The 57,023-nt window shown below is 71.8% G+C and carries 46 protein-coding genes and 2 pseudogenes (2 of these 48 only partly in view); 18 read left to right on the forward strand and 30 right to left on the reverse strand.

Translation table 11 applies throughout. From position 1 onward, the window contains the following. Positions 1-1,212 carry the 3' portion of an NAD-dependent malic enzyme gene (locus Apa02nite_RS09115; RefSeq protein ID WP_203824658.1) on the forward strand. The gene continues 249 nt to the left of window position 1, outside the view, so only the last 1,212 of its 1,461 coding nucleotides appear in the window; its start codon lies off the left edge, out of view; its stop codon occupies positions 1,210-1,212. Between the two features lie 27 nt (positions 1,213-1,239). Here Apa02nite_RS09115 and Apa02nite_RS09120 read toward each other — a convergent pair whose 3' ends face one another. Genes Apa02nite_RS09120 through miaA form a run of 3 tightly spaced genes read right to left on the reverse strand, consistent with a single transcriptional unit; the run spans position 1,240 to position 3,736 of the window. After that, positions 1,240-1,977: a glycerophosphodiester phosphodiesterase gene (locus Apa02nite_RS09120; protein WP_203824659.1), complete on the reverse strand. Its 738-nt coding sequence runs from the start codon at positions 1,975-1,977 to the stop codon at positions 1,240-1,242. Further along, a complete protein-coding gene (dapF, locus tag Apa02nite_RS09125; RefSeq protein WP_067689775.1) occupies positions 1,977-2,822 on the reverse strand; it encodes a diaminopimelate epimerase in 846 nt (281 codons plus the stop codon). The genes Apa02nite_RS09120 and dapF overlap by 1 nt, the downstream gene beginning before the upstream one ends. Positions 2,823-2,830: 8 nt before the next feature. Beyond that, positions 2,831-3,736: a tRNA (adenosine(37)-N6)-dimethylallyltransferase MiaA gene (miaA, locus tag Apa02nite_RS09130; protein WP_239164213.1), complete on the reverse strand. Its 906-nt coding sequence runs from the start codon at positions 3,734-3,736 to the stop codon at positions 2,831-2,833. 186 nt (positions 3,737-3,922) lie between these two features. On the opposite strand from miaA, the gene Apa02nite_RS09135 reads away from it, so the two are divergent. Continuing rightward, positions 3,923-5,131, forward strand: coding sequence for a DUF349 domain-containing protein (locus Apa02nite_RS09135; RefSeq protein WP_067689372.1), 1,209 nt, complete (start codon positions 3,923-3,925; stop codon positions 5,129-5,131). 78 nt (positions 5,132-5,209) lie between these two features. Here the strand turns inward: Apa02nite_RS09135 and Apa02nite_RS09140 are convergent, their stop codons facing one another. Genes Apa02nite_RS09140 through Apa02nite_RS09150 form a run of 3 tightly spaced genes read right to left on the reverse strand, consistent with a single transcriptional unit; the run spans position 5,210 to position 8,559 of the window. Then, on the reverse strand, positions 5,210-5,707 hold the full coding sequence (locus Apa02nite_RS09140) for a hypothetical protein (protein ID WP_203824661.1): 498 nt from the start codon (positions 5,705-5,707) through the stop codon (positions 5,210-5,212). 37 nt (positions 5,708-5,744) lie between these two features. After that, entirely contained in the window at positions 5,745-7,532 is a 1,788-nt protein-coding gene (locus tag Apa02nite_RS09145; protein ID WP_203824662.1) for an NAD-binding protein, read from the reverse strand. 58 nt (positions 7,533-7,590) lie between these two features. Next, complete coding sequence (locus Apa02nite_RS09150) at positions 7,591-8,559, reverse strand: threonine ammonia-lyase (protein WP_203824663.1); 969 nt, start codon at positions 8,557-8,559, stop codon at positions 7,591-7,593. A gap of 84 nt (positions 8,560-8,643) precedes the next feature. Here Apa02nite_RS09150 and Apa02nite_RS09155 point away from each other — a divergent pair, with 84 nt between their 5' ends. Next, positions 8,644-9,543, forward strand: coding sequence for a LysR family transcriptional regulator (locus tag Apa02nite_RS09155; RefSeq protein ID WP_203824664.1), 900 nt, complete (start codon positions 8,644-8,646; stop codon positions 9,541-9,543). Between the two features lie 45 nt (positions 9,544-9,588). Here Apa02nite_RS09155 and miaB read toward each other — a convergent pair whose 3' ends face one another. Continuing rightward, positions 9,589-11,076 (reverse strand): tRNA (N6-isopentenyl adenosine(37)-C2)-methylthiotransferase MiaB, encoded by a 1,488-nt coding sequence (miaB, locus tag Apa02nite_RS09160; RefSeq protein ID WP_203824665.1) that lies wholly within the window; start codon positions 11,074-11,076, stop codon positions 9,589-9,591. A gap of 37 nt (positions 11,077-11,113) precedes the next feature. After that, positions 11,114-11,587: a hypothetical protein gene (locus Apa02nite_RS09165; protein WP_203824666.1), complete on the reverse strand. Its 474-nt coding sequence runs from the start codon at positions 11,585-11,587 to the stop codon at positions 11,114-11,116. A gap of 126 nt (positions 11,588-11,713) precedes the next feature. On the opposite strand from Apa02nite_RS09165, the gene Apa02nite_RS09170 reads away from it, so the two are divergent. Genes Apa02nite_RS09170 through Apa02nite_RS09185 form a run of 4 tightly spaced genes read left to right on the forward strand, consistent with a single transcriptional unit; the run spans position 11,714 to position 15,130 of the window. Then, positions 11,714-12,457, forward strand: a complete 744-nt coding sequence (locus Apa02nite_RS09170; protein ID WP_067689352.1) for an amino acid ABC transporter ATP-binding protein — start codon at positions 11,714-11,716, stop codon at positions 12,455-12,457. 60 nt (positions 12,458-12,517) lie between these two features. Then, the gene (locus Apa02nite_RS09175; RefSeq protein WP_203824667.1) at positions 12,518-13,399 is read left to right on the forward strand and encodes a glutamate ABC transporter substrate-binding protein; all 882 of its coding nucleotides are present in this window, start codon (positions 12,518-12,520) and stop codon (positions 13,397-13,399) included. A 46-nt stretch (positions 13,400-13,445) separates the two neighbouring features. After that, a complete protein-coding gene (locus Apa02nite_RS09180; protein ID WP_203824668.1) occupies positions 13,446-14,156 on the forward strand; it encodes an amino acid ABC transporter permease in 711 nt (236 codons plus the stop codon). Then, a complete protein-coding gene (locus Apa02nite_RS09185; protein WP_203824669.1) occupies positions 14,153-15,130 on the forward strand; it encodes an amino acid ABC transporter permease in 978 nt (325 codons plus the stop codon). Before Apa02nite_RS09180 ends, Apa02nite_RS09185 begins: the two co-directional genes overlap by 4 nt. Positions 15,131-15,339: 209 nt before the next feature. Here Apa02nite_RS09185 and rny read toward each other — a convergent pair whose 3' ends face one another. The 6 genes from rny to Apa02nite_RS09215 form a co-directional block, all read right to left on the reverse strand. Further along, entirely contained in the window at positions 15,340-17,064 is a 1,725-nt protein-coding gene (rny, locus tag Apa02nite_RS09190; protein WP_067689340.1) for a ribonuclease Y, read from the reverse strand. 1,868 nt (positions 17,065-18,932) lie between these two features. After that, positions 18,933-19,739, reverse strand: a complete 807-nt coding sequence (locus Apa02nite_RS50910; RefSeq protein WP_239164207.1) for a regulatory protein RecX — start codon at positions 19,737-19,739, stop codon at positions 18,933-18,935. A gap of 662 nt (positions 19,740-20,401) precedes the next feature. After that, on the reverse strand, positions 20,402-21,448 hold the full coding sequence (recA, locus tag Apa02nite_RS09200; protein WP_067689333.1) for a recombinase RecA: 1,047 nt from the start codon (positions 21,446-21,448) through the stop codon (positions 20,402-20,404). Positions 21,449-21,625: 177 nt separating this feature from the next. Further along, positions 21,626-21,826, reverse strand: coding sequence for a DUF3046 domain-containing protein (locus Apa02nite_RS09205; RefSeq protein ID WP_067689329.1), 201 nt, complete (start codon positions 21,824-21,826; stop codon positions 21,626-21,628). A 125-nt stretch (positions 21,827-21,951) separates the two neighbouring features. Further along, a complete protein-coding gene (locus tag Apa02nite_RS09210; protein WP_203824670.1) occupies positions 21,952-22,617 on the reverse strand; it encodes a UdgX family uracil-DNA binding protein in 666 nt (221 codons plus the stop codon). Positions 22,618-22,879: 262 nt separating this feature from the next. Further along, positions 22,880-24,226, reverse strand: a complete 1,347-nt coding sequence (locus tag Apa02nite_RS09215) for an aminotransferase class I/II-fold pyridoxal phosphate-dependent enzyme (RefSeq protein ID WP_203824671.1) — start codon at positions 24,224-24,226, stop codon at positions 22,880-22,882. Between the two features lie 78 nt (positions 24,227-24,304). On the opposite strand from Apa02nite_RS09215, the gene Apa02nite_RS09220 reads away from it, so the two are divergent. Further along, entirely contained in the window at positions 24,305-25,567 is a 1,263-nt protein-coding gene (locus Apa02nite_RS09220) for a bifunctional pyridoxamine 5'-phosphate oxidase family protein/GNAT family N-acetyltransferase (protein WP_203824672.1), read from the forward strand. 3 nt (positions 25,568-25,570) lie between these two features. Further along, entirely contained in the window at positions 25,571-26,221 is a 651-nt protein-coding gene (gene leuE, locus Apa02nite_RS09225) for a leucine efflux protein LeuE (protein WP_203824673.1), read from the forward strand. A 68-nt stretch (positions 26,222-26,289) separates the two neighbouring features. Here leuE and Apa02nite_RS50915 read toward each other — a convergent pair whose 3' ends face one another. Next, positions 26,290-28,827: a serine/threonine-protein kinase gene (locus tag Apa02nite_RS50915; RefSeq protein WP_239164208.1), complete on the reverse strand. Its 2,538-nt coding sequence runs from the start codon at positions 28,825-28,827 to the stop codon at positions 26,290-26,292. A gap of 152 nt (positions 28,828-28,979) precedes the next feature. On the opposite strand from Apa02nite_RS50915, the gene Apa02nite_RS09235 reads away from it, so the two are divergent. Beyond that, positions 28,980-33,656: an Lhr family helicase gene (locus Apa02nite_RS09235; protein ID WP_203824674.1), complete on the forward strand. Its 4,677-nt coding sequence runs from the start codon at positions 28,980-28,982 to the stop codon at positions 33,654-33,656. Between the two features lie 91 nt (positions 33,657-33,747). On the opposite strand, the gene Apa02nite_RS09240 is transcribed toward Apa02nite_RS09235, so the two are convergent. Further along, a complete protein-coding gene (locus tag Apa02nite_RS09240) occupies positions 33,748-34,674 on the reverse strand; it encodes an LLM class F420-dependent oxidoreductase (protein WP_203824675.1) in 927 nt (308 codons plus the stop codon). 130 nt (positions 34,675-34,804) lie between these two features. On the opposite strand from Apa02nite_RS09240, the gene Apa02nite_RS09245 reads away from it, so the two are divergent. Next, positions 34,805-35,596: an SAM hydrolase/SAM-dependent halogenase family protein gene (locus Apa02nite_RS09245; RefSeq protein WP_203824676.1), complete on the forward strand. Its 792-nt coding sequence runs from the start codon at positions 34,805-34,807 to the stop codon at positions 35,594-35,596. Between the two features lie 338 nt (positions 35,597-35,934). On the opposite strand, the gene Apa02nite_RS09250 is transcribed toward Apa02nite_RS09245, so the two are convergent. Then, the gene (locus Apa02nite_RS09250; RefSeq protein WP_203824677.1) at positions 35,935-36,672 is read right to left on the reverse strand and encodes an N-acetyltransferase; all 738 of its coding nucleotides are present in this window, start codon (positions 36,670-36,672) and stop codon (positions 35,935-35,937) included. Positions 36,673-36,860: 188 nt separating this feature from the next. Here Apa02nite_RS09250 and Apa02nite_RS09260 point away from each other — a divergent pair. After that, a pseudogene (locus tag Apa02nite_RS09260) lies at positions 36,861-37,754 on the forward strand (hypothetical protein); the annotation flags it as partial. Positions 37,755-37,965: 211 nt separating this feature from the next. Here Apa02nite_RS09260 and pspM read toward each other — a convergent pair. From pspM to rimO, 6 genes and pseudogenes are all read right to left on the reverse strand, one after another. Then, positions 37,966-38,769 carry a phage shock envelope stress response protein PspM gene (pspM, locus tag Apa02nite_RS09265; RefSeq protein ID WP_203824678.1) on the reverse strand — a complete coding sequence of 268 codons (804 nt, stop codon included), beginning with the start codon at positions 38,767-38,769 and terminating at the stop codon, positions 37,966-37,968. 83 nt (positions 38,770-38,852) lie between these two features. After that, positions 38,853-39,710: a PspA/IM30 family protein gene (locus tag Apa02nite_RS09270; RefSeq protein WP_203824679.1), complete on the reverse strand. Its 858-nt coding sequence runs from the start codon at positions 39,708-39,710 to the stop codon at positions 38,853-38,855. Positions 39,711-39,987: 277 nt separating this feature from the next. Continuing rightward, positions 39,988-40,404, reverse strand: a complete 417-nt coding sequence (locus tag Apa02nite_RS09275; protein WP_067689293.1) for a helix-turn-helix domain-containing protein — start codon at positions 40,402-40,404, stop codon at positions 39,988-39,990. 159 nt (positions 40,405-40,563) lie between these two features. Continuing rightward, positions 40,564-41,052, reverse strand: coding sequence for a CinA family protein (locus Apa02nite_RS09280; protein ID WP_239164210.1), 489 nt, complete (start codon positions 41,050-41,052; stop codon positions 40,564-40,566). Positions 41,053-41,252: 200 nt separating this feature from the next. Then, positions 41,253-41,837: pseudogene (pgsA, locus tag Apa02nite_RS09285) on the reverse strand (CDP-diacylglycerol--glycerol-3-phosphate 3-phosphatidyltransferase); the annotation flags it as partial. After that, positions 41,834-43,291, reverse strand: a complete 1,458-nt coding sequence (gene rimO, locus Apa02nite_RS09290; protein WP_203824680.1) for a 30S ribosomal protein S12 methylthiotransferase RimO — start codon at positions 43,289-43,291, stop codon at positions 41,834-41,836. The pseudogene pgsA and the gene rimO, both read right to left, overlap by 4 nt. A 140-nt stretch (positions 43,292-43,431) precedes the next feature. Here rimO and Apa02nite_RS09295 point away from each other — a divergent pair, with 140 nt between their 5' ends. The 3 genes from Apa02nite_RS09295 to Apa02nite_RS09305 all read left to right on the forward strand — a co-directional run bounded on the left by Apa02nite_RS09295 (position 43,432) and on the right by Apa02nite_RS09305 (position 46,016). Next, on the forward strand, positions 43,432-44,667 hold the full coding sequence (locus Apa02nite_RS09295) for a putative hexosyltransferase (RefSeq protein WP_203824681.1): 1,236 nt from the start codon (positions 43,432-43,434) through the stop codon (positions 44,665-44,667). Beyond that, entirely contained in the window at positions 44,664-45,314 is a 651-nt protein-coding gene (locus Apa02nite_RS09300) for a helix-turn-helix transcriptional regulator (RefSeq protein ID WP_203824682.1), read from the forward strand. Before Apa02nite_RS09295 ends, Apa02nite_RS09300 begins: the two co-directional genes overlap by 4 nt. Before the next feature lie 246 nt (positions 45,315-45,560). Further along, positions 45,561-46,016 (forward strand): DUF3291 domain-containing protein, encoded by a 456-nt coding sequence (locus Apa02nite_RS09305; RefSeq protein WP_203824683.1) that lies wholly within the window; start codon positions 45,561-45,563, stop codon positions 46,014-46,016. Between the two features lie 143 nt (positions 46,017-46,159). On the opposite strand, the gene Apa02nite_RS09310 is transcribed toward Apa02nite_RS09305, so the two are convergent. After that, the gene (locus Apa02nite_RS09310; RefSeq protein ID WP_203824684.1) at positions 46,160-48,685 is read right to left on the reverse strand and encodes an FtsK/SpoIIIE family DNA translocase; all 2,526 of its coding nucleotides are present in this window, start codon (positions 48,683-48,685) and stop codon (positions 46,160-46,162) included. Positions 48,686-48,772: 87 nt separating this feature from the next. On the opposite strand from Apa02nite_RS09310, the gene Apa02nite_RS09315 reads away from it, so the two are divergent. Next, positions 48,773-49,180, forward strand: a complete 408-nt coding sequence (locus tag Apa02nite_RS09315; protein ID WP_239164211.1) for a YbjN domain-containing protein — start codon at positions 48,773-48,775, stop codon at positions 49,178-49,180. 61 nt (positions 49,181-49,241) lie between these two features. Here the strand turns inward: Apa02nite_RS09315 and Apa02nite_RS09320 are convergent, their stop codons facing one another. The 5 genes from Apa02nite_RS09320 to Apa02nite_RS09340 all read right to left on the reverse strand — a co-directional run bounded on the left by Apa02nite_RS09320 (position 49,242) and on the right by Apa02nite_RS09340 (position 55,369). After that, complete coding sequence (locus tag Apa02nite_RS09320) at positions 49,242-50,858, reverse strand: S1 family peptidase (protein ID WP_203824685.1); 1,617 nt, start codon at positions 50,856-50,858, stop codon at positions 49,242-49,244. Positions 50,859-50,972: 114 nt separating this feature from the next. Continuing rightward, positions 50,973-52,661 carry a ribonuclease J gene (locus tag Apa02nite_RS09325; protein ID WP_067689265.1) on the reverse strand — a complete coding sequence of 563 codons (1,689 nt, stop codon included), beginning with the start codon at positions 52,659-52,661 and terminating at the stop codon, positions 50,973-50,975. 13 nt (positions 52,662-52,674) lie between these two features. Then, positions 52,675-53,568 (reverse strand): 4-hydroxy-tetrahydrodipicolinate synthase, encoded by an 894-nt coding sequence (dapA, locus tag Apa02nite_RS09330; RefSeq protein WP_067689262.1) that lies wholly within the window; start codon positions 53,566-53,568, stop codon positions 52,675-52,677. 26 nt (positions 53,569-53,594) lie between these two features. After that, the gene (locus tag Apa02nite_RS09335) at positions 53,595-54,134 is read right to left on the reverse strand and encodes a DUF2752 domain-containing protein (RefSeq protein ID WP_067689259.1); all 540 of its coding nucleotides are present in this window, start codon (positions 54,132-54,134) and stop codon (positions 53,595-53,597) included. A gap of 17 nt (positions 54,135-54,151) precedes the next feature. After that, positions 54,152-55,369 (reverse strand): winged helix-turn-helix domain-containing protein, encoded by a 1,218-nt coding sequence (locus Apa02nite_RS09340; RefSeq protein ID WP_203824686.1) that lies wholly within the window; start codon positions 55,367-55,369, stop codon positions 54,152-54,154. 41 nt (positions 55,370-55,410) lie between these two features. On the opposite strand from Apa02nite_RS09340, the gene Apa02nite_RS09345 reads away from it, so the two are divergent. Continuing rightward, complete coding sequence (locus Apa02nite_RS09345) at positions 55,411-55,914, forward strand: GNAT family N-acetyltransferase (protein ID WP_203824687.1); 504 nt, start codon at positions 55,411-55,413, stop codon at positions 55,912-55,914. Between the two features lie 9 nt (positions 55,915-55,923). Next, entirely contained in the window at positions 55,924-56,496 is a 573-nt protein-coding gene (locus Apa02nite_RS09350; RefSeq protein ID WP_067689251.1) for a GNAT family N-acetyltransferase, read from the forward strand. 17 nt (positions 56,497-56,513) lie between these two features. Here Apa02nite_RS09350 and dapB read toward each other — a convergent pair whose 3' ends face one another. Further along, positions 56,514-57,023, reverse strand: partial view of a 4-hydroxy-tetrahydrodipicolinate reductase gene (gene dapB / locus Apa02nite_RS09355; RefSeq protein ID WP_203824688.1) — the 3' portion only. 243 nt of this gene lie beyond the right edge of the window; 510 of the gene's 753 nt are visible here — the last part of the coding sequence; the start codon falls outside the window, past its right edge — the gene reads right to left on this strand; it ends in the stop codon at positions 56,514-56,516.

A 57,023-nucleotide genomic window follows, 5' to 3' on the forward strand; every position in this document is an offset into this window, starting at 1 on the left:
AAGGTCTCCGACCGGACCTTCCTGCTGCACCTGGGCGGCAAGATCGAAGTCAACTCGAAGGTCGCGCTGCGCAACCGGGACGAGCTGTCCCGGGCGTACACCCCGGGTGTGGCCCGGGTCTGCATGGCGATCGCGGAGAACCCGGCGGACGCCCGCCGGCTCACCATCAAGCGCAACACCGTGGCCGTGGTCAGCGACGGCTCCGCGGTGCTCGGCCTGGGCAACATCGGCCCGGCCGCCGCGATGCCGGTGATGGAGGGCAAGGCCGCGCTGTTCAAGCGGTTCGGCGGGGTCGACGCCTGGCCGGTGGTCCTGGACACCCAGGACACCGACGAGATCGTCAAGATCGTCAAGGCGATCGCCCCGGCGTACGGCGGCATCAACCTGGAGGACATCGCGGCGCCGCGGTGCTTCGAGATCGAGGCCCGGCTGCGCGAGGAGCTGGACATCCCGGTCTTCCACGACGACCAGCACGGCACCGCGATCTGCGTGCTCGCCGCGCTCACCAACGCGCTGCGGGTGGTCGGCAAGCGGATGGAGGACGTCCGCGTGGTGGTCTCCGGCGCCGGCGCGGCCGGTACCGCGATCATGAAGCTGCTGATGCGCCAGGGTGTCGGCGACATCATCGCCTACGACCGGAACGGCGCCCTGCACCGCGGGATGACCGGCCTGAACGAGTCGATGCAGTGGCTGGCCGACAACACCAACGAGGCGAACTACTCGGGTGACCTGCCCGGCGCGATCGTCGGCGCGGACGTCTTCATCGGCGTCTCCGCGCCGAACCTGCTGACCGGCGACGACATCGCCAAGATGGCCGACAAGTCGATCGTGTTCGCGATGGCCAACCCGGACCCGGAGGTCGACCCGCGGGAGGCCCGCAAGCATGCCGCGATCGTCGCCACCGGCCGGTCCGACCAGCCCAACCAGATCAACAACGTGCTGGCCTTCCCCGGCGTGTTCCGCGGCATGCTGGACGCCGCCGCCGAGGAGTTCACCGAGGAGATGGCCCTCGCCGCGGCCCGGGCGATCGCCGACGTGGTCGGCGAGGACAAGCTCAACCCCACGGTGATCGTCCCGAGCGTGTTCGACCCGCGGGTCACTCCCGCGGTCGCGGCCGCGATCCGGGCGGTCGTCCGCGGCGGTCCGGCACCGGCCAACCCCGCGGCCGCGCCGGAGTCCGACCTCGACAAGGCGCCCGAGACGACCTTCTAAAGGATCAACGGCTTCCGGGGTACGGACTCAGCCCCGTGCCCCGGAGGCCCACCCGTTCAACTCGCCCACGTAGTCGGTGATCAGCCCGGCCACCCCGGCGTCGGCCAGCGCCGGCCAGCGGGTCATGTCGTTGGCCGTCCACGGCATCACGCCGACGCCGACCTCGGCCAGCGCGGCCACCGTCGCGGCACCGCCCGCACCCAGCACGTCCGCCACCGACGGGTTGCAGTACGTCAGCCCGAGCTCGCGGCACAGCTCCACGGTCTCCGCGTCGAAGCGGAACAGCAGCAGGGCGCGGCGCACCTCGGGGGCCACCTGACGGGCCTTGCGCACCACGTCCGCGTCGAAGCTCTGCACCACGGTGCGGTCCAGCAGGTCGTACTCGGCGAGCGCGGCCAGCACCGTCTTCACCTCGTCGAGGGTGGCCGGCGGCTTGATCTCCAGCAGCAGCTCGGCGCTCGTCGGCCGGAGCACCTCCAGCGCCTCGGTCAGCGTCGGCACCCGCAGGCCCACGTGCCCGGGGCCGAACCAGGAGCCGGCGTCCAACTCGGCGATCTCGTCGGCTCGCAGGTCCCAGACCCGGCCGGTGCCGGACGTGGTCCGGTTCACCGTCCGGTCGTGGATCACCACGGGCACGCCGTCGGCGGTGACCCGGACGTCGAACTCGACGAACGTGGCGCCGGCCCGGGCCGCGGCGGCCAGGGCGGGCAGGGTGTTCTCCGGTGCGACCGCGGAATACCCGCGGTGGGCGACTCGATGCAGCATCAGCTCAGCGCCACCAGGTCGGTCTCCCCCGAGGCGACGAGCACCGCGGGACCGGCCAGCCACCAGGCGCCGGACTCGTCACAGGTGATCACCAGCCGGCCGCCGAGCACGTCCACCGCGACCGAGCCGCTGGTCAGGCCCGCCTCGCGCAGCGCCACCGCGCCGACCGCCAGCGCGCCGGTGCCGCAGGACATCGTCTCGCCGGAGCCGCGCTCGTGCACCCGCATCCGGACGTGCTTGTCCACCCCGGGCAGGTCCTCGGCGGCCTCGACGAACTCGACGTTCACCCCGGAGCTGAACAGCGCCTTGTCGACCAGCGGGGCGGTGGTCAGGTCGAGCCCGGCCAGCTGGACCCCGTCGTGCAGGCCGCAGACCAGGTGCGGGTTGCCGCAGTCGACGGCGAGACCCGGGATGGTCAGGGCGCCGATCGTGGCGGTGCTTCCCGCGTACGTCCTGGGGGTGCTCATCCGTACCCTGATCGTCTCCCCCTCGACCACGGCGGTCATGACGCCGGCCCGGGTCGCCACCGGCAGGCCCGCCGGGCCTGGCGTGGCCAGGTCGTTGGCGATCAGATACCGGGCGAAGACCCGGACCCCGTTGCCGCACATCTCGGCGATCGAGCCGTCGCTGTTCCAGTAGTCCATGAACCACTCGGCCTCGGCGGCGTGCCCGGCGCCCGCCGGGTGCTTCGCGGAGCGGACCACCCGCAGCACGCCGTCGCCGCCGATCCCGCGCCGCCGGTCGCAGAGCGCGGCGACCAGCGCCGGCGTCAGGTCCAGCTCGCCGTCGGGGTCGGGAAGGATGACGAAGTCGTTGGAGGTGCCGTGACCTTTGGTGAAAAACACGCCGACCATCATCCCGCAATCGCCAGGGCATCGGCCAGGAGTGTCGGCGCCGCGCCGTCCAGCCAGGTGATCGACGGGTCCCGGCGGAACCAGGAACGCTGCCGGCGGACGAACCGGCGGGTGCCGCGGACCGTGTCGTCCTTCGCCACGGCCTCGGTCATCGTGCCGTCGAGCTGGGCCAGCGCCTGCTGGTAGCCGAGCGCCCGGGAGGCGGTCCGGCCGTCCCGGATGCCGGCCGCGTCCAGCGCGCGCACCTCGTCCAGCAGCCCGCCCGCCCACATCAGGTCGACCCGCTGCGCGATCCGCTCGTCCAGCCCGGCCACGTCGCGCTCGACCCCGATCTGCACCGCGTCGTAGTACGGCTTCGGATCCGGCAGCGCCGCGGTGAACGGCAGCCCGGTCAGCTCGATCACCTCGAGGGCGCGGACGATCCGGCGGCCGTTCGACGGCAGGATCTTCTCCGCGGCGACCGGGTCGCGCTCCCGCAGCCGGGCGAAGAGCGGCGCCGGACCGGTCTCGGCCAGCTCCGCCTCCAGCCGGGCCCGGATCACCGGGTCGGTGCCGGGGAACTCGAACTCCTCCAGCACCGCCCGCAGGTACAGCCCGGAGCCGCCGACCAGCAGCGGCACCCGGCCCCGGGCGAAGATGTCGTCGATCGCGGCCCGGGCCAGCGCCTGGTATTCGGCGACCGCCGCGGTGACCGTGACGTCCCAGATGTCGAGCAGATGGTGCGGGACACCGGCGCGCTCGGCCGGGGTCAGTTTCGCGGTGCCGACGTCCATCCCGCGGTACAGCTGCATCGAGTCGGCGTTGACCACCTCACCGCCCCACTCCTGGGCGAGTGCGATGCTCAGCGCGGACTTTCCCGCCGCTGTCGGCCCGACGACGGTGACCACTCGAGAACCCGGACGCAACGGCACGGACCAACCGTAGGACAAGGTTGTGTCACGGTCGTCGGCGGGAGCTTTCCCCTAACCGGGTTGGACCTGTGACAATGCGCGAGAAAGAATGCCACTGAGAAGGTTGGCATTCCACTGCGCTGTGGCGGTGGCCGCGGGTCTGTACTGGCCCTTCGGCGCCGGGAGAACGAGGATGAGCTCATGAACGACTGGACGGCCTTCGGGCGCGTGGATGCCGACGGCACCGTGTACGTGAAGACCGCCGAGGGCGACCGGGTGGTCGGCTCCTGGCAGGCCGGGACCCCGGAGGAGGGCTTGGCCCACTTCGCCCGGCGATTCGAGGACCTGCTGACCGAGGTCGAGCTCGTCGAGGCTCGTCTCAAGTCCGGCGCGGCGGATGCGACCCACTCACAGACCAGCGTGAAGCGCCTGCGCGCCACGCTGGACGAGGCGCACGTGGTCGGCGACATCGACGGTCTCTCGACCCGGCTGGACAAGCTGGCCGCCCTGGCGGAGGAGAAGGCCGGCGAGGCCAAGGCCGCCCGCGAGGTGGCCCGCACCGAGGCCCTCGCGCGCAAGACCGCGCTGGTCGAGGAGGCGGAGAAGCTCGCCGCCGACGCCACCGGCTGGAAGACGGCCGGCGACCGGCTCAAGGAGATCCTCGACGAGTGGAAGACCATCCGCGGCGTCGACAAGAAGACCGACGGTGAGCTGTGGAAGCGGTTCGCCGCCGCCCGCGACGGCTTCACCCGGCGTCGGGGCGCGCACTTCGCCACCCTGGACGGGCAGCGCAAGCAGGCCCAGACCGCCAAGGAAGACCTGGTCAAGGAAGCCGAGACGCTGTCCGGCTCGGACGAGTGGTCCAGCACGGCCAACCGGCTCAAGGACCTGATGACCGAGTGGAAGGCCGCACCCCGCGCCGCCAAGGAGGCCGAGCAGCGCCTCTGGGAACGCTTCCGGGCCGCGCAGGACGCGTTCTTCACCCGCCGCAGCGAGGTCTTCTCGGCCCGCGACGCGGAGTTCCAGGGCAATCTGGACCGCAAGCAGGCCATCCTGACCGACCTCGAGGCCATCGACGTCGACGCCGACCCGCGTGGCGCGCAGAACAAGCTGCGCGACGCCCAGGCCGCCTGGCACGACGCCGGCCGGGTGCCGCGCGAGGCCGCCGCCGGCCTGGACCGCCGCTGGCGGGCCGCCGAGGAGCGGATCCGGGTCGCGATGGACTCGGCGTGGCGCAAGACCAGCCCGCAGGACAACCCGCTGCTGCGCCAGATGCGCGACCAGGTCGCCGAGGCCGAGCAGCGGCTGGAGCGCGCCAAGGCCGCCGGCGACAACCGGCGGATCAAGGAGGCCGAGCAGGCGCTCGCCTCCAAGAAGCAGTTCCTGGCCCTGGCCGAACAGGCCAACTGAGAAATCACTTCTCGGCAAGGCGGTGGCCCTCCGGGGCCGCCGCCTTGCGGCGTCTCCGGGCTAGGTCAGAGTCGCTGATCAGCCCACCGGGAGGGGGAACGGGGAGATCTGCAGGCGGCGGGCGCCTTCCGGCCAGATGCGTTCGACGGTTTTGCCACGGGAGACGGCGAAGGCGACCGTTTCCGCCGTGCCGCCTCGGGCGCCCTCGGGGCTGCCGTCCCAGACTGCCAGGAGCAGGTCGCAGCGTTCCACCACCTCGCGGCTGGCGGCCTCGTAGGACAGCTCGGGCAGGCCCGGCACGGTGATTTTGGTGACGTCGGTGGCGTGCCGGAGCAGGTCGCGCAGGTCGCGGTCCTCCTCCGGGGCTGCGCCTATCTCCGGGACCGGCAGGACCGCCTCGAAGGTGCCGCGACAGGCGCGGACCGCTTCGGCGAAGATCCGGTCGGCGCCGTCGGCCAGGCAGGTGACGCCGTGGACCGGACGGTGTTTGCGTAGCTCCTTCACGATCGCGCCGCGGATCAGCCGGCGGGCGGACGGTTCGAGCCCGATGTGGCCCGTGACCCCGATGCGAATCATCGTTCCCCCTTGCCGCGTTCGGCCTCTCGATACCCGATCATGCCGGGAACAGGGCCCGGTTTGCTCCAGTGTCCGACAAACGGACTACTTGGAAGCCTGCCTCGCCCAATATATCCGGAATGTCCTGAATTGCTCGTCTACAGCGTTCTTGACCTCGGGGTGGCAGATCGTCCCATTCGGTGAGATAGGGCAACCAGCGCCGGGCCGGCGGCGAGCCGCTCGCCCGGGCGTCCGCGAGGGTCGCCTCGACCCACCGCCGGGACTCCCGTTTCGCCAGCTCCTCGACCTCGTGGCCGGTGAACTGGAAGTCGTCCGCGCCGCCGTCCCGGGGCACGATCGCGCAGTTCGCCCAGTGCAGCTTGGGGCCGATGTCCGCGGCCTGCAGGCGGTTGGCGCGGCGCAGCGACTCGTCCAGGTCGGACCAGACGGCCAGGGCCGGCTGCGAGCCCAGCCGGGCGCCGCGGGACAGCCGGGCCGCCACGTACCGCTCGTGGATCAGGCGGGCCAGGCGCTCGGCGAGGTCCTCGGCGATCAGCGTGGGGTCACAGCCGGCGGCCGCCGGGGAGAACAGTTTCAGCCGGCCGTTCAGCGGGTCGAGCAGCGGCGGCGGGTGCTTCGGGCTGAACGCGTCGGCCAGCTCGGCCAGCCCGTCGACGGCCACCACCACGTCACCGGTGACCCGGTGCCAGAGACGGTACTCGGTGAGGGCGAGCTGCAGGCCGTACTTCTCGTCGGTGAAGAAGACGAACGCGCGGTCGTACCGGAGGGATCCGTCGTCGTCGGCGAGCAGCTCGGCGACCGTGGTCTCGCACGGGACGATCCGGCAGGCGTCCCGGAGGATGGCGTTGCGGCGGGCGGCCCGCTCCAGCACCCGGGTCGCGTCCGGTGCGACGAAGTCCACCTCGACCCGGCGGTCCGGCTCGTCCCGGCGCAGCCGCCAGTGCCGGGCCAGCTCGATCAGCAGCGCCCGGCTCAGCGGCGAGTCGCCGGCGATCAGCACCCGAGGCACCGCGCCGTCCGGGCGCACCGGCAGCGGCTGCTGGGCCAGCAGCACCTGCACGGCCAGCTGGTCGATCTGGAAGAAGTCCAGCCGCTGCGCGACCGCGTCGGGCACCCCGAGCCGGCGGGCCTGCAGGGTGAGCGCCCAGTCCGGTTCGTGGATCTGCGCGTAGATGGCCAGGTCGCGGCGGCCCTGCCCGGCCAGGCGGGCGGCGCTGGCGGCGATCGCCAGGTTGATCGCGCTCGACTCGGTGCAGGCGTAGATCACCGCGGCCTGCCCGGCGCCGGCACCGCGCAGCACGTCCGGCTCCCGGGCGTCGCCCTGCACGCCGAGCAGGCCGCGCCCGCGCAGCTCGAGCGGGCCGATCGGCCGGGTCCGGACCAGCACCACCCGGCGCCCGGCCAGGTGCAGCCGCTCGGCGAGGGTCCGCGCGACGGAGGTGTCGCCGCACACCACCACGTGATCGCGCGCGCGGCGGGCCCGCCAGCGGCGCATCTCGGTGGCCAGCAGCAGCCGGCACGCCTCGACGACGGCGTACAGGGTGACCAGCGGGGCGGCGAACCGGGCGATCTGCAGCGCGACCGGGAAGTGGGTGCCGCCCTCGAGCGGGTCGGCGCCGAGCACGAAGAGCTGCAGGGTGCCGTAGGCCAGGTTCAGCGGATCGCGGCTGCCCGGCGCGCCACCGGTCAGGTATCGATCGAGGCCGACATACCCGAGCACCAGCGCGGCCGCGCCGATCAGGGCGAACACCACCCGGGTCAGCGTCACCGCGGGCTGCCGCTGCTCGCCCCAGGAGGACAACGGCGCGCGAGGGAAGTTGGCCATCGGCACCCTTCCGGTGGACGTCGGCGGCCCTCAGTCTGCCACGCGGCGACAGCCGGGGCTACGCACCGTCGTCGATGTGATCGCCGAGCGTAGCCAACTCGGACGGTTCGGCGTTGCCGCCGGTGCAGACGACCGCGATCGATCGCCCGGCGAACAGGTCCGGGCGGCTCAGCACCCCGGCCAGCGCCGCCGCGCCGGCCCCCTCGGCGAGGGTGTGCGCGGTGCGCGCCAGCAGCCGCCGGGCCACGCCGATCCGCTCGTCGGAGACCAGCAGGAAGTCGGTCAGGCCGGCCCGCATCACCCGCTGCGGCAGCGCGAAGCCGCGGCCGGTGGCCAGCCCGGCCACCGTGGTCCGGTTCGGCCGGGAGACCAGGTCGCCGGAGCGCCAGGAGTCGTGCGCGGCCGGCGAGGCCGCCGACTGGACACCGATCACGGCACAGTCCGGGGCCAAAGCCGCGGCCACCAGACAGGCCGCGGCCGCACCGGTGCCGCTTCCCACCGGTACGACGATCGCGTCCAGTCCGGGCCGTTCCGTCAGGATCTCCTGGTAGAGCGTGCCCACCCCGGCCAGCAGCTCCGGCGTGTCGCCCGGGCTGACCAGCCGCGCGCCGGACTCCGCGGCCAGCTTCCCGGCGTGCCGCTGGGCGTCCTCCAGGGTGTCGCCGGTCAGCACCGCCCGGGCGCCCCACGCCTCGACCGCGGCGGCCCGGCCCGGGTCGGCGCCGGCCGGCATCACGACCGTGCACGGCGCGCCGTACCGGTGACTGGCGTAGGCCAGCGACTGCGCGTGGTTCCCGGTCGACCAGGTGACCGTGCCGCGGGCCCGCTCGCCCGGCGGCATGGCGTCCAGCAGGGTCAGCCCGCCGCGCACCTTGAACGCGCCGATCGGCTGGGTGTTCTCGTGCTTGACCAGCACCGACGCGCCGGCCGCCCGGTCAAGCAGCGGGTAGCTCCAGAGCGGGGTGGGCGGCAGGTGACGGCGGACCACGTCGGCGGCGGCACGGACGTCCGCGAAGCTCGGTTCCATGCGTCGATCGTCGGCCCGGCCCTACCCATCGGTCCAATGCCGGATTCCGGTGACTCCGATAGACCGGGTTGATACGTTGCCGCCATGCTCGACGTGACCCGGCTCCGGGTGCTGGCCGCGGTGGCCCGGCACGGCTCGGTGACCGCCGCCGCCCAGGCCCTGCACTACGCCCAGCCGTCGGTCAGCCACCACCTGGCCCGGCTGGAGGCGGAGACCGGCAGCCGGCTGGTGCAGCGGGCCGGCCGCGGCATCCGGCTCACCGAGGCCGGCCGGATGCTCGCCGACCGCGCCGAGGAGATCCTGGGCCGGCTGGACGCCGCCGAGACCGAGCTGGCCGCGCTCACCGGGCTGCGTTCCGGGCGGGTCCGGCTGGCCGCGTTCCCGTCCGCGCTGGGCACGTTCGTGCCGGCCGCGGCGGCCGGGTTCGCGGCCGCGCACCCCGGGGTGGACCTGCGGTTCACCGAGGCCGAGCCGCCCGACGCGGTGCGGTTGCTGCGCGCCGGCGAGGTGGAGGTGGCGCTGCTGTTCGGCTATCCGGACGCGGGCGCGCCGGATCTCGCCGGGCTGCGCCACGAGCTGCTGCTGGCTGAGCCGTTGCACCTGGTCACGCCGGCCGGCTGGGCCGGTGACACGCTCGCCGACCACCGGGACCGGCCGTGGATCGCGGGCTGTGAGCGCTGCCGGGTCGCGCTGGTGCGGGCCTGCGCGGCGTCCGGCTTCGCGCCGGACATCCGGTTCACCACCGACGACTACGTCGCGGTGCAGGCGTTGGTCGCGGCGGGCTTGGGGGTCACGGTTCTGCCGGGGCTGGCGCTGTGTGCACACCACCACCCAGGGGTACGAACAATCGCGCTGCCCGGCGCGGGTCGCAGCGTGTACCTGGCCGTCTACGGCGAGCCGCCCGACCCGCCCCCGACCGCGGCACTGCTGGGCCAGGTGCGGGCGGTCGCCGGCTCCCCCGCGTACCGGAAAGGGGTTTGCTGAGCGCGGCGGACCCGGCGGCGGACCGTCTCTCCGAACGTGATCGGTCTAGAGGGCGCAGCCCTCGGTGGCGGGCGGGAGCGCGGCCGGGACGCCGATCGACGGCAGACCCAGCGAGACGCCCTTGAGCTTCGGCGTGACGCCGGCCTCGAACGCGTCGCCGGCCCGGGTGCGGCGGTGGCTCAGCGGCGTGCCGTCCGCGTTCAGGTGGTGCGGCGCGGCGTAGGTGATCACGGTCTCGACGATGTCGCCGGGGCGCGGGGTGAGGTCGCCGGTGGCGAAGTGGACCAGCCGGCCGTCGCGGGCGCGGCCGCTCATCCGCCCGGTGCGCTCGTCCTTGCGGCCCTCGCCGACCGCGACCAGGACCTCGACCTTCTTGCCGATCAGCAACTTGTTCTCGGCCCAGGTGATCTCTTCGAGGGTGGCGAGCAGGCGCTCGTAGCGGGCCTGCACCACCTTCTTCGGGATCTGGTCCGGCATGGTCGCGGCCGGGGTGCCGGGGCGGATCGAGTACTGGAACGTGAAGGCGGTGGAGAAGCGGGCCTTGCGGACCACCTCGAGGGTCTCCTCGAAGTCCTCCTCGGTCTCACCCGGGAAGCCGACGATGATGTCGGTGGTGATCGCGGCGTCCGGCATGGCGGCGCGGACCTTCTCGATGATGCCCAGGTATTTCTCCTGGCGGTAGCTGCGGCGCATGGCCTTGAGCACCCGGTCGGAGCCGGACTGCAGCGGCATGTGCAGCGAGTGGCAGACGTTCGGCGTCTCGGCCATCGCGGCGATCACGTCGTCGGTGAAGTCCTTCGGGTGCGGGCTGGTGAACCGGACCCGCTCCAGGCCCTCCACCTCGCCGCAGGCGCGCAGCAGCTTGCCGAACGCGAGCCGGTCGCCGAACTCGGCGCCGTAGGAGTTCACGTTCTGCCCGAGCAGGGTCACCTCGGAGACGCCCTCGGCGACCAGCGCGCGCACCTCGGCCAGCACGTCGCCGGGGCGGCGGTCCTTCTCCTTGCCACGCAGCGCCGGGACGATGCAGAACGTGCAGGTGTTGTTGCAACCCACCGAGATCGAGACCCAGCCGGCGTAGGTCGACTCGCGCTTGGTCGGCAGGGTCGACGGGAAGACCTCGAGCGACTCGAGGATCTCGACCTGCGCCTCCTCGTTGTGCCGGGCGCGCTCCAGCATCGCCGGCAGCGAGCCGATGTTGTGGGTGCCGAAGACCACGTCGACCCAGGGCGCCTTCTTGACGATGTCGCCCTTGTCCTTCTGCGCCAGGCAGCCGCCGACCGCGATCTGCATGTCCGGGTTCTTCATCTTGGCCGGGCGCAGGTGGCCGAGGTTGCCGTACAGCCGGTTGTCGGCGTTCTCCCGGACCGCGCAGGTGTTGAAGACGACCACGTCGGCCGCGTCCTTGTCCGCGGCCCGGACATACCCCGCGTCCTCCATCAGGCCGGAGATGCGCTCGCTGTCGTGGACGTTCATCTGGCAGCCGTACGTGCGCACGTCGTACGTGCGGGCGGTGCCCTGCGTCTGGGTAGTCATGGCAATTGACCAGGGTACTGCCAAGCCCGCTCCGGCTTCACCCGGCATTTCCGGGCTGGGCCCCGGCCGGTTTCCAGCGGGAGTCGTGGCAACCGGCGTGCGCGGCGCAGGCCGGGTCACTGCCGGTGCACGGGCGCAGGTGCCGGCGTTCGACACCGTCGTCGGTCTCCTGCTCGTCGACGTGCACCGGGCTCAGGCCACCGTCCGGGGTGGCACAGACGTACCGGAAAGGGTTCAGCGTGTCGTCGGGGACCAGGAGCGCGGCACCCAGCCGGACCGCGACGGCGCTCGCGATGGTCTCCTCGGCCAGGTCGTCGGGTGCCAGGTAGACGTCGATCAGTGTCGGAAACTCACCATGAACGTGATAGACGTCGCAGAGCAGCGCGTCAGGTGGACCCTCCCCGATCTCGCTCACTGCCCGTTCCAACGCTCCGGCCAGGGCGTTCTGCACACGCTCGGGCTCGATACGCCCAGCGGCGGACCAGTTCCAGAGCCCTGCCATACCCATCATGGTGTCCGTCCTTTTCGCCCCGCACCCGCTGTGTTACCGCTCCGTGACCATTCTCGTCACCATCCGATACGAACACCCCCCTAGGGTGTCCCCAATCGAAAGACCCGACGAGCGGATGGACACGGGGTGGCAGACGAGGCTCTCATCGTTCTGGAGAACGTGAACAAGTGGTTCGGCCCGCTGCACGTGCTGCAGGATGTGAACCTGTCCGTCGCACGCGGCGAGGTGGTCGTCGTGATCGGACCGTCCGGGTCGGGCAAGTCCACACTGTGCCGGGCGATCAACCGCCTCGAGCCGATCAGCTCGGGCACGATCACTTTCGACGGTCAGCCGCTGCCCGCCGAGGGCCGCGCCCTCGCGAAGCTGCGCAGCGAGGTCGGCATGGTCTTCCAGTCGTTCAACCTGTTCGCGCACAAGAGCATCCTGCAGAACGTGATGCTCGGCCCGCTGAAGGTCCGCAAGGAGAAGCCCGCCGCGGTCAAGGAGCGCGCGATGTCGCTGCTCGACCGGGTCGGCATCGCCAGCCAGGCGGACAAGTTCCCGGCCCAGCTCTCCGGCGGCCAGCAGCAGCGCGTCGCGATCGCCCGGGCCCTCGCCATGCAACCCAAGGCGCTGCTCTTCGACGAGCCGACCAGCGCGCTCGACCCGGAGATGGTCGGTGAGGTGCTGGACGTGATGACCTCGCTGGCCCGGGACGGCATGACCATGGTCGTGGTCACCCACGAGATGGGCTTCGCGCGGCACGCGGCGAACCGGGTGGTCTTCATGGCCGACGGCCAGCTGGTGGAGCAGAACACTCCGGAGGAGTTCTTCGCGAACCCGACGAGCGAGCGGGCGCGGGACTTCCTCTCCAAGATCTTGACTCACTGATTTCCCACTGACCGGCCCCCAAGCCATTCAGGGTTCGATCGAACAAGGAGAAATGACACCATGCGTTTGCAGCGATTCGCGGCGATTGCCACGGTTACCGCCCTGGCCTTCAGCCTGACCGCGTGCGGCGACAAGGACGCCGACGGGGGCTCCGACGCTGGCACCAGCAAGGACTTCGCGGCCGGCAGCACGATGGAGCGCCTCAACAAGGCGGGGTCCATCAAGGTCGGCACCAAGTTCGACCAGCCCGGCTTCGGCCTCAAGGGCCTGTCCGGCAAGCCGGAGGGCTTCGACGTCGAGATCGCCAAGATCATCGTCAAGCAGCTCGGCATCTCGACCGACAAGATCGAGTACGTCGAGACGCCGTCGAAGGTCCGCGAGGACTCGATCATCAACGGCACCGTCGACTTCGTGGTCGCCACGTACACGATCAACGACGAGCGCAAGAAGCGGATCGCGTTCGCCGGGCCGTACTACGAGGCCGGTCAGAACATCCTGGTGAAGGCGGACGACGCCACGATCACCGGGCCGGACTCGTTCAAGGACGGGACCAAGAAGGTCTGCTCGGTCACCGGCTCGACCCCGGCCGAGAACATCAAGACGTACGTCAAGGACGTCGCCAGCCAGCTGGTGCTGTTCGACACCTACGACAAGTGCGTGACGGCTCTCGACGGCGGTCAGGTCAACGCGGTGACCACGGACAACGTGATCCTGCTCGGCTACATCTCCAAGAACGAGGGCAAGTACAAGCTGGCCGGCGACAACTTCACCAAGGAGCCGTACGGCATCGGCGTGAAGATCGACGACAAGGACTTCCGGACCTTCATCAACGACACCCTCGAGACCTCCTTCAAGGACGGCTCCTGGAAGAAGGCCTGGGACGACACCGCCGGCAAGTTCGGCGCCGAGCTGGGCACCGCCCCGGCCGTCAACCGCTACTGAGCTATCCCGATAAGACAGTTCCGGAGCTGAGGAGGAAGCCCCGCCCGTGAGTGTGATCTTCGACAGGTTCGACGTCTTCGCGGGCGGCTTCTGGCTCACCCTCCAGATCTGCGTGCTCGCCGCGACCGGCGCCCTCATCCTGGGCGCCGTCGTGGCGGTACTCCGGATCTCCCCGGTGCCACCCCTGCGTGCGGTAGGCACCGCGTACGTCACCGTCTTCCGCAACATGCCACTCACCCTGGTGATGTTCTTCTCCGCGTTCGCCCTGCCGGCGCTCGGCTCGAACGCGGACTTCCTGCGGATCCCGCTGCTCGACCTGCTCTTCACCCGGCTCGGCACCGACCTGCCGTACTTCCGCTTCGCGCTGATCGCGCTGGTGCTCTACACCGCCGCGTTCGTCTGCGAGGCGCTGCGCTCCGGCGTCAACGCGGTGTCCGCGGGCCAAGCCGAGGCGGCGCGGTCACTGGGCATGACCTTCACCCAGAACCTTCGGTACGTCGTACTGCCGCAGTCCTGGAAGGCGTCAGTGGTGCCGCTCGGCTCGGTGATCATCGCGATGATCAAGAACTCGGCGCTGATCGGCTTCTTCGGCGTGGTCGGTGACCTCTCCCAGACCGCCGACCAGCTCACCTCGGCCGAGGGCCTGGCCTTCGTCCCCGTCGCCATCGGCGTCTCGATCGGATACCTGATCATGACCGTGCCTCTCGGCGCTCTCCTCGACCGGATCGAGCGGCGGCAGGCGGTGGCCGCGCGATGAGCCAGCAGAGCGTTCTCTACGACGTTCCGGGGCCGCGCCAGAAGCGGATCACGCTGATCGCCAGTGTGATCATCGCGATCGGGCTGCTGGCCGGGGCGTACTACTTCATCTACGTGCCGCTGGACGACAAGGGCCAGCTCGCGATGGAGCTCTGGGGTCCGCTGATCGACCCCTCCAACGAGTACTTCTCCCAGGTCTGGGACCGGATCGGCACCGGCGTCAAGAACACCCTGACCGCCGCGGTCCTGGCCATCATCACCTCGCTGGTGGTCGGCACGCTGCTGGCGGTGCTGCGGATCCAGCTCAAGGAACTCAACCGGCGCCGGTTCGTCGGCCTCGCCACGCCGCTGGCCTACCTGCTGCGCGGGCTCACCATCGCGCTCACCACGGTCACCCGGATCTGCGTCGAGGTGTTCCGCGGGCTGCCGGTCGTGCTCACCATCTTCTTCGTGGCCCGCGGCCTCCCCGAGTTCGGGGTCAGCATGGACACGCTGTGGTACCTGGTGATCGGCCTGACCGTCTACAACTCGGTGGTCATCGGGGAGATCCTGCGCTCCGGCATGGAGGGCCTGCCGCCCGGGCAACGCGAGGCGGCGGCCGCGATCGGCCTCTCCCCGCGGCAGACCACCATGATCGTGCTGCTCCCGCAGGCCTACCGGATCATGCTCCCGGCACTGATCAGCCAGCTGGTCGTGGTCCTCAAGGACACGTCGCTCGGCTTCATCATCAGCTACGAGGAAACGCTGAACATCGGCAAGCAGATCATCGGCGCCCTGAGCAACCCGATCCAGGTGTACGTCGTGATCGCGGTGCTGTTCATCGCGGTGAACTACTCACTGTCGAAGCTCGCGCAGTACGTGCAGCGGCGGCTGGCCCGGGGGCGCAAGACCGCCGGGACGCCCGCTCAGCAGCCTCCGGTCGCCGCGCTCGTCGCGCAGGCCGAGGGTGCCGGGGGCGGGGCCGGGGGGCTCTGAGCTCTCGTCAACGCTTTCGGGCGGTCCTCCGGTGGTCTGCGGAGGGCCGCCCGCTTTGTGTGGTCACGCTCTGCCGCGTGGGGTGGCACTTTTCGCGCGGCGTCGCGCCTTTTGGCACGGCGTTTCGCCCTTGGCGCGGCGTCGCGCCTTTTCGCACGGCGTCGCGCCCTTGGCGCGGCTCATGTCGTACAAAATCGGGGGTTTTGGGGTTATCTTGCCAGCTCGGTGACGCGGGACTCGCGGACGACGGTGACCCGGATCTGGCCCGGATAGGTCAGCTCTTCCTCGATCTGCTTGGCCACGTCCCGGGCCAGCACCGCGGCGCCGATGTCGTCGACGTCGTCCGGGCGGACCATCACCCGGATCTCCCGGCCGGCCTGCATCGCGAAGACCTTCTCGACGCCGAGCTTGCCGCCGGCGATCTCCTCGATCCGCTCCAGCCGCTTGACGTAGGCCTCCAGGCTCTCCCGCCGGGCACCCGGACGACCGCCGGAGCAGGCGTCCGAGGCCTGGGTCAGCACGGCCTCGATGGTCTGCGGCGGCACCTCGTTGTGGTGCGCCTCGATCGCGTGGACGATGTCCTCGTGCTCGCCGTATTTGCGGGCCAGGTCGGCGCCGATCAGCGCGTGACTGCCCTCCACCTCGTGGGTCAGCGCCTTGCCGATGTCGTGCAGGAACGCCGCCCGCTTCATGGTCGGCACGTCCAGGCCCAGCTCAGCGGCCATGATCCCGGCGATGTGCGCGGTCTCCACCAGGTGCTTGAGCACGTTCTGGCCATAACTCGTGCGATACCGGAGCCGGCCCAGCAACTTCACCATCTCCGGGTGGATGCTGGTGATCCCGACGTCGACGAGCGCATCCTCGGCGGCCCGGTCGCAGAGGCGCTCGACCTCGTTCTTGGCGCTGTCGAAGACCTCCTCGATCCGGTGCGGGTGGATCCGGCCGTCCAGCACCAGCTTCTCCAGGGTCAACCGGCCCACCTCCCGGCGGACCGGGTCGAAGCAGGAGAGCAGCACCGCCTCCGGGGTGTCGTCGATGATCAGGTTGACCCCGGTGGTCGACTCGAAGGCCCGGATGTTGCGACCCTCCCGGCCGATGATCCGGCCCTTCATCTCATCGCTCGGCAGGTGCAGCACGCTGACCACGCTCTCCGCGGTCTGCTCGCTGGCGATCCGCTGGATCGCGTCCACCACGATGTGCCGGGCCCGGGTGTCGGCGGTGTTCCGCGCGTCGGCCTCGATGTCCCGGATCAGGATCGCGGCCTCCCGCTTCGCCTGCCCCTCGATCGATTCGATCAATTCGGTACGGGCGGACTCCCCGGTCAGCCCGGCGATCCGCTCCAGTTCCTTGCGCTTGCCCTGCTCGGCGGCGGCCACCTCGGTCTCCCGGCGGCCCAGCGCGGACTCCCGCCGGTTGAGGTCGGACTCCAGCGCCACCAGCCGGCGCTCCCGGTCGACCAGGCGCTCGACCTCCTCGGAGTGCAGCCGCTCCCGCTCGTCGATCCGCGCGGCGCGGCGCTCCACCTCGGCGGCCTGCTCCTTCGCCGTGGTGTTGAGCAGCGCGATCTCCCGCTCACCGGACCTGCGGGCCGCGGTGCGCAGCTGCTCGACATCCGTCTCGGCCTGCCGGTGGGCGTGTTCGAGGATGGTGTCGGCTTCGCTGTGCGCGTTCTCCAGCACCCGGCGGGCCTCGGCCCGGGCGGCGGCGGCTTCGGCCTTGGCGGCGGCGGCCTCGGCACGTTCCGAGGCGGCCTTGGCGTTCGCGTCGGCGACCTTCGCCTGCGCGTCGCCGACCTCCTGCTCCTGCCGATCGTGGGCGTCCTGCCGGTCGGCGCGGATCTGGCGCAGCGCGCGGGCGCCCAGCGTCATACCGACGATCACCGACACGGCGAGCACGACGATCGCCACTACCAGCACCCAGTACAGGGGGGCCATCTCGCCGTGTCTCCCTTCGCCGCCGGCGCGGTGTGAACGCGCGCGGGCTATCTACGGGATGCCCGACCAAGGCAGATGACCACGCCCCGGCTCACACGCTCCGGCCGTACGGCTACCAGCTTCGCCTCTCGGCGAGGCCGGTGGCCGCTTGTTCCGGCTTCCTGACCGCCTCCGGACCGGGAATCGGGGTGGCTTTCGCCGCTCCGGTCCGGTTCGTCGGGTCTCTGATTCCGGCCTTGAGTTCACCGTCAGCCGACGGCTTTGCCCGGCTTGGAAGGGTCCGGTTCCGGCCTTACCGCCGGCGAGGCTTGCCCTGCGGCTCGTCGAGCCGTGGGGTTTCGCCTGCCCGGCAGGCGGTCCGGTCGGCCGGCTGCGCGGGTTCCGCGTTGCCGGCTGGCTGGGCCCCTTGACCTGGGTCGCCGTGGACTTGGACCGTTTCAACCGGGGGGCCGCTTCGACCTCGGGCTGCTTGACCGTGAACTGCTTCGACCTCGGGTCGTTGCTTCCTTGGTCGCTGCTACCTCTTGGTCGCTGGCGATCTTCGGCCTTGCGGTCCTTCGGCTGTCGTGGTTCTTCGGCTTTGCGGCCTCTCGGCTCTTCGCGTCGCCGGTTCGGCTGAATGACGCTGGGGCTGAGTGATCGCTGGGGCCGTTGTCACACGAACGGTTCCGTCGGCGGAGCCGGCTCGTCGTCATCACCGTCGTCATCGTCGACGGAGGGTGACAACGCCTCGGGCGATTTCTCGCCCGTCGAGGCTCTGTCGGACCCCGTCGGCGGTGCGAACGGCTCCCGATTCCGGGTCGGCTGCTGATGGCTCGGATCAGAGTGTGTGGAGTTGTGGGGTCGACCGCTGATATGTCTGACCACTCACCGCGCGGTCGGCAGTGAGCGGAGGCTTTGACGGACAGAGCCCGCCAAGTGATGCCGTAATGTAATGCGATCTATGTTGTGTGTGTTGCTTGCGATGGTCGAGCAAACCTTGTGTAACGCGAGGCTAGGTCGCAAGTGCCGCTTCGGTCAAGGACTCATGATTCGGCAGCGGGGGGACGTACGGCACAGACGTGCTTACGCCCAGCTCACGATATCGCCCGGATATTTCCGACGTGCCGTACCATCGGGCGCCTCCAGCGCTGGTCAATCCACCCGGATCACCAGCGTTGACGAGCCCCCCGACGATTATTCCGCGCGTCGACAACCGGACACCCACCGTACCGAGCGTGACGGTAGCCCTACCCGGACGTGTCGATCCGGAGTTTCCCGTCGAATGGTGGACTTCCTCACATCAAGACTATATCGGGGCGAGCGGTTGAGATCCGCACCAATGCCACCAGGGAGGGTGACGGATCGGGTTCGTGAGGTGGGCGTGGGAGCGGGGCGCTCGGGTGGTGGGGTGGAGGGGTTGCCGGGGGTGGCGGAGGTTTCTCTCCGCATCGGAACTCTTGTTACCAAGCGCAACCATGGGTGGGCCTGGCCCTGGGCCGCCGCCGGGCTCGCCTCGCGGTGGGGGCGCCGTGGCCGGTGACCGGGACGCGGCGCGGCCTACCGGCCCGGGCGCAGCACGGACCCCCGGGCGCAGCACGGACCCCCGGGCGCAGCACTGGTGCGGCGCGGATCGCGGGCCCGGCGAGGCGCGGATCATGGTGCACGGCTCATGGACCGCGGCGTGGCACGGGCGGCGGGTCCGGTGCACGGAACCGGCGGGGAACGGCCGGGTCGCGGACCAGCCGCGGAACGAATTCAGGCCCGATCCGCACACCCGGTGGACCCTGCGCACTGGCCCGTCGCGGCGTGGATTGCGGGAATGCGGGCGCGGATCGGCCGTGGTGGGGCGCGCGGGCTTTCCAGTGGGCCGGGGTGGTGGGCGGTGGTCAGGAGAGGGTGTCTTCGGCCTGGTCGGCCAGGGCGTCGGCGTCCAGGCCGTCGGCGAACTCGGCGGCTTCGGCGTCGCGGGCGGCCAGGGCGTCCTTCACCGCGCCGATGGCGACGCCGGCCGGGTAGCCCTTGCGGGCGAGCATGGCGACGAGCCGGCGGAAGACGGCCTCCGGTGGGCCCTTGGCCGTGCGCAGCTTGCGGTCGACGAGAGACCGGGCGATAGCCGCCTCCGACTCGTCGTCGACGGCCTCCAGCGCCTCACTCGCGGTCTCGGCGTCCACCCCGTGCTGCCGGAGCTCGTTGGCGAGAGCACGGCGGGCCAGGCCACGGCCGTTGTGCCGGCTGGACACCCAGGCTCGGGCGAACGCCGCGTCGTCGATGATCCCGACCTCGTCATACCGGTCCAGGACCTCCGCGATCACCTCCTCGGAGATCTCCTTCCGAGCCAGCGCCTTGGCCAGCTCGACGCGGGTCCGTGGACGTGCCGAGAGCTGGTTCAGGCAGATCTCCCGGGCCCGCTCGGACTCGGTCTGCTGTGGCTGCGCCGGCTTCCGGGCGGCACCGCCGTCACCGGACTCCGCGCCGGAACCACGCCGTCGACCGGCACGCCCGGACTGCCAGCCACCGGGCCGGGCCGCGCCTGAAGCGTTCGCCTCGCCGAAGGCATCCGTGTCGGCTCCGCTCCCCTGCCCGGCGGCACCGGGCGAGTCCCCGCCTCGACGGACGGCAGGGCTGCCGGGACTCCGGCCACTCTGCGCCGCGAGCCAGTCAGCGATGTCGCTCGCCGACTTCGCCGAGCTCAAGCGGCTCCGCCCGGCCGCCGCGCTGCCGAAACTGCCCGAACCAGGGTCACCCTGCTCGGCTGCTTCGCCGGCAGAGCTGTCCGGGCCGAGCGTGCCGTGGTCAGGCTCTGCGGAACTGCCGATGCCGCCGCTCCCCCGGTCGGGGGTTCTGCCGCCGGATCGGGCGGTGCCCCAGGAGCCCCGAGGAGCCGGATCGTCGCTGCGGCCGCCTGCGCCCCGCCGTTGTCGGCTCAGCGGACCGGGAGGGCCGGCACCCTCCTCAGTGGCGGGAAGGTCAGGGCTCTCCTGGCTGCCGGACCGCCCGGCTCGCCGGCGTTTCGGGCCGTCGGTGTCCCAGCCGACCCGGGCGTCGAAGCTGCTGGCGCCCCAGCCGACCCGGTCGCCGGTGACGGCGGGGACTCCGGGATCCGGATCGGGACTGGCCTCGGCCTCCTCCGGCGTCTCGCTGGAGGAGCCGAAGGTCTGCCAGAGGCCTTGATCGTCATACTCGGAGCGGCGGCGGGAAAGGCCGCCGCGCCGGGTGCTACCACGCCGGGACGGCCCCGAGGCACTGTCGCCCGGGGGCTCGCCTTCCGGTCCTTCGGCGCCGGTCCGGGGCGGGATGGCATCCCATCCACGCCCGGACCGGGCACCACGTCGTCCGGCCATCGCGGCTTACCGGATCAGAAGTCGACCGGCGGCAGCTCGGGGCCGCCGGCGGCGTCCCCGGTGACCTGCCCGACGCCGAGTTTCTCCAGGATCTTCTTCTCGATCTCGGCGGCGACGTCGGGGTTCTCCTTGAGGAACTCCCGCGCCTTCTCCTTGCCCTGGCCGAGCTGGTCGCCGTCATACGTGTACCAGGCGCCGGACTTGCGGATGATGCTCTGCTCGACGCCCACGTCGATGAGCGAGCCCTCGCGGGAGATGCCCTTGCCATACATGATGTCGAACTCGGCCTGCTTGAACGGCGCCGCGACCTTGTTCTTGACGACCTTGACCCGGGTGCGGTTGCCGATCACGTCGGTGCCGTCCTTCAGCGCCTCGATCCGGCGCACGTCCAGACGCACGGACGAGTAGAACTTCAGCGCGCGGCCACCGGTCGTCGTCTCGGGCGAGCCGAACATGACGCCGATCTTCTCGCGGAGCTGGTTGATGAAGATCGCCGTGGTGTTGGTGTTGCTGAGCACGCCGGTGATCTTGCGCAGTGCCTGACTCATCAGACGGGCCTGCAGACCCACGTGGCTGTCACCCATCTCGCCCTCGATCTCGGCGCGCGGCACGAGCGCCGCGACCGAGTCGATGACGATGATGTCGAGCGCGCCGGAGCGGATCAGCATGTCCGCGATCTCGAGTGCCTGCTCACCGGTGTCCGGCTGGGAGATCAGCAGGGCGTCGGTGTCGACGCCGAGCGCCCGGGCGTAATCCGGGTCGAGGGCGTGCTCCGCGTCGATGAACGCGGCCGTGCCGCCGGCCTTCTGCGCGTTGGCCACGGCGTGCAGTGCGACCGTGGTCTTACCGCTGGACTCCGGTCCGTAGATCTCGACGACCCGGCCACGCGGCAGGCCACCGACGCCGAGCGCCACATCGAGGGCGATCGAGCTGGTCGGGATGACGGCCATCTGGACCACAGGCCGTTCGCCGAGCCGCATCACCGAGCCCTTGCCGAACTGCTTATCGATCTGTGCAAGCGCTAGCTCCAGCGCCTTTTCCCTGTCCGGTCCTGCCACCATTGCCGCCACCCCTGTATTCGACTTCGCGTTCTTCGCCACGGCCGACACGGTATGCGGTGGGTATGACAAAAATCCTCCGCCCTACCGAGAGCTGTGGATGGCCGAGCCGCTGTGGACAATAGCCGAACACTTGTACGACATCGAGCGACACGCCAGAACAAGCGTACGAAAAATGACTCAGTGCAGCTGGGAAGGCACTCGATCGGGGTAAGCGGCCACCACGGCGCGCCAGATGGTAGCCGTGCCGATACCCTGTGCGATGGCTTCGTCGATAGTGCGTCCGCCCAAGTCCGAAAAGGCCTGATCGGCCGCGATGCTGCGGGCGTAACCCGCCCCGAACGCCTGCTCAAGCCGTCGCCAGAATTCCGTCAATCGCACGGAGACGAGCCTACCCACGCGCCTCTCGCACGCCTCGTTCCGCAAAGGCGAGCCCGGCTCCGAACAAGACTGTGACGTGTGCCACTCATCATCGGAGGGGCGGTCAGGGGACGCGGATCGGGCGTTCAGCCGGCGACGGCCGCGGCGGCGATCTTCAGATCGTCGACCAGACCTCGGTAGGCCAGGTCACGATCGTCCGCGCGCAGCACCGCCGACGGATGGATCGTGGCCAGCGCCTGGATGTCGGCGACCGGGAAGTCCTCCGGGTGCTCGGCCGCGGCGGGCCAGGGCATCAGCTGCCCGCGGGACCGGGTGACCCGGAACGACGGACCCAGCAACGCCTTGCCCGCGGTCGCTCCGAGCAGCACCACGAGCTGCGGTTTCAGCAGGGCGAACTCGGCGACCAGCCACGGGCGGCAGGCGGCGATGTGCGTCGGGCCGGGCGTCTGATGGATCCGCCTGGTCCCCCGCAGCTCGAACCGGAAATGCTTCGCCGCATTCGTTATGTAGAGGATGCCCGGGTCGATTCCGGCGTCGTCCACCGCTTCCCGCAGCAGCCGGCCGGCCGGGCCGACGAACGGCAGGCCGTGCTGGTCCTCGACGTCACCGGGCTGCTCACCGACAAAAACGATCTTCGCCTGGGGCGCGCCCCGGCCGAAGACGGTCTGCGTCGCGTTCTCGTGCAGCTCACAGCCCTGGCAGCCGGCGGCGGCCTGCTTGAGCTCGTCGATGCTGCGCGCCTGGGACGGCACCCATTGCTGTGCGCCAGGCGGCGCTCCGGTCCCTGCCATGCGTCCGTTTTACCGGTACGCACCACCGGCCCGCCGACCGGACCCACCCACACGGGTGACAGCCCGCCGGTTCCGAGAGGGCGAGGGTCACGCGGTCGGCCGGGTCCGGGGTGGCAGCGGCACGCGATCGGGTGTGCGTGCGTCGGGAGGCGAGTGGTGGGGGCGACTGGTCCCGGGACGGCCCCGCGGGCAGCGGCGCTCGCGAATCGGCCGGCAACGGTCGTACCGAAAAGGGGGTCTGACGGTCGGTCCGGCGGCGGTCTCATCGCATCAGCGGACCTGGAGCCGTCGGGTGGACCACGGTCGTCACCGCCGTGACCAGGGCGGGGAGGTCGGGCTCCGCGAGCGGGCTGACGGTGATCCGGATGCCGGGCGGCGCGGCGATCCGGAAGAGCGCGCCGGGTGCCACCGCATAACCCGCGTCGCGCAGCGTGGCGATCGCGTGGGTCTCGTCGGGGACCGGAACCCAGACGTTGATGCCGGTCTCGCCGAACGCCGGGACGCCTTGCGCCTGCAGCAGGGTGCGCAGGGTGCGGCGGCGCACCGCATACGACCGGGCGGCGGCCGCGACCAGCTCGGTGACCTCCGGATCCTGCCAGAGCTGGAGGAGGAGCCGCTGGGACAGGGTGGAGACCCAGCCCATGCCGATCCGCATCCGGCCGGCGACCCGGGCGATCGTGGTCTCGTCGCCGGCGAGCACCGCGATCCGCAGGTCCGGCCCGAACGGTTTGGAGGCGGAGCGGACGAACGCCCACCACCGGGTCACCGGGCCGATGCAGTGCGGTGGCTCGTCGGCCAGCTCGGCGGCGTGATCGTCCTCCACCAGAAGGATCTCGGGATGCCCGGCGAGCAGCTCGCGCAGGACCACCGCGCGAGCCACGCCGACCGCGGCGCCGGTCGGGTTCTGCGCGCGCACGGTGATCACCACGGCTCGCGCCCCGGCCCGCAGCGCGGCGGCGAGTGACTCGGGGTCGGGACCCTGCTGGTCCACCGCGACGGGCAGCGGCCGCATGCCCAGGGCGGCGATCAGATCGAGCAGGTTGGACCAGCCCGGATCCTCGACCGCGACCGCGTCGCCCGGCCGGAGATGCGCGGTGAGCATGCGCTCGATCGAGTCGAGCGTGCCCGCGGTGACCGCGATCGCCGCGTCGGCGACCGGGACGCCCTCGGCGAGCAGGCGCGGACGGGCCGCCTCGATCAGCTCCGGCATGGTCACCGCCGACGCATAGCCCTGCGGCGGACCGACCTGGTCGGCGACCGCCCGCAGCGCCGGGCCGAGGGGCGGAAGGAACCGCAGGTCGGGCTCGCCCAGGGAGAGATCGAGCACGCCGGACGGCACCGGGGGGCGCAGGACCGCGCGGGAGAGCGCCACCGGCGGGCGGAACCGGACCCGGGTGCCACGCCGGCCCTCGGTCTCGACGACGCCCCGTTGCCTCAAATCCTGATACGCCTTGGCGACCGTGGCCGGGCTGACGTGCAGCGTGCCGGCCAGCACCCGCACCGGCGGGAGCGCCGCCCCGAAGACCCAGTCGCCACGCACCACACCGGCCTCGATGCTCGCCGAAATCGCGGCGGCGGTCTCACCGCTGACCTGATACTGTTCTGCCACAGCGACGATTCTGTACTAGTACAAGAACAAGTGCAAGTCGCCGAAGGCACGCCGCACAGCACTACCGGGGAGGCCCTGATGACCGACGTCTACGCCGCTACCGACCGGACCACCGCGTCCCGGACCCGCGAGCGCATGCACTACGACCGGGAGAAGGCACATGCCATCCTCGACGAGGCGTTCGACTGTTCGGCCGGTTTTGTGGTGGACGGCGAGCCCCGCGTCCTGCCGACCCTGCACGTGCGGGTCGGCGAGACGCTCTACCTGCACGGTTCCACTGGCGGGCGGATGGCGCTGTCGGCCCGCGGCGACGGCATCCCGATCTGCGTGAGCGTCACGCTGCTCGACGGCCTGGTCTACGCGCGGTCGCAGTTCAACCACAGCGCCAACTATCGCTCGGTGGTCGCCCTCGGCGTCGCCCGGCCGGTCACCGACCCGGCCGAGAAGGCGGAGGCCATGCGAGCGCTGGTGGAGAAGGTCGGCGCCGGCCGGGCCGCCGACAGCCGCCCGCCGACCAAGCAGGAGATGGCACAGACCAGTCTGCTGGCGCTGCCGCTGGTGGAGGTCTCGGTCCGGCTCCGCGAGCACGGCGTGGTGGACGATCCGGAGGATCTCGACCTGCCGCACTGGGCCGGTGTGCTCCCGATCCGCCGGGTCGCCGGCCCGCCGGAGACCGATCCGGGCGTCACGACGCCACCACCGGCCTACCTGCCCGGCCGCACCTCGGCCGAGTGGCAGACGCCGGTCCTGATGGAGGGCCGGCACGTCCGGCTGGAGCCGCTCTCCCCGGCGCACGCGGCGGGACTGTTCGAGGCGCTGGACGACGAGGAGGTCTGGCGGTACCTCCCGACCCCGCGGGCACGCACCCCGGAGGACACCGCCGCCGAGATCGCGGAGGTGATCCGCGGGCAGTGGCGGGGCGACCGGGCCGGGTGGGCCCAGGTCGACCCGGTGACCGGCGTCGTGATGGGCATGACGACGTACCACGACGTCGACCCGGTGCGCCGCGCGGTCGGGATCGGGCACACCGTGCTGGGCCGCAAGTGGTGGCGGACCGGGGTCAACACCGAGGCGAAGCTGATGCTGCTGGAGCGGGCGTTCGACGTGCTCGGCGCGGCCAAGGTGTTCTGGTACACCGACATCCGCAACGAGCGCTCCCAGCAGGCGATCGCCCGGCTCGGTGCGAGCCGGGACGGGCTGCTCCGCAGGCAGCGGCTACGGCCCGACGGCTCCTGGCGGGACACCGTAGTCTTCGCGCTGACGGCGGACGAGTGGCCGGCCGTGGCGCAACGCCTGCGGGACCGCCTGGCCGCCGGCGGATCGGGGCTGGGGAGGGCGTGACCGATGCTGGGCATCACTGATTTCTGGACGTACGTGCTCGGCGTGGTGGCCATCATCCTGCTGCCCGGGCCGAACTCGATCTTCGTGCTCTCGGTCGGCGCCCGCCGGGGCGTCCGGGCCGGCTATCAGGCGGCGTGCGGTGTCTTCGTCGGCGACGCGGTGCTCATGGTCCTGTCCGCGACCGGGGTGTCCTCGCTGCTGGGGACGTACCCGCCGCTGTTCCTGGTGCTGAAGTACGCCGGGGCGGCCTATCTGGCCTGGGTCGGGGTGAACATCATCCGGGGCGCCTGGCACGGCTGGCGGCACCGGGGCGAGGCGGCCCCCGTGGCCGAGGAGGCACCGGCCGAGATGCAGCGGCCGTTCCGCCGGGCGGCGGTGATCAGCCTGCTGAACCCGAAGGCGATCCTGTTCTTCGTCTCGTTCTTCCTCCAGTTCGTCGAGCCGGGATATCCGCATCCGGCGTGGTCGTTCCTGGTGCTCGGGGCGGTGGTGCAGTTCTTCAGCGCGCTGTACCTGACCGCGCTGATCTTCGGGGGCCGGTTCCTCGCCGGGCAGTTCCAGCGGCGACGCCGGCTGGCCGCCGGCGCTGCCACCGGGGTGGGCGCGCTGTTCGTCGGGTTCAGCATCAAGCTGGCCACCGCCAGCGTGAGCTGACGAGGGCGGCCTGCGCCAGCCTCTCCCTCGCGTGCTTGCCTGGTGCCAGGCGGGGCGTGGCAGACGGATCAGCTGCTCCTGGCGGCGGCGGAGGTGCCCTGGGTGTCGGTGTAGAAGGTGCTCCGGACCATCTGGACCTTGCTGAGTTCGGTGGCCCAGGCGGATTCCGGGGTGGACCAGCCGAGCGCGTACGGCCGGCCGCCGGCCGTGAACCAGCGGGTGGTGGCACGGCGGAGGGCGCCCGCCTCGGTGCGGTAGCGGTACTCCCAGTCGGCGGCCTTGTGCAGCAGGGTCACCGACGCGACGGTGATCAGCGCGTAGTCACGGACCCGGCCGGTCAGCCGGAGCCGGCGGTCCTCGGCCCGGCAGCCCTTGAGCGGGTCGGTGCGGGGACGGCGGCCCACGTCCAGGCTCAGCACCCCGGTGCTGAGCGGGTCCCGGAAGCAGTACATGGTGCCGATCCGCTGGTAGGTCCAGCCGTCCGGGACCGGGATGTGGAACCCGGTCCCGTCGGTGAAGTAGGACCAGCCGGCCTGCAGGACCCAGCCGCTGACACCCCGGGCCGCGCCCCGCTTCGGGGCGACCGGGACGCCGGCGGGTGCTGTCGCGTCGCAGACCACCGGCGAGAAACCGCCGGGGCGCGGGGCACGAACGGTCGGTGACGCCCGGGGCGAGGACGGGGCGACGGCCGGTGGCCGGACCACCTCCGGCGTGGCGGCGTCCCGCTGGACCAGATGGACGCTCAGCGCACTGACGCCGAGCACGGCGACCAGCAGCAGACCCGCGACGACCAGCCGGGTCCGGGTCCGGTCCATCGGCCGGGGGCGGAACTGCCACCCGGGTGCGGACATCCGGTTCGCGCCCGGGTGACCGGAGAGCGGGGAGCGGGGAGCCGGGATCGTGTGGCCCGAGGCCTGGTTGCCGCGGCGGGACGTCCGTGGGGTCGCGGGATCGCCGGCGGCGGCCGGTTGGCGGTTCGGGCGGGGCCGGGGGCGAGGGCGGGAGGAATCCGTGCCGGTGCGGTCGGCACCGCGGCGGCCGGGATGACTGCCGGGGCCGTGGTGGATTCCGCCCGCCGCGGCCGCGGAGACCGGGGAGTAGACGTCGTCGCTGGTGAAGGTGCCGTCGATGTAGTCGTTCCCGGAGGAGTCGGCGCCGTCGGCGTAGGGGCGGGCCGACCAGTGGCCGGAGGGCAGCCACCAGCCGTCGGAGTCCCCGGCCTCCTCGGCTTCCTCGGCTTCCTCGGCTTCCTCGGTGACGAACTCATCAACCGCCGTGCCCGAACCACCGGCACCCGCACCGGCATCCGCGTCGGCATCGGCATCGGCGAAGAGGCTGGTGTCGGACAGGTCGCCGGTGCTCGCCCGGGCGGCTCGATCAGCGGGTTCGGGGTCTTCGGCGCGGACCGGTGCGCCGGTGACATCCCCATGGGCCATGCCCTCGGTGGCGCTGCTCTGCTGATCGCTTTCGGCCAGGGCCTTACGGCGAGGGAGGCGCGGCGCGGGCGCCGGCTTCGTTTCCCCCACGGAAGACGATCCGCCAGAGTCACCTCCGGCAGCAGCGGGACCCGCGGAAACGGGCGCCGTGGAGACGAGCGCAGTGGAAACAGCCACGGTGGAGACGGCTGCCGTGGGGACGGGCGCGGTCGGGACGGGCTCCGTGGAGACGGGCGCGGTCGGGACGTCTCTGGTGGGGACGCCGCCGGTGTCCACGAGCGGTTCGACGGCCGGGGCCGGGCCGGGCTCCCCCCGCGCGCTCCGGCGCCGCTGTGCGGGCAGGGCCGGCTCGGCCTCCTCGATCACCGCTCGGAGCTGCCGCTCCGTCTCGCCGGCCGTCAGGCGCGCTTCCGGTTCGTACCGAAGAAGGGCTTCTAAAATCGGGCCCAGCGGCCCGGCACGCTGCGCGGGGTCGGGGGGTTCGGTGGCCAGCGCGGCAAGCGTCGCCATCGCGCTGTCCCGCGCATAAGGTGACTGCCCTTCTACCGTCGCGTACAGCGTGGCCCCGAACGACCACAGGTCCGACTCCGGAGTGGAGGCGCCGTCGCGGGCCCGCTCCGGGGACACGTACTGCGGTGAGCCGACGATCAGCCCGGGCGTGGTGACCATGCCGTCGTCGACGAAGGTGGCCAGACCGAAATCGGTCAGCAGCACCCGGCCGTCGGAGCCGATCAGGACGTTGTGCGGCTTCACGTCGCGGTGCAGCACCCCGGCGCCGTGTGCCGCGGTCAGCGCCGAGAGCACGGCCAGGCCGACCCGGGCCGCCTCGACCGGCGGGTACGGACCCTTGGTGGTGAGCACCTGGTAGAGCGACCGGGACGCCACATATTCCATGACGATCCAGGACAGGCCCTGGGCGTGCACCACGTCGTAGACCCGGACCACGTGCGGATGCGTCAGCCGGGCCGCGCTGCGCGCCTCGCGGAGTGTCCGATTGTGCAGCCGATCCTTCTCGGTCGCGCTCATCCAGTCCGGTGGGACGATCTCCTTGATCGCCACGTCCCGGTCCAGCATCTGATCCCGGGCCAGCCAGACCCGTCCCATCCCACCAGCGCCGACCGGTTCCAAGAGAAGGTACCGGCCGGCGACGAGCATCTGCCTGACCGCCATCGGCACCACCCATCGTGTCGGTCATCAGGATAATCAGGGACAGACCGCCCACGGAATGACGATCACCCGGGCCCCGCGTGGGCCTCGTCGCCGGTTTCTGTCACACCCCCGGTGGAGGATGAAGCCCGGACCACGACGAGAGGACGGGTGACGTGCGAGAGGTGCTCGAGAAGTTCGGACCGGCCACCCGGGAGTGGTTCACGGCCGCGTTCGCCGCGCCCACCGCCGCGCAGGCCGGGGCCTGGCGGGCGATCGGCGCGGACCGGCACGCCCTGGTGGTCGCGCCCACCGGTTCCGGCAAGACGCTTGCCGCCTTCCTCTGGTCCCTCGACCGGCTGGCCGGCGAGCCGGTCCCCGAGGAGGCCCGGCGGCGATGCCGGGTGCTCTACGTGAGCCCGCTGAAAGCCCTCGCCGTCGACGTCGAACGCAACCTGCGGGCCCCACTCACCGGCATCCGTCAGGCGGCGGGCCGCCTCGGCTTACCACCGCCGGAGATCACGGTCGGCATGCGTACGGGTGACACGCCCGCCGACGAGCGCCGCGGGTTCGCCCGCACCCCGCCGGACATCCTGATCACCACTCCCGAGTCGTTGTTCCTGCTGCTCACCTCGGCGGCGCGGGACTCCCTGCGCGGCGTCCAGACAGTGATCATCGACGAGGTGCACGCGGTCGCGGCCACCAAGCGGGGCGCTCACCTGGCGGTCTCCCTGGAGCGGCTGGACGCGCTGCTGGAGCGCCCGGCGCAGCGGATCGGGCTGTCCGCGACGGTGCGCCCGATCGAGGAGACCGCCCGCTTCCTCGGCGGGTCGCAGCACGTCGAGATCGTCAAGCCGCCCAGCACCAAGACGATCGAGGTGTCGGTCGAGGTGCCGGTCGAGGACATGACCCGGCTCGACGAGGCGTCCGAGTCCGACGACCTGGAGGGTGGCCGGCGCACGCCGTCGATCTGGCCGGCCGTCGAGGAGCGGGTGCTCGACCTGATCGAGGCGCACCGCTCGACGATCGTCTTCACCAACTCCCGGCGCGGCGCGGAGCGGCTCTGTGCCCGCCTCAACGAGCTGTCCGCCGAGCGGGTGGAGCTGGCCCGGCTCGCCGAGCAGGCCACCCAGCGCGGCGAGACGGCGTGGCGCGAGGAGCCGGACCGGGGCTCCGGTCGTACCGAAGAGGGCTCTGCCATGCCGGTCGCGGTCGGTGAGATCGCCGCCGGCCTGATGAGAAACGGACAGGGTGGCGGCGCGGCAGGGATGCCGGCGGCCATCATGGCGCAGTCCGCGGCGGCCTCCGGCGCACCGGCCGTGGTGGCCCGAGCGCACCACGGCAGCGTCTCCCGGGAGGAGCGCAAACAGATCGAGGAGGCGCTGAAGTCCGGCCGGCTGCCCGCGGTCGTCGCCACCTCGAGCCTGGAGCTCGGCATCGACATGGGCGCGGTCGACCTGGTCGTGCAGATCGAGGCCCCGCCGACGGTCGCGGCCGGCCTGCAGCGGATCGGCCGCGCCGGTCACCAGGTCGGCGCGGTCTCGCGCGGGGTGGTCTTCCCCAAGCACCGCGGTGACCTGCTCTCCTGCGCGGTCGTCGCGGAACGGATGATCGCCGGCGCGATCGAGGAGCTGCGGTACCCGCGCAACCCGTTGGACGTGCTGGCCCAGCACGTGGTCGCGATGGTGGCGATGGACGCCTGGCCGGTCGACGAGCTGGCCGCGCTGGTCCGGCGGGCCGCGCCGTTCGCCGAGCTGCCCGAGTCGGCGCTGCACGCGGTGCTCGACATGCTCTCCGGGCGGTACCCGTCGACCGCCTTCGCCGAGCTGCGGCCCCGCCTGGTCTGGGATCGCGGCACCGATCTGCTGACCGGCCGGCCGGGCGCCCAGCGCCTCGCCGTGACCAGCGGCGGCACCATCCCGGACCGCGGCATGTTCGGGGTCTTCCTGGCCGGTTCCGAGCGCGCCTCCCGGGTCGGCGAGCTCGACGAGGAGATGGTCTACGAGTCGCGGGTCGGTGACGTCTTCCTGCTCGGCTCGACCTCGTGGCGGATCGAGGACATCACCCCGGACCGGGTGCTGGTCACCCCCGCGCCCGGCGCCCCGGCCCGGATGCCGTTCTGGAAGGGCGACTCCCCGGGCCGGCCGATCGAGCTGGGCCGGGCCATCGGCGCCCGGCTGCGCGCCCTGGCCCGGGCCGGCGACGAGGCGGCCACCGCGGCGCTGCGCGAGTCCGGTCTGGACGAGTGGGCCGCCGGGAACCTGGTCACCTACCTGCGTGAGCAGCGGGAGTCCACCCGGCACCTGCCGGACGACCGGACCATCGTGGTGGAACGGTTCCGCGACGAGCTGGGCGACTGGCGGATGACCGTGCACTGTGTGCTCGGCGCGAAGGTGAACGCGCCGTGGGCGCTGGCGATCGCCCGCCGGCTCAGCGAGCGATACGGCGTGGACGGTCAGGTGATGCCCTCCGACGACGGCATCGTGATCCGGCTGCCGGACACCGCGGAGGAGCCACCCGGCGCTGACCTGGTCGCCTTCGACCCGGAGGAGATCGCCCAGATGGTCGAGGAGTCGGTGGGCACGTCCGCGCTGTTCGCGTCCCGGTTCCGGGAGTGCGCGGCCCGCTCGCTGCTGCTGCCCCGCCGCGATCCGCGCCGCCGGCAGCCGCTCTGGCAGCAGCGGCAGCGGTCCGCGCAACTGCTCGACGTGGCCCGCGAGTTCGCCGACTTCCCGGTCACCTTGGAGGCCGCCCGCGAGTGCCTGCAGGACGTCTTCGACGTTCCCGGCCTGTCCGGCCTGATGCGGGAGATCGCCGGGCGCAAGGTCCGGCTGGTCGAGGCGGAGACCCAGCGTCCGTCACCGTTCGCCCGTTCGCTGCTGTTCGGATACGTCGGCGCTTTCCTGTACGAGGGGGACGCCCCGCTCGCCGAGCGCCGAGCCGCCGCGCTGGCCCTGGACGCCACCCTGCTCGGCGAGCTGCTCGGCCGGGTCGACCTGCGTGAGCTCCTCGACCCCGCGGTGGTGATCGAGACCGCGACGCAGCTGCAGTGGCTCAGCCCGCAGCGCAGCCCCCGGGACGCGGAGGACGCCGCCGAGCTGCTCCGGCTGCTCGGTGACCTGTCCGCCGCCGAGCTGGCCGAGCGCGGGGTGCCCGAGGACTGGGTGCGCACGCTGGAGTCGGCCCGCCGGGCGATCCGGGTGCGGGTGGCCGGCGAGGACCGCTGGGTCGGGATCGACGACGCGGGGCGGTACCGCGACGCGCTCGGCGTGGCGCTGCCGGTCGGCATCCCCGAGGCGTACCTGGAACCGCTCGCCGACCCGCTCGGTGACCTGGTCGCGCGCTACGCCCGGACGCACGGGCCGTTCCTCGCGGCGACCTGCGCGGCCCGGTTCGGGCTGGGCGTGTTCGTGGTCGAGCAGGCGCTGAAACGGCTGAGCGCGACCGGCCGGGTCACCTCCGGTGAGTTCTCCCCGGACGGCGCGGGCACCGAGTGGTGCGACGCCGAGGTGCTGCGCATGCTGCGGCGGCGTTCCCTCGCCGCGCTGCGCCGGGAGATCGAGCCGGTGCCGCCGAAGACGCTCGCCGCGTTCCTGCCCCGGTGGCAGCAGGTGGGTGGCAACGCCCGCGGGGTGGAGGCGCTGGCCGCGGCACTCGAGCAGGTGCAGGGCGTGGCGGTGCCGGCCTCGGCCTGGGAACGGCTGGTGCTGCCGGCTCGGGTGGCCGACTACGCGCCACCGCTGCTCGACGAGCTGTCCGGCGGCGGCGAGGTGCTGTGGGCCGGATCCGGTGCGATCGCCGGGGGCGACGGGTGGGTGACTCTGGCGTACGCGGACAGCGCGCCCCTGCTGCTGCCCCCGCCGGACGAGGAGTTCGCGCTCACCCCGGCGCACCAGGCCGTGCTGGACGCGCTCGGCGACGGGCAGGCGATGTTCTTCCGCTCGCTCGCCGACCGGGTCGGCTCGACCGACGACACCGACCTGGCCGGCGCCGTGTGGGATCTGGTGTGGGCCGGGCACCTCACCAACGACACCCTCGCCCCGCTGCGGGCGATGCTCGGTGGCAGCGGGGCGCACAAGGCCAAGGCCGCGCCGGCCCGGAGCCGTTATCGACGGCCGGGGCGGGTGGCCATGCCGTCGCGCACCGGGCCGCTGCACATGGCCGGCCGCTGGTCGAAGCTGCCGGACCGGGATCTGGACCCGACCCGGCGGGCCGCCGCGCTCGCCGACGTCCTGCTCGAACGGCACGGCGTGGTGACCCGGGGCGCGGTGATGGCGGAAGGGGTGACCGGCGGGTTCGCCGCGGTCTACCCGGTGCTCAGCGCTCTGGAGGAGCGGGGTGCGGCCCGCCGCGGGTACTTCGTGGAGGGGCTCGGGGCGGCGCAGTTCGCGGTGCCCGGCGCGGTGGACCGGCTGCGCGCGTTGGCGGAGCCGGCCGAGCTGGCCAGGCGTACCGGGACGAGCGCGCTGGTGCTGGCCGCGACGGACCCGGCCAATCCGTACGGGGCGGCGCTGCCGTGGCCGGACCGGATCGTGGACAGCGGTGACGGCGAACCTGTCGCGAAGGCCGGGCACCGGGCCGGCCGCAAGGCGGGCGCGCTGGTCGTGCTGGCCGGCGGCGAGCTGGTGCTGTACGTGGAACGCGGCGGCCGCACGCTGCTGTCCTTCGCGGACGATCCGGAGGCGCTGACGGCGGCCGGGCAGGCGCTGGCGGCTTCGGTGCGGTCGGGGGTGCTCGGTGCGCTGTCGGTGGAGCGCGCCGACGGGGAGTCGGTGCACTCGTCGCCGCTGCGGGAGGCGCTGACCGCGGCCGGCTTCCGCGCGACACCACGAGGTCTGCGGCTGCGCGGCTAGAGCAGGTCCTGCCTCGCACCCGCTTGATCGGCAGGACGGGCCCTGACCCAGCGGCCGCCCGGGAGGACGGCCGCCGAGCCGGGAAGGAGGATCAGAGGTGGGGCAGGACGTCCGAAGCGACCAGGTCGACGTGATCGATGTCGGACAGGTCGAGGACCTGCGCGAAGAGGCGGGAGGCGCCGGCCTCGGCGTACCGGCCGATCACCTCGAGGACCTCGGCCGGGGTGCCGACGATGCCGCCGTTCTCGCGCATCTCCTCGACCTCGCGGCCGATGGCGGCGGCCCGGCGGCGCACCTCGGCGTCGTCGCGGCCGACGCAGAGCACCGCTGCGGCGCTGAACGCCGGGGGCTCGGCGCGGCCGATGGCGGCGCTGGCGGCGCGGACCCGGTCGTACTGGACCGAGATGTCCTCGATCTTGGAGAACGGGACGTTGAACTCGGCCGCGTAGCGGGCGGCCAGGTCCGGCGTGCGCTTCTTGCCCATGCCGCCGACGATCACCGGGAGCGGGGACTGCACCGGCTTGGGCAGCGCCGGGGAGTCACTGAGCTGATAGTGCTTGCCCTCGAAGGCGTAGGTCGAGCCGACCGGCGTCTTCCACAGCCCGGTAATGATCTCGAGCTGCTCCTCGAGACGGTCGAAACGCTCGCCGATGGCCGGGAACGGGATGCCGTAAGCCTGGTGCTCGCTGTCGAACCAGCCGCCGCCGAGACCGAACTCGATCCGGCCGCCGCTCATCGCGTCGACCTGGGCGACCGCGATCGCCAGCGGGCCGGGGAGCCGGAAGGTCGCCGAGCTGACCAGCGTGCCGAGCCGGATCCGGGAGGTCTGCACGGCCAGCGCGGCCAGGGTGATCCAGGCGTCGCTGGGGCCGGGCAGCCCGGGCCCGTCACCCATCTTGAGGTAGTGGTCGGAGCGGAAGAACCCGTCGTAGCCGCCGTCCTCGGCAGCCTTGGCCACCCGGAGCAGGTCGTCGTGGCTGGCACCCTGCTGGGGTTCGGTGAAGATCACGAGACGCATGAGATCAACCCTGCCAGATCGCCGGGGCGGTCCCAGCCCGCACCCCGCTCCGGGAGACCCGGACGTGACCGGAGACACGCGGGCACCGGCGGGGCGCGGGCGGCCGCGACTGGCAGTAACGTCAGCCACCATGGCCGGTTATGGATGGATCAGTTTCACCACCGACTACGGCACCTTCGACGGCTTCGTCGCGGCCTGCCACGGGTCGATCGCGCGGATCGCGCCAGATGTCCGGGTGATCGACGTGACGCACCACGTACCGCCCGCCGACGTCAGCCGTGGTGCGGCCGTGCTGGCACAGACCGCGCCCCACCTGCCGGCCTCGGTGCATCTCGCGGTGGTCGACCCGGGCGTCGGCACGGCACGGCGCGGCGTGGTGCTGAGCACGCCGAACGGGCTGCTCGTCGGACCGGACAACGGCCTGCTGATCTGGGCGGCCGAGGCGCTCGGCGGGATCACCGCCGCCTACGAGCTGACCAACCCGGACTGGACGCTGGGCGACGTGTCCCGGACCTTCCACGGGCGGGACGTGTTCGCGCCGGCCGCGGCCCGGCTGGCCGCGGGGGCCGACCCGGCCGGCGCGGGGGCGGCGGTCACGCCGTCCGCCCTGGTCCGCCTGCCCGACCCGGTGACCAGCGTCGGTGACGGCTGGATCGAGGCCGAGGTGCTGACCGTGGACCGTTTCGGGAACGTGCAGCTGGCCGCGAACGGCACGATGCTCACCGGGCTCGCCCCGGAACTCGTGGTGAACGGGACGGTGCGCGCCCGCCGGGGCGGCACGTTCGCCGATGTGGGCGCCGGTGAGCTGCTGGTCTACACCGATTCCGCGGACCAGGTGGCGATCGCGGTGAACAACGGGCGCGCGGTGGTGGTGCTCTCGGTGGTCCCCGGCGACATGGTCCGCATCGCCGAACGCCGATAACTTCTTCGGTACGGATACCGAGCGCCCGTCCGTAGGCCACCAGCCGAGTCCCGTCCGAGCGGCCACGCGGCCGCCGCCCGGCTCCTGGCCCGGCCGCGCTGAGCGAGGCCGCGGCGCTCACCACGGACCTCGCCCGGCGCGCGAGGATCCCAGGCCCGGCTGGCGCTCAGGGGTGCCTCACCGGCCCCGAGACACCCCCAGGGACCAGCCGCGCGCCTCGCGCCGCACCGCCCACCGCGCACTGCCACCCCCGACCGCGGGCACCTCCCGACCCCGGCTGGTGCTCGGGGGTGCCTCACCGGCCCCGAGACACCTCTGGGGGCCAGCCAGGCGGTGGTTTAGAGGGGGTGGTGGACCCAGACGTTGGGTTCTACGTAGACGGCGTGGTCGTGTTCGACTGAACAGTGCACGTCCGACAGTGCGCCCGGCACCGGGACCGGGCCGCTCTTGTCGAACGGGAGGCCCGTGCGGTCGCGCCACTGGGCCAGGGTTCCCGGGATCATCATGCTGTGGTGGGCCACGTTCACGATGACGCCGCCGGCTCGGACGTGGACGCGCAGCCATGGGTCGACCGGGAGGCCGTCGGGGCGTTGGCGGAACGCGTACTCGTCGATCGGCTCGTCGGGGGCAGCGGCCTTGCCGGTCGGGCGGACCGGGGCCACCAGGTCGGTGAATCCGTGCCGGACAGCGTTCTCGCGCATGGCCGCCAACATCAGCCCGGAGATCCCCTGGGCGCGCAGGTCGGGACGCACCGCGATCTCCAGTGCCGAGACGATGGTCGGGGTGGTGCCGCTGAGCCGGTCGTGGGCGGCGGTCCGGATCGCCCAGTCCCAGCCGCCCTCCGGCAGGCCGTCGGCGATCGCACCGTCGAACGAGATCGGCACCGAGTGCGCCTTGGCGACCGCCTCACCGGTCTCCCGATCGACGGCGAGCAGCGTGAAATCGGGCCAGAACGTGGTGTCGTGCCGGTAGTACAGGCCGCCGGTCGGGTCGTGCCGCATGAACTCCGGCCAGAGGCCGGTGAGCTGCTCCATGATCTCGGTGCGGTCGCCGACCGGCGCGATGTCCAGATCCATGCCCGCCAGTATCCCCACGCGGCTGGACCGGGCCGAGGCATTTAACCGGCCGGCGGCCGAGACCGCCCCGCGGGCTGCCGGACCAGACAGAGCCGGGCCACACAGAGCCGGGCCACACAGAGCCGGGCAGGAACCACCCTGCGGCCGGGAGGAGGCATCAAACGGGCTGGAACGGGCAGGATGTAGTCATGCCGGAAGGGGACACCGTCTGGAACACCGCGCGCGTCGTCGAGCGCGCCCTCACCGGTGCGACCCTGACCGGATCCGACTTCCGGGTGCCGCGCCTGGCCACCACCGATCTGACCGGCTGGACCGTGACCGAGTCCGCCAGCCGCGGCAAACACCTGCTGCTCCGACTCACCCCCGGCGAAACCCGACTCACCCCCGGCGAAACCCGCCGCAACCCTGGCGAAAACCCCGCCGAAACCGGCGGACCCGACGGACCCGACGGACCCAGCGGACCCGGCGCACCCGGCGGACCCGGCGCACCCGCCGAAACCGGCGGACCCGGCGGGAACCGCCGGGCGGCCGCCGCGGAGAAGCCGCTCACCCTCCACTCCCACCTGCGGATGGAAGGCGCCTGGCGGACCTACGCCCCCGGCGAACGCTGGACCGGCCGGCCCGCCCACCTGATCCGGGTCGTGCTGCGCACCGCGCGGGCGGTCGCCGTCGGATACCACCTGCACGACCTCACCCTGATCCCGACCGCCGAGGAGGAGAGCCTGGTCGGGCACCTCGGCCCGGACCTGCTCGGCGCCGACTGGGATGCGGCCGAAGCCGTCCGGCGGATCGCCGCGCATCCGGAGGCCACCATCTCCGAGGCGCTGCTGGACCAGCGGAACCTGGCCGGGGTGGGCAACCTCTACCGGGCCGAGACGCTCTTCCTGCGCGGGCTGTGGCCGTGGACCCGGGTGGCCGACGTGGCCGACCTCACCGGCACGGTCGAGCTGTCCCAGCGGCTGGTGGCCTCGAACCGGGGGCGCTGGACGCAGACCACCACCGGGTCGCTGCGGCGGGGTGAGACGAGCTACGTCTACGGCAGGCGGGCCCAGCCGTGCCGGCGCTGCGGCACAGCGATCCGGAAAGCCGAACGCTCACCGCTCCTACCGACGAGCGGAAGCCGAGAAGGCGACTACTCGCCGCTGTCGGCAAGCGCGGGACGAGACGGCAGCGTGCGACGAGACGGCAGGGTGCGGCGGGGAGCCGGCAGCATGACCCGGAGAGCTGATGAATCGCCGCCGCTGAGCGCGAGCGCGGGGCGGATCGGGGACAAGGCCGAGCTGGAGGACCGGATCACTTACTGGTGCCCGCGCTGTCAGCCTGAGCCTGCCGCTGCGGCCCCGGCGTGAACCGGGCGGTCCGGTCCCGCAACTCGGCGAGACCCTCGGCGATGCCACGCAACCGGTCGGTCGCCTCGATCAGCCCGAAATACGCCGGGTGGCGGCTGTCGGCCACCGGATGGCCGTCCTCAGCCACATAACTCGCCGCGGCCGCGACCAGCTCCTCGAACGCCTCGACGCCCTCGGTGAACTGCTCGGCCAGCGCCGCGTGCGACTGCTCCAGGCCGGCCCGCTGGGCGGGCTGCCCGAGCGGGACGGCGCGCTCCACGCTCGCCACCCGCTGGCCGAGATCACGCAGCCACTGCTCGGCGGTGGCCGCCTCGAGCACCGCGGTCTCGCCGGAGCCGGTGAGCCGGCCGGCCAGGCCGAGCATGGTGGCCGAGGCGCGGTCCAGCCGGTCCCACGCGTCGGCGATCGTCGAGCCGCGCAGACCGTAACGGTTCTTCTGGCGGCGGACCTCGTTGAGCACGGTGCGGCCGACCTGGGAACGTTCCAGAGCGGCGGCGAACCGCGGTCCGGGCAGGCTCGGCTCGGGAGCCGGCTGGGCGGCCAGCGCGCGGTGATCACTCCACCGCCACCAGGCCAGCACCACCGAACCGCCGGCACCGGCGGCCCAGACCGCGTCCACGATGCCGATCCCCGCGTACGGCGTGAGCACGGCCGCGGCAGCGGTCAGACCGCCGCCCAGCACACTCCATCGCCGCGCGGCACCGCGCAGCCGCTTGAGCCGGCGGAAATACCTGGTCCGCTCGTCCACGTCACGTCCTCCCGCCACTCACCCGGACCGCCGGCCGGCCACCGGGGGCCGCCCGGCCAAGGCCGGCCACCGAGGCCTGACTCTCAGCCGGCCGCGGCGTCGCCGCGCTTCTGGTTCATGCTGGCGCGGATCTCGTCGAGCCGGGCCACGCTGGCCGGGTCGGCCGCCGGAGCGCCCTGCTGCCCGACCGCCGGCTGTGCCGGGGCGCCACCCAGCTTGTCGCCGGCCATGCTGGCCCTGATCTGCTCCAGGCGCGACGAGCCGGCCATGTCCAGGCTGGACTTCTGCACCTCGAGCATGCGGCCCTCGACCGAGTTGGAAGCCAGCTCGGCCCGGCCCATCGCGTTCGCATACCGTTGCTCGATCTTGTCGCGCACCTGGTCCAGCGACGGGGTGTTGCCCGGCGCGGTCAGCGACGACATCGACTCGAGCGACTTGGCGACGGTCTCCTGCATCTTGGCCTGCTCGAGCTGGCTGAGCAGGCGCGAGCGCTCGGCGATGCGCTGCTGCAGCACCATCGCGTTGTTCTCGACCGCCTTGCGGGCCTGCCCGGCCGCGCCGAGAGCCTGGTCGTGCAGGGTCTTCAGATCCTCCATCGACTGCTCGCCGGAGACCAGCTGGGTGGCGAGCGTCTGCGCGGTCTGCTCGTACTTCTGTGCCTCGGCCTCGTCGCCGCCGGCCCGGGCCCGGTCGGCCAGGACCAGCGCCTGACGCGCCATGCCCTGAAGTTTCTCGACCTCGGACATCTGCCGGGACAGCTTCATCTCGAGCTGCCGCTGGTTGCCGATGACGGCAGCGGCCTGCTGGACGAGCGCCTGGTGCTGTCGCTGAGCGTCCTCGATGGCCTGCTGGATCTGCACCTTCGGGTCGGCGTACTCGTCGATCTTCGCGCCGAAGAGCGCCATCATGTAATGCCAGCCCTTGACGAACGGGTTCGCCATCTCGCGGTATCCCCTCAATGTCGCTCGGTCGGACGCGTCCTGGCCGAGAAACCTCGCCGCAGACGCGAAACCATCGTGTCAGCCCGGTGCCAGTGGCGTCACGTGACCTACGGGGGATCTCAGGGTCTCCCCTGGCATCGAGCCTGAGATCGAGGCTACGCCCCCCAGGGGCAGGGTGCGAGACGCGCGAACCTGGGAACTGCCTGCCGGACGGCACGGCAAAACCGGGCCGTCCTGGAGGCGGCCCGGTTTCGTCGTCATGATCAGATTGGGGTCGTCAGGCGGCGTAGACCACGTCGCGCTGCGTTTTGCGGGTCGCGTGCAGGGTCGCCTTCAGCGGCGAGTCCTGGCGCACCGACACCGAGACGCTGCCGTCCGACGCGAGCTGGCGCTTGGCATCGGCGCGGAGCGGGTCGGCAACCGGTTGGGCCTCGACCGGGATGAGCACGCCCTCCATGTTCTCCGCGAGGGAGAGAGTGCTGCTCACCTCACCGAGCAACTCGGAGAGTCGGGCGCCGAGCGCTTCGCAGATGGCCGCGAGCAGCTCGCTGGAGGCCTCTTTCTGACCACGCTCGATCTCGGACAGATAACCCAGGCTGACGTTCGCGGCGGTCGACACCTCGCGCAGCGTGCGGTGCTGTCCCTGCCGGCGCGCACGAAGTGCGTCACCGATAACCCGGCGTAGCAGGACCATGGCACCTCCTCCTGCGGGCGAGGCCGCCGGCACGCGCCGGAGGCTTCCCGCAACCGTACCTGCCGCGAGCGATGGCGACATCCCGCCCCGCCGAATTCCTCCGGCGGCCGGCTCGCGGTGCATTCCGACAACCAGGGCACCGGCTGCGGTATTCCCAGGTCAGGCCGGAGCCGGTGCAGAACGGAGAATGCCGGTCAGCAATTGCAGGACGGCCATCACACTTTCGATGCGGATGGCCGCCCGGTTTCCGGTGAGTTTCAGCTCGCGCACCCGGGTCCCGTCCGGCCCCGCGACGGCGATGTAGACCAGCCCGACCGGCTTGCCGTCCTGCGGTTCGGGGCCCGCGACGCCGGTGGTGGCCAGGCCCCAATCCGCGCCGCAGCGTTCCCGCGCGCCCTCCGCCAGCTTCGCGGCGACCTCCGGATCGACCGGGCCGCGGTCCGCCAGCAATTCCTTCGGTACGCCGGTGAGCGCCGCTTTCAGCTCGGTCGCGTAGACCACGAACCCGCCGCGGAACACCGCACTGGCCCCCGGGACGTCGACGATGGTCGCCGCCACCAGCCCGCCGGTGAGCGACTCCGCGGTGGCCGCGGTCTGACCCCGCTCGGCCAGGGCCCGCACCGCGTCGCCGGCGGCGGCGGCGGTCACGCTTCCCGGCCCCGGCCGCGCTCCGGCTCGACGGGCTCACGACGGTCAGCCGGGCCGTGACGGTCAGCCGGACCATGAAGGTCAGCCGGGCCGTGACGGTCAGCCGGCTCGCGCTGGCCGGCCTGTTCACGAGGAACGGCCTGTTCACGAGGGACGACCGGCTCGCGGTGGTCGGCCGGGTCGAGGAGGTGGACCGGGTCGCGCGGGCCCCGGCGCAGGCGCAGCGCCTGGAGCACGTAGTCGAAGCCGGTGACCACGGTGACCAGCAGGGCCGCGCCCATCAGCCACGGGCCGGCCGCGTCCAGCGGGGTGCCGAACGGCCAGAGATACCAGGTGATCGCCAGGGTCTGCAGGCCGGTCTTGAGCTTGCCGCCCCGGGAGGCCGGGATGATGCCGTACCGGATCACCCAGAACCGCAGCGCCGTGACACCCCACTCGCGGACCAGGATCACCACCGTCACCCACCACGGCACCTGGTCGTACGCGGAGAGCAGCACCAGCGCGGTGCCGGTCAGCGCCTTGTCCGCGATCGGGTCGGCGACCTTGCCGAACGAGGTCACCAGCTCCCACTTGCGGGCGATCCAGCCGTCCACGAAGTCGGTCGCCGCGGCCACGCAGAACGCCACGGTGGCGGCGACCCGCCAGCCGTGGTCGGTCATCTGCGACGCGACCACCAGGCCCAGGAAGACCGGGACGAGGATGAGCCGGACCACGGTCAGCGCGTTGGCCGCGTTGTAGAGCGACACCACGCGGGGTGCGGCCACCGGACCCGGCTCGTCGGTCACCGGTCGACCTGCGCCGCGGAGATCATCTCGATCGGCACCGCGATCAGGTCGACGCCCTCGGTGCCGGTCACGGTCGCGCGGACCAGGTCACCCGGGCGCAGCGCGGCCAGGTCGACACCCCGCTCGCCGGCGACCAGCGTGGTGGAGCCGTCGACCTCGGGGGCCTGGTGCTCGGCCCGGCCCTCGATCTCGTCGTCGTCGACCGTGTCGACCAGCACCTCGACCGTGGTGCCGATCCGGTCCTCGGCACGCTGGGCGCAGAGCTCCTCGGCGAGCGCGACGATCTTGTCGTACCGGCGCTTGATGGTGGACGCGCGGATCTTGCCGGTCAGGCCGGCCGCCTCGGTGCCGTCCTCGTCGCTGTAGTCGAAGATGCCGATCGCGTCCAGCCGGGCCTCGGTCAGGAACCGGGCCAGCTCGTCCACGTCCTGCTTGGTCTCGCCGGGGAAGCCGACGATGAAGTTGCTCCGGGCACCGGCCTCGGGCGCCAGCTTGCGGGCCGAGTCGAGCAGTTCGAGGAAGCGCTCGGTGGAGCCGAACCGGCGCATCCGGCGCAGCACCGGCTCACTGGAGTGCTGGAACGAGAGGTCGTAGTAGGCCGCGACACCGGGCGTGGTGGCGATCGCCTCGACCAGGCCGGGGCGGGTCTCGGCGGGTTGCAGGTAACTGGCCCGGACCCGGACGATGCCGTCGACCGCGGCCAGTTGCGGCAGCAGTTTCTCCAGCAGGCGCGGGTCACCCAGATCCTTTCCGTACGACGTGCTGTTCTCACTGACCAGCACCAGCTCGCGCACACCGGTCTTGGCCAGCCACTCGGCCTCGGCCAGCAGCTCCTGCGGGTCGCGGGAGACGAACGCGCCACGGAACGCCGGGATCGCGCAGAACGAGCAGCGCCGGTCGCAGCCGCTGGCCAGCTTCAGCGAGGCGACCGGGCCGGTGTCGAGCCGGCGGCGCAGCACCTTGCGCAGGTGGGCCGGGGTGTGCTCGTCGACCGTGGCGTGACCGGGCACCACCACCTTGGCGGCCTGCCGCTGCACCGGGGTGATCGGGAGCAGCTCGCGGCGGTCACGCGGGGTGTGCGAGTCGAATTTCTCGCCGGCCAGCACGCCGTCGAGGCGGGCGCTGATGTCGGTGTAGTCGTCGAAGCCGAGCACCGCGTCGGCCTCGGGCAGGTTCTCGGCCAGGTCGCGGCCGTACCGCTCGGCCATGCAGCCGGCGGCGACCACCTTGGCACCGGTGTCGGAGGCGGCGAGCAGGGTGTCGATCGAATCCTGCTTCGCCTTCTCCACGAAACCGCAGGTGTTGACGAGCACCACGTCGGCCTGGGCGGCATCGGTGCCGACCTCCCAGCCCTCGGCGTCGAGGCGGGCGGCCAGCTCCTCCGAGTCGACCTCGTTACGGGCACAGCCCAGGGTCAGGAGAGCGACACGGCGTGAAGTCGGGGTTTCGGACACCCGACAAGGTTACCGGTCCCCGCCGGCATGCCGTTCCCCCGCACGGCTGGAGGCCGGTGTCACCCGGTCCACCTGAACTTCGCGCTCCGTTCAAGATGGGCTCATGGTTTCGCCTCAGGGGGCTCATAGGGTGCGCCTCTATGCGAAACCGGCTCGATCGGCGCCTCACCTCGGAGGCTCTCCTCGTCCTGGCCCTGATCGCCGTGGCCGTCCTGGCCCGGTATGCCGGCCGGCACGAGCAGACCGAGGACCTCAGAATCTTCACGGCCTGGTACCAGAAGCTGATGGCCGCCGGGGGCTTCGAGGGGCTGGGCAAGGAGATCGGCAACTACAACGCGCCGTTCCTCTACCTGCTCTGGGCCTCCTCCCTGCTGCCCGGCTCGATCCTCATCAAGATCAAGCTGGTCTGGACGGCCTTCGACGTCCTGCTGGCGTTCTTCACCTACCGGCTGGTCGCGCTCCGCTGGGGCGCCCGGGCCGGGGTGACCGGCGCGCTGATCATGGTGCTGCTGCCGACCGTGGTGATCAACGCCTCGTTCTACGGCCAGATGGACGCCATGTGGGCGTCCTTCGCGCTCGGCGGCGTCTACTTCCTGGTCCGTGACAAGCCGTGGTGGGGCGTGGTGTTCTGCACCGTGGCGCTGGCCTTCAAGCCGCAGGGCATCTTCATCTTCCCGCTGCTGGCGCTGCTCGTGCTGGCCGGCTCGATGAAGGTGCTGCCGCTGGTGGCCGCCCCGATCACCTGGGTGCTGCTGGACCTGCCGGCGATCCTGCTCGGCCGCGACCCGGTCGAGCTGCTGACCATCTACGACCCGGCCCGGCAGTCGGTGCACGTGCCGGCGCTGACCTCGAACGCCCCCTCGGTCTGGACGTTCTTCCCGTTCACCGCGCGGATCGAGACCGTGCGCACACTCGCCTACCTGTTCACCGCGGCCCTGGTGCTGGGGCTGATCCACCTGCTGGTGGCCCGCCGGGTGAAGATGGACGCCACCCGGATCGTCACGGCCGCCGCGGTCTTCGCGATCCTGGTGCCGTTCCTGATGCCCGGCATGCACGAGCGGTACTTCTACCTGGCCGACGTGCTCACCCTGCTGCTGGCGATCTACCGGCCCCGGCTCTGGTACGTGCCGATGCTGGTGCAGGCGTCGTCGTTGCTGATGTACCAGCCGTTCCTGTTCGGCCGGAACGACAAGATCATCGACCCGATGATCCCGGCCGCGTTCATGCTGGCCGCCCTGATCGTGGCGGTCCACACGCTGGTGACCGACGCCTTCGCGCCGCAGCCGGCTCCCGCCACACCGGTCGAGGAGCCCGAGGAGCCCGAGACCGAGCGGGCTCTAGTGACAAGCGGCGTTGGCAATACGATTGCCGGGTGACGACTTCCGAGGACCTGGACGACCTGGACGCCCTGACCGCCCTCGCCGACGGCGTGCGGCGACAGGCGTACCGGGTGGTGGCGGACGGGACCGCGCCGGTGGGGCGGGACGAGGTGGCCGAGGCGCTCGGCATCGGCCGCACGCTGGCCGCGTTCCACCTGGACAAGCTGGTCACCGCCGGGTTGCTCGAGACGTCCTACGCGCGGAGGTCCGGCAAGACCGGGCCGGGCGCCGGACGGCCGGCCAAGCTGTACCGGGCCACCGTGACGGAACACGCGGTGAGCGTGCCGCCGCGGTCCTACCGCACCGCCGCCGAGCTGCTCGCCGAGGCGATCGAGCTGGCCGGGGCCGAGGACGAGCTGCACCGGGTCGCCGAGCGGCACGGCCGGCAGGCCACCGCGTGCGCCGACGCCCAGGAGTTGCTGGCCGGGCACGGGTATGCCCCGGCGGCGGACGGCCCGGACCGGGTCGAGCTGCGCAACTGCCCGTTCCACCGGGTCGCCGAGCAGTTCCCGCCGACGATCTGCGGCATGAACCTCGCCATGATCAACGGCCTGCTGGCCGGCGCCGGGCTGGCCGGGGAGTGGACCGCCCGGATGGAGGCGGCGCCGGGCCGCTGCTGCGTCGCACTGACCCGCGCTGCTTGATCACTCACCGGGTCGGCGTGTGAAGTTGTGGCGCGCTCCGCACCGAAAGTCCCCACACAGCGGCTCTTCACCCCTCGCGTGGGGACTTTCGGCTCGCTCCGCACCACAACTCCCCACACAACGGCTCTTCACGCGTCGCGTGGGGACTTTCGGCTCGCTCCGCACCACAACTCCCCACGCAGTGCGGGTGGGAGTCTAAAAACTAAATTAGTTGACATTAGAGGGGTGGGCTGGTGAGCTGAGGGCATGAGCGCCTTCCACCTGGCCCAGATGAACACCGCCGTGCTCCGCGCCCCGCTGGAAGATCCCTCGATTGCCGAGTTCGCCGAGGGTGTCCCGATGATGAACGAGCTGGCCGACCGGTCCCCCGGCTTCGTCTGGCGACTGGCCGGTGAATACGGCGACGGCACCATCCGGGCGCCCGAGGACCCGCGCCGGATCTACACGCTCTCGGTCTGGGAGTCACCCGAGCACCTGCGCGCCTACGCCTACCAGAGCACGCACCTCGACTACCTGCGCCGCCGCCGGGACTGGTTCGTCCCGAACGGGGATCAGGCCGCGCTGGTGATGTGGTGGATCCCGGCCGGGCGGATCCCCACCATGCGGCAGGCGCTCTCCCGGCTCGGGCGGCTGCAGGCCGACGGGCCGACTCCCGAGGCGTTCACCTTCCGGCAGACGTTCCCCGCCCCGGTGTTGATCTGAGGCTCTGACCGCGCCCACCCGCGGACGTCGCCCTTGCGGGTTTCGCGTTCTGGCCGCGCCAGCGGCCTGCGAAGCCCGCAAGGGTCCCGGCGGGAGCAGCGATCAGTTATCGGCCGGAGCGCACGACATGAAGATCTTGATTTTCAGTCGACCTTGAGGGAAGCCAGCGCCTCTTCCAGCTCGTCCGGTTTGACCAGCACGTCGCGGGCCTTGGAGCCCTCGGACGGCCCGACGATGCCGCGGGTCTCCATCAGGTCCATCAGCCGGCCCGCCTTGGCGAAGCCGACCCGCAGCTTGCGCTGCAGCATCGACGTCGAGCCGAACTGGCTGGTCACCACGAGCTCGATGGCCTGCAGCAGGACCTGCAGGTCGTCGCCGATCTCCTCGTCGATCTGCTTCTGCTTGCTCGGCGCCGGCGCCTCGGTGACGTCCTCGCGGAACTCCGGCTCGCGCTGGTCCTTGCAGAACTTGACGACCGCGGCGATCTCTTTCTCGTCGACCCAGGCGCCCTGGATCCGGACCGGCTTCGACGCGCCCATCGGCAGGAACAGACCGTCGCCGCGACCCAGCAGTTTTTCCGCACCGGGCTGGTCGAGGATGACCCGCGAGTCGGCCAGCGAGGACGTCGCGAAGGCCAGCCGGGACGGCACGTTCGCCTTGATCAGACCGGTCACCACGTCGACCGACGGGCGCTGGGTCGCGAGCACCAGGTGGATGCCGGCGGCCCGGGCCAGCTGGGTGATCCGGACGACCGAGTCCTCCACGTCGCGCGGCGCGACCATCATCAGGTCGGCCAGCTCGTCGATGATCACCAGGAGGTACGGGTACGGCTTCATCACCCGCTCGCTGCCCGGCGGCGCGACGATCTCGCCGCTGCGGACCTTGCGGTTGAAGTCGTCGAGGTGACGCACCCCGTTGGCGGCCAGGTCGTCGTAGCGCATGTCCATCTCGCGGACCACCCACTCCAGGGCGTCCGCGGCCTTCTTCGGGTTCGTGATGATCGGCGTGACGAGGTGCGGGATGCCCTCGTACGCGGTCATCTCGACCCGCTTCGGGTCGACCAGCAGCAGCCGCACCTCGTCCGGCGTGGCCCGGGTGAGCAGGCTGACCAGCAGCGTGTTCAGACAGCTCGACTTGCCCGCGCCGGTCGCGCCGGCGATCAGGATGTGCGGCATCTTGGCCAGGTTGGCGACCACGAAGCCGCCCTCGATGTCCTTGCCGAGCGCGACCACCATCGGGTGCTGGTCGCTGGTGGCGGCCCGGGACCGCAGCACGTCACCGAGCGACACGTTCTCCGGGTCGGTGTTTGGGATCTCCACGCCGACCGCGCTCTTGCCCGGGATCGGCGAGAGGATCCGCACGTCCGGTGACTTCACCGCGTACGCGATGTTCCGCGACAGCTGGGTGATCCGCTCCACCTTGACGCCGGGGCCGACCTCCACCTCGTACCGGGTGACGGTCGGGCCTCGGGTGAAGCCGGTGACCAGCGCGTCCACGTTGAACTGGTCGAACACCCCGGTGAGCGCGGCGGTGATCTCGTCGTTGGCGCGGCTGCGGGCCTTGGCCGGCAGGCCCGCGGCGAGCAGGTTCGGCGGCGGCAGGCGGTAGGCGCCGGGCACCGCGGAGATCTCCAGCTGCTCGGCCCGGGTGGGCGGCGGCGAATGCTCCGCGGGCGGGGCCGGGGTCGGCTTCTTCCGGCTGCCCGGCACCTTCGGCAGGGCCACCGTGTCGTGCAGGATCAGGTCCTCGGCGGGCTCTTCCGGCTCCATCAGATCGTCGAGCGGGGCCACCGCGGCGGCCTGTCGGCGACGGGACGGGCGGCGCGGCTTGGCCGGCACCGGATCGTCCTCGATGTCGTCGAGCACGTCGTCGTCGAGCAGCTGGCCGGTGATCGGCGCGCGCTCCGGGCGGCGGCCGCTGACCAGGTCGAGCAGCAGCAGGAACCGCTCCGGGATCTTGGCGATCGGGGTAGCGGTGATCACCAGCAGGCCGAAGACGAAGAGCAGGACCAGCAAGGGTACGGCGACCCAGGCGCTCACCGCCCGCTCCAGCACCGAGCCGACGCCGTAGCCGAGCAGGCCACCGCTCCCGGTCAGCGCGAGGTCGTCGCGGGGCTCGTCGGAGATGTAGAGCAGGCTGGAGACCGCGATGATGACCGCCGACCAGCCGACCGGGTTGCGCCCCCGGTGGTCCGGGTCGACCGGCTCGCGCATCAGCCGGAACGCGCCGTAGAAGAACAGCAGCGGCAGGAAGATCCCCAGGCCGCCGAAGAACAGGTGCACCGCGTCGGCCAGCCGCTGGCCCACCGGCCCGGCGCCGTGCGCCCAGACCGCGACCGCGGTCAGGATCGAGAAGCCGAACAGCAGCAGGCCCGCGCCGTCCCGACGGTGCTCCGGGCCGATGTTGCGGGCGTTGCGGCCGGCGCCACGGGCCACCCAGCCGAGGCTGTGCGCCACACCCATCCAGAGCGCGCTGACACCGCGGCCCACCCCGATCGCGGCGCCGCCGCCGAGCGAGGTGGTCTTCTTCGGTGTCGCGCGCTTGCGGGCGACCGGTCGTGCCGCCGCCTTCTTCACCGGGCGCGCCGGTTGCCGGGCACGCGAGGTCCCGGTGCCGCGCGACGCCGACGCGGCGCGACCCCGGTTCGCCGGAGGAGTACGGCCCGCCATGGATGACACCGTATCCCCCGGGCGCCCCATGCATCGAGAAGGCGCACCGTGACGGCTTCTCACTTTTCTCCGCATTAGGCTCGTGTCGTGCAGCCAGTAGACAACGAGATGATCAAAGCGTCGCTCGACAAGCGCGGGTTCGCGTACTTCGTCGACGCGGACGGTGACGTCGCCGGGAACTTCCAGGGCAACCTGATCTACTTCTTCCTCCTCGGCCAGAACAAGGAGATGCTGCAGATCCGCGCGATGATGCAGCACATCTTCAAGGTCGAGGACGTCACCCGGCTCTACGAGTTCTGCAACACCTGGAACCGGGACCAGCTCTGGCCGAAGGCGTACGTGCAGGTCACCGACGACGGCGCGGTGGTCGTGGTGGGCGAGGTCTCCACCGACTGGGAGCGCGGCATCACGCCGGAGCAGCTCGACCAGGCCCTGATCTGCGGGATCGCCACCGGTTGCAAGCTCGGCGAGGCGCTGGCCGAACTCAAGTACTAACCCTTTTCGGTACGAGAAAGGCCGGAGCCATCAGTGGCCCCGGCCTTTCTCGTGTCCTTACTTACTGCACGTTGAAGCCGAGCGCGTAGTCACCGCTGCCGGACGACGCGACCACCACGTACCGGAACGTGCCGGAGCGCTGGTTGACGCTGAGCGTCTTCACGTCGTCACCCTTGGCCGTGGCCACCGTCTTGAAGCCGTGGTTCGTCTTGCGCTGCAGGACCAGGTCGAAGTCCGCACCGTCCGGCGAGTCCAGGCAGGCGACGTGCTCGCCGGCCCGGGCCCGGAAGGCGCCGTTGTTCGGCTGGGCCTGCGCCGTGCCGGACTTGGTCAGCGACCCGGTCCGCTGCACCGGCAGCGCCGCGCACTCCGAGGCCTCCTCGGCCGGCGGAGCCTCCTCGGCCGGCGGAGCCTCCTCGGCCGGCGGGGCTTCCTCGGACGGGGCCACGGTGGCCGCGTCGGACGGCTCTGCGGTCGGGGCGGCGGTCGCGCCACCCTCCTCGGCACCCGTGGTGACCAGTGTCAGCTCGTCGGCCGCCAGGATCTCGTTGACCGGCTGGAAGAACGTCTCGCCGCCGACCGTGCAGTCGCCGGAACCACCCGAGGTGACACCCTGGGCCTGGTCACCGGAGAGCCACGGGCCACCGGAGTCGCCACCCTCGGCACAGACGTCGGTCCGGGTCAGGCCGGTCACCGCGCCCTCCGGGTACACGACGGTCTGGTTCTTCGCCAGGATCGTGCCGCAGAACGTGCCGGTGGTGGAACCGGAACGGCACACCGCGGCGCCGATCGGGGCCTCGGTGTTGCCGGCCACCGGCAGCTCGTTGCCCTTGAAGTCGTTCACCACCGGACGCGGGGTCCAGTCGCCGTTGACCTCGACGAAGCCCATGTCGGCGTCGCCCGGGAAGACCGAGGCCTTCACCACACCCTGCGCCTCGTTGTTGAAGCCGGTCGTGGTGGTGCCCGGCGTCCCGCAGTGGCCGGCGGTCACGAAGCCGCCCTCCACCGAGAAGCCGATCGAACAGCGGGCGGTGCCGCCGTCCAGCGAGATGAAGTACGGGTCCGCGCCACGCACGTCGAACAGCGGCTTCGGCTGCTGGTTGCTGATCTTCACGGTGATCGCGTCGGAGGAGAGACCGGCCCGGCGCGCGAATGTCTGCGCGGCCGCCTTGTCACCCGGCTGCGCCACGACGACCAGCTTGTTCGTCGGCGCGTCCACGTACCAGCCGGTCAGGTCGCCGGCCTTGGCCAGCGCGTCGTCCAGCTTGGTCTTGGCCGCGTCCAGCTGGGCCTCACTGCGCTTGACCAGCACCGGAACGGCACCGGCCTTCTTCACCACGGCGACCGCGTCAGGATCGGTCACCGCCACCTTGAGAGTCGTGCCGTCCGCGGCGAGCCAAGCGCCGGCGTAGTCGTCGCCGGTGGCCGCGGCCAGGGTCGCGGAGACCCCACCGGCCCACTTCGACCGGTTCAGCCGCGTGGTCGCCTGTGCCGCGTCGAGGCCCAGGTCACGCTTCATCGCTGCGAGCAGGTCCGGAGACACACCCCCGCTCGCCTTCGTCGTACCGCTGCTGTCGCCGGCCGGCGTCGTGTCGGCCATCGACGGCAGGGTGAAGGCGACCGCTGCTGCGGTCGCCGCCACCACTGCTGCGGCTACGGCGATCGATCTGCGCTGCATCTGGAGAACTCCCTCCGCCACAGGTGCCGTGGGGGCGGCACCGTGACTGGGAATACGCAGCCCGTCCGAAAACGGATGAGTTCTATGCCGTTTTCACAGGTACAAAAGGAATTCTTAAACTTCCACGACCGTCGGGACGATCATCGGCCGGCGACGATACGCGTCGTTGACCCAGCGCCCGACCGTCCGGCGAACCACCTGTTGTAGCTGGTGAGCGTCGGTGATGCCGTCCTCGGCGGAGCGGTGCAGCGCCGCGGTGAGCAACGGGATGACCGGGTTGAACGCGTCCGGGTCCTCGGAGAAACCTTTTGCCGAGATGCTCGGCTCGCCGACCACCTTTCCGGTCACCGAGTCGATGATCACGGTGGCCGAGATGAATCCGCCGTCGCCGAGTATCCGGCGCTCGGTCAGCAGCGACTCGCTGACGTCACCGACGGCCAGGCCGTCGACGTAGACGTACCGGCTCTTCACCCGGCCGACCACGCGGGCGTGGCCCTCGACCAGGTCGACCACGTCGCCGTCCTCGCAGAGCACCACGCGGTCGGCGGCCACCCCGGACTCGATGCCGAGCTGGGCGTGCGCGCGCAGGTGCCGCCACTCGCCGTGCACCGGCATCAGGTTGCTGGGCCGGGTCACGTTCAGCAGGTAGAGCAGCTCGCCGGCCGGCGCGTGCCCGGAGACGTGCACCTTCGCGGTCTCCTTGTGGATGACCGTGGCGCCCGCCCGGGACAGCCGGTTGATCACCCGGTAGACCGAGGTCTCGTTGCCCGGCACCAGCGAGCTGGCCAGCACGACCGTGTCACCGGAGTGGATGGTGATGTGCCGGTGGTCACCGTTGGACATCCGGCCCAGCGCGCTCATCGGCTCGCCCTGCGACCCGGTGGACATGAAGACGATCTCGTCGGGTGGCAGGTGGGTGGCCTCGTCCAGGCCGACCAGCAGGCCGTCCGGGATGCGCAGCAGACCCAGGTCACGGGCGATGCCCATGTTGCGGACCATCGAGCGGCCGATCAGGGCGACCTTGCGCTCGTATTCCCAAGCGGCGTCCATCACCTGCTGCACGCGGTGCACGTGCGAGGCGAAGCTGGCCACGATGATCCGGCCCTTCGCCTTGCCGAAGATCGAGCTGAGCACCGGGCCGATGTCGCGCTCCGGCGTGACGAAGCCCGGGACCTCGGCGTTCGTCGAGTCGGACAGCAGCAGGTCGACACCTTCGGCGCCGAGCCGCGCGAAACCGGCCAGGTCGGTGATCCGGCCGTCCAGCGGGACCTGGTCCATCTTGAAGTCGCCGGTGTGCAGCAGCAGACCGGCCGGGGTGCGCACCGCCACCGCCAGCGCGTCCGGGATCGAGTGGTTCACCGCGAAGAACTCGCACTCGAACGGCCCGAGCCGCTCGATGCCGCCCTCGCGCACGGTCAGGGTGTACGGGTCCAGCCGGCGCTCGGCGAGTTTCGCCTCGACCAGGGCCAGGGTGAACTCCGACCCGACCAGCGGGATGTCCGGTTTGTGGGCCAAAAGGTACGGCACAGCGCCGATGTGGTCCTCGTGCCCGTGGGTGAGCACAATCGCCTGAATGTCCTCGAGCCGGTCCAGAATCGGCGCGAAATCCGGCAGGATCAGGTCGACACCGGGCTGCTCGACGTCGGGGAAGAGCACCCCGCAGTCGATGACCAGCAGTTTCCCGTCGTACTCCAGAACCGTCATGTTGCGGCCGATGGCGCCCAGGCCACCGAGCGGAATGACGCGTAGAGCGCCCTCCGGCAGCGGCGGCGGCGGACCCAGCTCCACGTGAGCTTGACTCATACGCCTCTTCCTGTCAGAGCACGATGCCGGCCGCGGCGGCGTCCTGGCGCAGTTGGTTCAGTTCCTCGTCACTCGCGTCGACCAGCGGCGACCGGACCGGGCCCGCCGGCAGTCCGAGAGCGTTAAGCCCGGCTTTCACCAGCATCGTCCCGGGGGACCGGAAGATGCCGGTGAACAGCGGGAGTGCAGTGCGGTGCAGGGACAGCGCACCCGCCGTGTCGCCCCGCTCCCACGTTTCGATCATGTTCTTCGCCAGCACCCCGGTGAAGTGCGAGGACGTGCCGACCAGGCCGACGCCGCCGATCGCGAGCAGCGGCAGGGTGGCCGCGTCGTCACCGGAGTAATACGCCAGGCCGGTCCGGCTCAGCACCCACGAGCTGGCGATCAGGTCGCCCTTGGCGTCCTTGACCGCGACGATCCGCTCGTGCTCGGCGAGCCGGACCATGGTCTCGGTCGTGATCGCGGTGCCGGCCCGGTGCGGGATGTCGTACGCCATGATCGGCAGCCCGACGGCGTCGGCCACCTCGCGGAAGTGCCGCAGCACGCCGGCCTGGGGAGGCTTGTTGTAATACGGCGTCACGACCAGCAGGCCGTGCGCGCCGGCCTTCTCCGCGGTGTGCGCGAGCTCGATGGTGTGCGCGGTGTTGTTGGTGCCGACACCGGCCACGACGCGGGCCCGGTCACCGACCGCCTCGACCACGGCGCGGAGCAGCGTCTCCTTCTCCGCGTCGGTGGTGGTCGGCGACTCACCGGTGGTGCCGCTGATCACGAGCGCGTCGTTGCGCTGCTCGTCGACGAGGTGAACGGCGAGACGGGCCGCTCCCTCGATGTCCAGGGAGCCGTCCCGGGTGAACGGGGTCACCATGGCGGTCAGCAGCCGTCCGAACGGCCGCGGGTCGTGCGTCATACCTGACAACCTATCGGACGGCCCGCTCACACGTAGAAAGCGGTGAACGGCGCCCACGGCAGGTTACGCAGGATGCTCCACACGCCCCACACCGCCATGAATGTGATCATGGCGGTCGGCGAGAGCGTCAACGGCGGAATCCGCCACTTGAACACCTTCCGGCCGGCCCAGGCGACATACATGTAGATCAGGAACGGCACCGCGAAGACGAACAGCAGGTGGTGCCGGGCGGCCGCGGGCACATTGCCGTGCAGCAGATACCACGCGGCGCGGGTGCCGCCGCAGCCCGGGCAGACGAAGCCGGTGGTGTATTTCAGCAGGCAGGTCGGTGCCGCGCCGGCCTCCATCGAGACCGGATCGGTCAGCAGCGTGTAACCCACCGCGCCGCCCATGCAGGCCAGCACCGCGAGCGGGGCGAGCCACATCGGCGAGCGGGTCGCCAGCCGGTCGAAGAAGCGGGTCAGCCGGTCGGGCTCGGGGGTGTACCGATACGCCGGCCAGTCCGGGGGCACCGGCGGGCCCTGCAGCGGCTGGGAGGCCAGCCACGGGGGCAGGACGGTGCTCATGGGCGCCACGGTACACCTCACGGGCTTTTCAGCGCCTCGCTCAGCGGCCCGGCGAAGTCGCCGGCCACCGGGGCCGCGATGGCCTCCAGGCCCAGCCAGCCGGCCAGGCGGCGCAGCTCGGCGGCGAGCGCCACGGCGGTCTCGTCCTGCCCGGCGGACGGCTCCAGCCACGCGGACGGGACCTCGAGCACACCGGTCTGCCTGTTCGCCTTCAGGTCGACCCGGGCGGCGAACCGGTCGCCGAGCAGGAACGGGAGCACGTAATAGCCATAGAGCCGCTGCGGGCGGGGGACGTAGATCTCGATGCGGTAGGTCATGTCGAACAGCCGCTCGGTGCGCTCCCGCTGCCAGATCAGCGGGTCGAACGGGCTGATCAGGGTGGCCACGTCGACCCGGCGGGGCAGTTTCGCGTCGCGGTGCAGATAGGCCACCGGTTTCCAGCCCTGGACCGCGACCGGGCGCAGCACACCCTCCTCGACCAGCTCGGCCACCGCGGCCCGGCACTCCTTGACCGGCAGCCGGAAATAGTCACGCAGCTCGGGCTCGGAGGCGACGCCCAGCGCCTGCCCGGACAGATCGACGAGGGACCGGATGGCGTCGGCGAGCGGCGGGGTCGGCGCGGCCAGCACCGCTGGCGGCAGGACCCGCTCGGGCAGGTCGTAGCGCCGGGCGAAGGACGTGGTGCGCTCGGCGGCGGTCACCTGACCGGACCAGAAGAGCCACTCCAGAGCCTGTTTCACCACCGACCAGTTCCACCCCCAGTTGTCCTTGCTGCGCGGGGCGTCGTGCTCGATGTCGCTCGCCGTGATCGGCCCGCGCCGGCGCACCTCGTCGAGCACCCAGGCGACCAGCTCGGGCTGCTCGGCGACGATCCGGCGCATGCCGCCCCAGGCATACTCACTCGCCCGGGCCATCCGCCAGCGGAACAGCGGCTGCAGGTCGGCCCGGATCAGCGACGCCTCGTGCCCCCAGAACTCGAACAGCTCGCGGGGCTTGCGATAGGCGGCCCGCTCCAGCAGGCCGGCCGGATAGGGGCCGAGGCGGCTGTAGAGCGGCATGAAGTGGGCTCGCTGCAGCACGTTCACCGAGTCCATCTGGATCAGGTGCAGGCGGCGCAGCACCCGGCGCAGGTGGCGCAGGTCGGTGGCGCCACCCGGCTTGGGGTCGGTGAAACCCTGCGCGGCCAGCGTGATCCGGCGGGCCTGCGCGACGGAGAGCTTCTCGGCACTGGTCATCGATCAGCAGAGTAGGCCAGGGGTATGACACAGTCGGCGAGGTGGGGACGGTGATCCGGGCGCAGACCGAGGCCGACTTCGACGCGGTCGCCGGCGTGCACGTGCGCAGCACCCGGGCGAGCTACGCCGGGCTGCTGCCGGCCGCCCACCTGGCCTCGCTCGACCCGGCGGTCTTCGCCGGGCGCCGCCGCGCTCTGCACGGGCAGCCCGGCCGGCACACCCTGCTCACCGACCGGGACGACCGGATCACCGGCTTCGCCTCGTTCGGGCCGGACCGCGAGGACCCGGCGCTCGGTGAGCTCTACGCGATCTACGTCGACCCGCCCGCCTGGGGCACCGACACCGGGTGGCGGCTGTTCACCGCGGCCCGGCGGGTGCTGCGCGACGAGGGCTACCCGGCGATGCGGCTCTGGGTGCTGGCCGCCAACGACCGGGCCCGGCGGTTCTACCAGCGGGCCGGGATGACCACCGACGGGGTGCCCGCGACACACCGCGCGGCGGTCGGGGTAGCGCTGCCGAAACTCCGCTACCGATGTCCTCTGTAGGCTGCCGCCATGGCAAACGGTTTCGTCCGTCCCGCGCGTCCCGCCGACGCTCCGGAGATCGCCCGCATCCAGCTGACCACGTGGCGCACCGCGTACAAGCGGATGTTCCCGGCGCACATCCTGGCCCAGCTCAGCGACGACGTCCTCACCGAGGGCTGGACCCAGGCGATCACCGCGCCGCCGTCACCACGGCACCGGGTGCTGATCGCGGTCGAGCAGAGCGAGACCGCCGAGCACGTGGTCGGGTTCGCCGCCGCCGGGCCGGCCGACGAGGCGGCTCTGGCCCCCGAGGAGCCGCCGCTGCCGGACACCGTCGCGGCGGTCACCGACCTGCTGATCGAGCCGCGGTGGGGCCGGCGCGGGCACGGCAGCCGGCTGCTCGCCGCGGCCGTTGACCTGTGGCGCGAGGACGAGTTCCAGTTCGCGGTGGCCTGGGCGTACGACGCGGACGCGGTGATGCGCAAGTTCCTGGAGTCGGCCGGCTGGGCGCCGGACGGGGCCGGGCGGGCGCTGGACGTGGACGACATGCTGGTCCCCCAGCTGCGCCTGCACGTCCAGCTCATCGACAACCTGGACGGCTGATCCCGCTCGCCTCCTCCTCAGACGAGCAGGTCGTCGAGGCCGAGGGTCAGTCCCGGACGGGTGAGGACCTCGCGGACGGCGAGCAGCACACCCGGCATGAACGAGGAGCGGTCCAGCGAGTCGTGCCGGATCGTCAGGGTCTCTCCGGTCGTACCGAAAAGAACTTCTTGATGGGCGACCAACCCGGCGGCCCGGACCGCGTGCACCCGGACCCCCTCGACGTCGGCGCCGCGGGCCCCGCCCAGCTCCTCCTGGGTGGCGTCCGGCATCGGCGGGCAGTTCGCGGCCCGGCGCGCCTCGGCGATCAGCCGCGCGGTGTGCATCGCGGTGCCGCTCGGCGCGTCCAGCTTGCGCGGGTGGTGCTGCTCGATGATCTCGACCGAGTCGAAGTACCGGGCCGCGCGGGCGGCGAACTGCATCATCAGGATCGCGCCGATCCCGAAGTTCGGCGCGATCACCACGCCCACCCCGGGCTTCTCGGCGAGCCAGCCGCGGACCTGGTCGAGCCGCTCCTGCGTGAAGCCGGA

Origin of the sequence: Actinoplanes palleronii (assembly GCF_016862315.1) — a bacterium.
In the GTDB taxonomy this organism is placed as follows: Bacteria; Actinomycetota; Actinomycetes; order Mycobacteriales; family Micromonosporaceae; genus Actinoplanes; species Actinoplanes palleronii.

Coding starts and splice junctions, on each gene's coding strand:
- Apa02nite_RS09305 (WP_203824683.1), top strand. CDS start 45,561: ATGAGCGCCTTCCACCTGGCCCAGATGAACACCGCCGTGCTCCGCGCC.
- Apa02nite_RS09335 (WP_067689259.1), bottom strand. CDS start 54,134: ATGAGCACCGTCCTGCCCCCGTGGCTGGCCTCCCAGCCGCTGCAGGGC.
- Apa02nite_RS09325 (WP_067689265.1), bottom strand. CDS start 52,661: ATGAGTCAAGCTCACGTGGAGCTGGGTCCGCCGCCGCCGCTGCCGGAG.
- Apa02nite_RS09250 (WP_203824677.1), bottom strand. CDS start 36,672: ATGGATCTGGACATCGCGCCGGTCGGCGACCGCACCGAGATCATGGAG.
- Apa02nite_RS09220 (WP_203824672.1), top strand. CDS start 24,305: ATGACCGACGTCTACGCCGCTACCGACCGGACCACCGCGTCCCGGACC.
- Apa02nite_RS09210 (WP_203824670.1), bottom strand. CDS start 22,617: ATGGCAGGGACCGGAGCGCCGCCTGGCGCACAGCAATGGGTGCCGTCC.
- Apa02nite_RS09310 (WP_203824684.1), bottom strand. CDS start 48,685: ATGGCGGGCCGTACTCCTCCGGCGAACCGGGGTCGCGCCGCGTCGGCG.
- Apa02nite_RS09145 (WP_203824662.1), bottom strand. CDS start 7,532: ATGGCCAACTTCCCTCGCGCGCCGTTGTCCTCCTGGGGCGAGCAGCGG.
- Apa02nite_RS09155 (WP_203824664.1), top strand. CDS start 8,644: ATGCTCGACGTGACCCGGCTCCGGGTGCTGGCCGCGGTGGCCCGGCAC.
- Apa02nite_RS09240 (WP_203824675.1), bottom strand. CDS start 34,674: ATGCGTCTCGTGATCTTCACCGAACCCCAGCAGGGTGCCAGCCACGAC.
- leuE (WP_203824673.1), top strand. CDS start 25,571: ATGCTGGGCATCACTGATTTCTGGACGTACGTGCTCGGCGTGGTGGCC.
- Apa02nite_RS09270 (WP_203824679.1), bottom strand. CDS start 39,710: ATGGCGAACCCGTTCGTCAAGGGCTGGCATTACATGATGGCGCTCTTC.
- Apa02nite_RS09275 (WP_067689293.1), bottom strand. CDS start 40,404: ATGGTCCTGCTACGCCGGGTTATCGGTGACGCACTTCGTGCGCGCCGG.
- miaB (WP_203824665.1), bottom strand. CDS start 11,076: ATGACTACCCAGACGCAGGGCACCGCCCGCACGTACGACGTGCGCACG.
- Apa02nite_RS09135 (WP_067689372.1), top strand. CDS start 3,923: ATGAACGACTGGACGGCCTTCGGGCGCGTGGATGCCGACGGCACCGTG.
- Apa02nite_RS09150 (WP_203824663.1), bottom strand. CDS start 8,559: ATGGAACCGAGCTTCGCGGACGTCCGTGCCGCCGCCGACGTGGTCCGC.
- Apa02nite_RS09340 (WP_203824686.1), bottom strand. CDS start 55,369: ATGACCAGTGCCGAGAAGCTCTCCGTCGCGCAGGCCCGCCGGATCACG.
- Apa02nite_RS09140 (WP_203824661.1), bottom strand. CDS start 5,707: ATGATTCGCATCGGGGTCACGGGCCACATCGGGCTCGAACCGTCCGCC.
- rny (WP_067689340.1), bottom strand. CDS start 17,064: ATGGCCCCCCTGTACTGGGTGCTGGTAGTGGCGATCGTCGTGCTCGCC.
- Apa02nite_RS09245 (WP_203824676.1), top strand. CDS start 34,805: ATGGCCGGTTATGGATGGATCAGTTTCACCACCGACTACGGCACCTTC.
- Apa02nite_RS09320 (WP_203824685.1), bottom strand. CDS start 50,858: ATGCAGCGCAGATCGATCGCCGTAGCCGCAGCAGTGGTGGCGGCGACC.
- Apa02nite_RS09295 (WP_203824681.1), top strand. CDS start 43,432: ATGCGAAACCGGCTCGATCGGCGCCTCACCTCGGAGGCTCTCCTCGTC.
- Apa02nite_RS50915 (WP_239164208.1), bottom strand. CDS start 28,827: ATGGCGGTCAGGCAGATGCTCGTCGCCGGCCGGTACCTTCTCTTGGAA.
- dapA (WP_067689262.1), bottom strand. CDS start 53,568: ATGACGCACGACCCGCGGCCGTTCGGACGGCTGCTGACCGCCATGGTG.
- Apa02nite_RS09165 (WP_203824666.1), bottom strand. CDS start 11,587: ATGATGGGTATGGCAGGGCTCTGGAACTGGTCCGCCGCTGGGCGTATC.
- Apa02nite_RS09175 (WP_203824667.1), top strand. CDS start 12,518: ATGCGTTTGCAGCGATTCGCGGCGATTGCCACGGTTACCGCCCTGGCC.
- Apa02nite_RS09185 (WP_203824669.1), top strand. CDS start 14,153: ATGAGCCAGCAGAGCGTTCTCTACGACGTTCCGGGGCCGCGCCAGAAG.
- recA (WP_067689333.1), bottom strand. CDS start 21,448: ATGGTGGCAGGACCGGACAGGGAAAAGGCGCTGGAGCTAGCGCTTGCA.
- Apa02nite_RS09120 (WP_203824659.1), bottom strand. CDS start 1,977: ATGCTGCATCGAGTCGCCCACCGCGGGTATTCCGCGGTCGCACCGGAG.
- Apa02nite_RS09350 (WP_067689251.1), top strand. CDS start 55,924: ATGGCAAACGGTTTCGTCCGTCCCGCGCGTCCCGCCGACGCTCCGGAG.